This is a genomic window from Bradyrhizobium forestalis (assembly GCF_002795245.1).
Classification (GTDB): Bacteria; Pseudomonadota; Alphaproteobacteria; order Rhizobiales; family Xanthobacteraceae; genus Bradyrhizobium; species Bradyrhizobium forestalis.
Window position 1 is genome coordinate 1 of record NZ_PGVG01000044.1, and the last position, 57,264, is coordinate 57,264.

Consider the following 57,264-nt stretch of genomic DNA (forward strand, 5'->3'; position numbering starts at 1 on the left):
GGGCGGTACTGCAGCCCGTAGGGGCCGCAGCATGACTGCCATCGACCGCCACCACCGATCGGCCGCGAAAACGGACCTGTCCACTTCGCGCCCGACGCCCGAGGTCGTTCAAAAAAAGCCCGAAATCAAACCTCACTCCCGCACAAGACATTGCGCAAAGCTCTCGCGTGCGGGAGAGGTCGTCGCGCTCGGCAGCGCACCTGCGCGCCGGAGCGCGGCGGGGGAGGGTTCTTTCCTCTAGGGGATTGTCCCGTTGCGGACACCCTCTCCCCAACCCTCTCCCGCAGGCGGGGGAGGGGGCAAACCGCCCGCGCCGCTAGCACCTAGACCTAATCGCGCCATGGTCTAAAACAGTCCGCATGCTCGGACGCATCTTCACGGTCGGTGGTTACACGCTGCTCTCGCGGCTGACGGGATTTGCCCGCGACATCATGCTCGCGGCGATCCTCGGCGCCGGCCCGGTGGCCGACGCCTTTTTCGTGGCGTTGCGCCTGCCCAACCATTTCCGTGCGATCTTCGCCGAAGGCGCCTTCAACGCCGCCTGGGTGCCGGCCTATGCGCATGTCCATGGCGAGAAGGGCGAGGCGGCGGCACACCTGTTCGCGGACCGCATCTTCACGCTGCTCCTGGCCTCGCAGGTGGTGCTGCTGATCGCCGCCTGGCTGTTCATGCCGCAGGCCATGAGCATTCTGGCGCCGGGCTTTTCCGAGGACGCCGAGCAACGCAAGCTGGCGATAGAGCTGACCCGGATCACCTTTCCCTATCTGCTGCTGATCACGCTGGTGACGCTGTATGGCGGCATGCTCAACGTGATGCAGCGCTTTGCCAGCGCCGCGGCCGCCTCGATCTTCCTCAACGTCGCGATGATGATGACGCTGGCGGTTGCCGTCTGGTTTCCGACCGCGGGCCATGCCGCCGCCTGGGGCGTGCTGATCTCCGGCTTCCTGCAATATTTCCTGCTCGCCGGCGATCTCGCCCGTCATGGCGGCCTGCCACGCTTTGCGCCGCTCAAGCTCGACGAAGACGTCCGCGGGTTTTTCAAAGCGCTCGGGCCGGCGACGCTGGGCTCGATGGGTACGCAGGTCGCGCTGTTCGCCGACACCATCATCGCGACCTTCCTGCCCGCAGGCGCGCTGTCGGCGCTGTACTACGCCGACCGGCTCAACCAGCTCCCGATCGGCGTGATCGGCATTGCCATCGGCACGGTGCTGCTGCCCGAGATGTCGCGGCGGATCACCGCCGATGATCATGATGGCGCGATGAAGGCGCAGCGCCGCGCGTTCGATTTCACGTTGCTGTTCTCGCTGCCGTTCGTCGCGGCCTTCATCACGGTGCCCGACGAGATCATGCGCGCGCTCTTCGCCCGCGGCGCGTTCTCCAAGGCTGATGCCGCCGCTGCCGGCGCCACGCTTGCAGCCTACGCCATCGGCCTCATCCCCTTCGTGCTGATTCGCAGTGCGGTCGCGACCTTCTACGCCCGCAAAGATACGGCGACGCCGGTGCGGGCGTCGCTGACCGGCATCGCCGTGAACGTAGCGCTGAAAGTCGCCCTGATGGGGTCGCTGGCTCAGATCGGCCTCGCGCTCGCAACCGCCGTCGGCGTCTGGACCAATCTCTTGCTGGTGCTCTTCTTCGCCGTGCGGCGCGGCTTTCTCGTGCCGGACCGCGCCTGGCTGATGTCGCTCGGCAAATTTTTGCTGACCGGACTCGTCCTCGCCGCCGCCTTCTGGTTGATCGCGCGGTTCAGCGGCCCTTTGCTGGGCGCGATGCACTTCCGTGACGAATTGACGCTGGTCTTGCTGGCCGTCGGGGGCGCGATCGTCTACGCGCTTGCGATCCTCTTCCTGTTCGGCCGAACCTGGCTGGTCTCGCTGGTGCGGGGCTAGGCGTCACCCCGCCATTACCGCTCCGTGCCCGATGGGGTCCTTGCCCACCGCGACCGGATGCTCCTGATCCGGCCATTGCCGATGGGATGAAGCGATCTCCGATGACAAGCGCCCGGGCGAAGGCCGTGAGCGGATGGACCGGTTGTTGAGCTTCCGAAGCACCAGGCGCTTACAGCGAGCCGCCGGGGCCTTTCACGCGGCTCGCCGATCGTGATACGATCTTGGATATTTAGGTACCGTCCTCAGGCAACAAGGCGATGAGGCAGTGACCATGCCATTCCGCTCTCCCTGGCCCACATCTCAGATCGATAAGTTCGCCACCAGCAATGCCGACCTGCTGATCCTGGTCGGCCGCATCCTGCTTGCATGGGTCTTCGTTGGAAGCGCGTACGGAGCCCTTACTAACTTCAGTGGCTCAGTGAGCTATTTTCGGTCGCTGAACCTTCCAGTGCCCCAGCTGTTCACGGCGACTACCGTCATCCTGGAAATACTGATATCAGCTGGTTTGATACTCTGCATTGGTACGCGCTACTGCGCAATTTTGGTTTTGCTATTTGTCTTCGCGGCGACTGCAATCGCACATCGTTACTGGGAATATCCCGCCGGTCCGCAACAGATTGGGCAGTACAATAACTTCTTGAAAAACATCTCGATATTGGGAGGCGCTCTGTTGATCCTGGTCACCGGAGGGGGGCGGTTCTCCTTCGATCGGAGGCTGGCAGGCTAGCAGCGTTGCACGTTTCGGCCCCTCTCTCAGCGCGATAGGCAATCACTTCCCTGAATTTCCGGGAGCCGTGGCGCACGCATCGCCGCTCCCTCGCAAAGCCGAGAGAGTGCGGCTGCACGATGTGCGCGCCTTGGTTCGTTCGCCCTTGCGACGCAGCCCTGCCACTTTTGGCGGCTGCCAAGCCGCGCCTTAGGGCCATTATTGCGTCACTTCGCCCTAAGCCTGAACGTAACCTCGAGCAGATGACTGAGGAGTTTTGAGAGAGGCTTCAAGCGCTCGGCTGTGATCCCAAAAAAAAGCATCAGCCACGTCGCCAGCGCGGCACACCACAATAGGCTTTCCAATGTTTCGGGCATGAGGACACCCTTTCAAACAAGTACTTGAAATACGAGCAGTCTTGCCGAACGCGACCCGCGTGACAAGTCCTCCAAAAAGTCGCAAGACGCCGAAATACTCGGAACAGCGGCAGCTCTCCCTGACATTCGCCAAGCACAGCGTGTGCGTCGGGGAAGCCAGACCAATCTGCTGCGGTGCTCTTCTTCGCCGTCAGCGAGGCTTCCTCGCGCCAGACCGCGCATGGCTGTTGTCGCTGGCCAAATTCCTGCTGACCGGACTGATCCTCGCCGCGGCGTTCTGGCTGATTGCGCGCTTCAGCGGTTCTGCTCTGGCCTCGATGCACTTCCACGATGAATTGACGTTGGTCCTGCTCGCCGTTGGGGGTGCGATCGTCTACGCGCTCACGATCCTCGTGCTGTTCGGACGCAAGTGGCTTGTCTCGCTGGTGCGCGGCTAGGCGTTTCGTTCGTTATGTCGGCTCCTCCCGCGAGAAGCGGACCCGCGCCAGTTGGCTATAGAGTAGGACGACGATACCTGAGAGTCCGAGGCCGAGCGCCCGCACAACCCAAAAATAGCGATCTATGAAAAAGAGCCCGATCCGGTGGCTTGGTGTCCACGACGCGTAAGCAAAGACGCAGCCGATCAAGACTATGCTGAACGCTGCCACACGGAGCGTGGTCTCGCGATAGGAGCGCCCGGCACACCAGCGAACGAGGATATCGTAGGCCTTCCACTGAGGCCAAAGAAGCAGAAGCCAGAGCGCATACTGAATAGCAAACTGCCATTCGTGCTCTGCCAGCACCCGCATTTGCCGATGCAGATGGAAGCTATCGATGGCGAGCCAGGCCGCGTAGTCAGCGAGGAAGCCGGACGGTCCGTTAAGCGCCAGCGCCAACCAGAAGAAATAGTCATAAAGCCATGGGACATGTCCTACGGCGCGCCAGTACGGCTCATCCGTCAGCACGCCAAAAATGCCAACGCTCGCAACGAGCAGGGCGTTCAACAGAATGATCTTTCGGATCGACATCAGGACCTGCGAAGTTTGCCCGCAGCAGAACGCGCGCTTGGAACGTGATCAGCATGAGGGGCTCGCCTCCAGGATGCAACAAGCCTCCTCGCATCCCTTGATTTTGTGCGATTACCGTGCTATCCGCGTCTCATGATCAAATCCGTGCGCAACGTCAATCTCTCGCACATGACCCGCTTCGGCTGGGCCGTGGGAGGAGTCGCGCGCTAGGAATTCGACGACGACATCTTTTCCACCAGGCCCCGCCGGCATCGGACGGGGCCTTTTCATTGGCCGCGCTCCCTGCCGGCTCAACAGCAGGAGCATCCGATGCCACCACAATTGACGAACAGCTCAAGCGAGCCGGAGGTCGACGCCGCGCGGCTTCGCCTCGATCTCTCCATCGTCTTGAGTCTGCTCAAGCGATACTGGCGCGCGTTATGGGAGCAGCGCGGGAGCCCACGCGTCACCTTGCAGGACCTGAGTGACAGGGAGCTGATGGACATCGGCCTGACGCGTGGCGAGATCGACCACATCGCGCCTGAGCGTGCTCTCGAAAGGCTGCGAGATCGGACGACGGATCTATGGAGGCGCAGTGGGATGTAACTTTTTAAGGTCGGCTGCGTCTTCGCGGCCGATCCTTCGAGACGCCCGCTTTTGGCGCGCTGCTCAGGATGAGGTCTTGTTTCGCGGCGCAATCTGGACGCCATGGTGACGGGGGCGCGGCGCTTTCCCCGCCCGCGACCCATGCGCACGCCCAAACCCATTTGCCTTGCCACTTTTTCCACGGCAATATGCCGGCAAAACAACCATGAGAACGGGATAGAAAATGGCGGCTCCCATCAAGTTCGGCGTTGGCCAAAGTGTGCTGCGCAAGGAGGATGACGCGCTCATCCGCGGCAAGGGCCGCTATACCGACGATTACGCGCCGCAGGCCGCGCTCCGCTGCCTGGTGCTGCGCTCGCCGCATGCGCATGCCAAATACACCATCGATGCGAGCCGCGCCCGCGGCTTGCCCGGCGTCGCGCTGATCCTGACCGCCGACGATGTGAAGGAGCTCGGCAATCTGCCCTGCCTGTTCAATCTCGAGACCGACCCGTTCACCGGCCCGCCTTACCCGATCCTTGCCAAGGACGAGGTGCGCCATGTCGGCGATTCCATCGCCTTCGTGGTCGCCGAGACCATCGACCAGGCCCGCGACGCGATCGAGGCGATCGAGGTCAAATGGAGCCCGCTGCCGGCTGTGACCGGCGTCGTCAACGCCGTGAAGAAGGGTGCACCGCAGGTCTGGCCGGACAAGGCCGGCAACGTGCTGTTCGACGTCTCGATCGGCGACAAGGCGGCCACCGAGGCTGCTTTTGCCAAGGCGCACGCGGTGGCCGAAATCTCCATCGTCAATCCGCGTGTGGTCGCGAGCTTCATGGAGACACGCGCGGCCGTGTGCGAATACGACGCCAAGCGCGACCATCTGACGCTGACGGTCGGCAGCCAGGGCAGCCATCGCCTGCGCGACATTCTCTGCCAGAACGTGCTCAACATCCCCACCGACAAGATGCGGGTGATCTGCCCCGACGTCGGCGGCGGCTTCGGCACAAAGCTGTTTCCGTACCGCGAATACGCACTGATGGCGGTCGCCGCGCGAAAACTGAAGAAGGCGGTGAAATGGGCGGCCGACCGCTCCGAGCACTTCATGGGCGACGCGCAAGGCCGCGACAACGTCACCACCGCGAAGATGGCGCTGGCAGAGGACGGCAAGTTCCTCGCGATGGATTGCGACCTGATGGGCGACATGGGCGCGTATCTCTCGACCTTCGGGCCCTACATCCCGCATGGCGGCGCCGGCATGCTGCCGGGCCTCTACGACATCCAGGCTTTCCACTGCCGGGTGCGCACCATCTTCACGCACAGCGTGCCGGTCGACGCCTATCGCGGCGCGGGCCGCCCTGAAGCCGCCTACGTGATCGAGCGCCTCGTCGATGCCTGCGCGCGAAAGCTCGACATGACGCCGGACGCGATCCGTCGCAAGAATTTCATTCCGCCGAAGGCGCTGCCGTACAAGACCGCGACCGGCAAGGTCTATGATTCCGGCGACTTCGCCGCGCATCTGAAGCGCGCGATGGAGATCGCCGAGTGGAAGGAATTTCCCAAGCGCGCCAAGGCGGCCAAGAAGAGCGGCCTGATCCGCGGCATCGGGCTTGCGAGCTATGTCGAGATCTGTGGCGTGATGGGTGAGGAGACGGCCAACGTCCGCCTCGATCCCAATGGTGACGTCACCGTGCTGATCGGCACGCAATCGAGCGGGCAGGGCCATCAGACCGCCTATGCGCAGATCGTCGCCGAGCAGTTCGGCCTGCCGCCGGAGCGCGTGCATATCCACCAGGGCGATACCGACGAGATCGCGACGGGCCTCGGGACCGGCGGCTCGGCCTCGATTCCCACGGGCGGCGTCTGCGTGGAGCGCGCTGCGGGCGATCTGGGCAAGAAGCTGAAGGAGCTTGCAGCGCAGGCGCTCGAAGCAAGCGCAGGCGACCTCGAGATCACCGACGGCGTGATCCGAATCGCCGGCACCGACCGTTCGATCTCCTTCGCCGATCTCGCCAAGCGACCCGGCGCCGATCCCTCGAAGCTGAACGGCAGCGCGACCTTCGCCAGCGCCGACGGCACCTATCCAAACGGCACGCATCTGGCGGAGGTCGAGCTCGATCCGGCCACCGGCATCATCAGAATCGTCAACTACGTGATCGTCGACGATTTCGGCAAGACGCTCAATCCGCTGCTGCTGGCGGGGCAGGTGCATGGCGGTGCCATGCAAGGCATCGGCCAGGCCTTGATGGAGCAGGTGGTCTATGGCGCGAGCGACGGCCAGCTCATCACCGCCACGTACATGGACTATGCGCTGCCGCGGGCGGCGGATGGCCCGTCCTTCGTGTTCGAGACCCACAACGTCCCCTGCAAGACCAATCCGATGGGCGTGAAGGGGGCCGGCGAGGCCGGCGCGATCGGCTCCTGTCCGGCCATCGTCAATGCCATCGTCGACGCGCTCTGGCGCGAATACAAGATCGACCATATCGACATGCCGGCAACGCCGGAGCGGGTCTGGATCGCGATCAACGAGCATCACCGCCGTCACAGCCTGTGATTCCCCAAGCAAACGCGGAACGCGTCTTGCGGGGCAACGCCGAACGCGTCTGCGGGGACGTCATCCTCAACAATCAACCAGAGCGCGACGATCTGTCGTCGCGTTCTGGATGGAATGAAATCTGCCAAGCGGTGTTGGCCCCATGGAGGGGTCGGCACGATCCTGCATCATGAAAAGGGATTTTGCGAATGAAGCGAGTGTTGGTTGTTGGGGGCGCGCTGCTGCTCGGCATGGGTGCGGTTTGGGCGGACCGGGATTCCATCAAGGAGGTCCAGACCCTGATGAAGGGCAATGGCAAGAACGCCGGCGCGATGTCGGCGATGGTCAAGGGCGAGAAGCCCTACGACCAGGCCACGGTGAACAGCGCGCTGGCGCAGTTCGAGGATACCGCCAAGAAGCTGCCGAACCTGTTTCCGGCCAGCGCCAAGGGCGTGAAGCTCGACGGCGACTACTCTACTTCTCCGAAGGTCTGGGAGGACAAGGCCGGCTTTGATACGAAGATAGCAAGCTTCGCCAAGGTCGTCGGCGACGCCAAGGGCAAGATCAAGGATATCGATTCGCTCAAAGCGAATATGCCCGCGATCGGCAAGGAATGCGGCGGCTGCCACGAGACCTATCGCGTGAAGAACGGCTGAGGCGGGATTTGTAGCCCGTAGCCCGGATGAGCGAAGCGATATCCGGGAGATCAGCCGAGCTGATGCTCTGTCCCGGATGTCGCTTCGCTCATCCGGGCTACAGGAATCAAGGAAAAGGCGGTTGCGAGAGCAGCCGCCTTTTTTCTGTACGCAAGGTCTGACGGATAGCGGTCCGAGCAGCTATCTTTGCGCCAACGGCCGCGACGTTGATGCGAGTCGGCGCAGCTCTTCCCGACTGCCTCATGACATCAGGAGTTCCAACCGCGGCGAGCACCTGAATCAACAGCGAGACAGGCCATGGCAAAACCCTTCCCGTCGAAGACCCATATCGGCAACCATATGCTGCATCCCGAAACCTTGATGCTGACCTATGGCTATGATCCACAATTGTCGGAGGGCGCCATCAAGCCGCCGGTGTTCCTGACCTCCACCTTCGTGTTCAGGACGGCGGAGGACGGGCAGGATTTCTTCGATTACGTCGCCGGCCGGCGCGAGCCGCCGGAAGGCATGGGCGCGGGCCTCGTCTATTCGCGCTTCAATCATCCCAACAGCGAAATCGTCGAGGACAGGCTCGCGATCTACGAGCGCACCGAAAGTTGTGCGCTGTTCTCATCCGGCATGGCGGCCATCGCAACCACGATCCTGGCCTTCGTCCGCCCCGGAGATGTCATTCTGCACTCCCAGCCGCTCTATGGCGGGACGGAAACCCTGCTGACGAACACGCTGGCGCGTCTGTCGATCGGCGCCGTCGGCTTTGCTGACGGCATCGACGAGGCCGCGGTCAAGCAGGCGTCGGAGCAGGCTATGGGCAAGGGACGGGTTTCGATGATCCTGATCGAGACGCCCGCCAATCCGACCAATGGCCTGGTCGACATCGCGATGATCCGCCGCGCTGCCGACGCGATCGGAAAGACGCAAGGACACACTCCGATCATCGCCTGCGACAATACGCTGCTCGGCCCGGTGTTTCAGCGGCCGATCGAGCACGGTGCGGACCTCTCGCTGTATTCCCTGACCAAATATGTCGGCGGTCATTCCGACCTGATCGCGGGGGCCGCGCTGGGCTCGAAGGCGATCATGAAAGGGATCAAGGCCTTGCGGGGTGCGATCGGCACCCAGCTCGATCCGCATTCCTGCTGGATGATCAACCGCTCGCTCGAGACGCTGAGCCTGCGGATGGAGAAGGCCAACGACAATGCACGCCTCGTGGCGGACTTCCTGCGCGATCATCCAAAGGTCGCCAAGGTCCACTATCTCGGTCATCACGAAGCTGCTTCGCCGGCCGGGCGCGCGTTTGCGAGGCAGTGTCTCGGTGCTGGATCCACCTTCTCGTTCGACATCGAAGGCGGCAAGGAGGCGGCGGTCAAATTTCTCAACGCGCTGCAGATCCTCAAGCTTGCGGTGAGCCTCGGCGGAACGGAATCGCTTGCGAGCCTGCCTGCAACCATGACCCATTCCGGCGTTCCCGCCGACATTCGCCGCAAAATCGGCGTCCTCGATTCCACGATCCGGCTGTCGATCGGTATCGAGAACCCGTCGGACCTGATCGCCGACCTGACGCAGGCGCTGAACGCGGCTTGAGCGTGATGAGATGAGGCTTGATCGTTGCCGCGACGGAGGTGAGCTCCCTCTCCCGCTTGCGGGAGAGGGTGTATCCTCAATGGGACAATCCCCAAGAGGAGAAAGCCCTCTCCCGGCGCTTCGCCATAGCCGAGGCTTTGCCTCGGCGTTTTTTAAGATGACGGCCGCCGGAGGCGGCCTACGCCTCTCCCGCAAGCGGGAGAGGTGAACCAGCAGCGGCAATCGTCGCCCCGGAATCGAAAAGGCCGGACGCCCCCTCCAGCGCCCGGCCTTCGCGCAACGAAGCAACCTTGAGGCTTACTTCGTCACCTGACCGCGGATCTCGCCGCCCGGGTTCGCCGCCGTGTGGATGTTGATGTAGTACTTGCCGCCGAGCAGATCGGCGGCCTGCGCGTCGGTGAGCGTCGCTTCGCCCTTGACCGGGCTCGAGGCCGCATTCGGGATCGCGACTGCAACGCCGGCGTTCTTGCCGGACTCGGCGGGCCCATGGAAATGCGCGGCGGTGGCGGGGCCGGAGAGGCCGGAATAGGTGACGGTCCAGGACAGTTTCTTGCTGGCGGCGTCGTAGTTCAGATCGGCCGATCCGGTGGCGCTGCTGGTTGTTGCGGGCACCTCGGCCTTGGCGTCGAGCGTTGCTTTCAGCTTTTCGGCGTTGGCCGACCCTGCAAAAGCGACGGCACCGAGCGCGAACACGGCGATGACGAGTTTGTTCATGACATTCTCCCTGCTGAACCCGTTGGGGGCTGCCAAACTTCCAACAGCCGACATTTCAGTTTATTCCCGTCTCCGGCCAGGGCGGGCTAAATTCTTCGTGGCTGGAGCCGCGACGACATCGGTTATAAGTTCGCCGCAACGAGTGAATGGGAGCGCATGTTGCAACGAACAATTCTGCTGGCGCTGCTCGCCGCGGTGGCTGCTGCCGGCATCTATTGGTGGCTCAGCGCGCCGGGGGTGGCGGCAGTGGGCAATGCACCGGCTCATGTGCCCGATCTCGCCAACGGGGAGGTGATGTTCAACGCCGGCGGCTGCGCGTCCTGCCATGCCGTTCCCAATCAGCCCGATCGTCTCAGGCTCGGAGGCGGCGTCGCGATCAAGTCGCCGTTCGGAACGTTCTACGCGCCGAACATCTCGCCGGATCCGAACGACGGCATCGGCAAATGGACGGACGCCGATTTCGTCAATGCGGTGATGCACGGGGTCTCGCCGTCCGGGCAGCATTACTTTCCGGCGTTTCCCTACACGTCCTATCAACACGCCCGGCGCGAGGACGTGCTCGATCTTCTTGCGTATCTGAAAACGCTGCCGGCCGTTGCGGGCAAGGTGCGTGACCACGACGTCGGCTTTCCGTTCAATATTCGGCGCAATCTCGGGATCTGGAAATCCTTGTTTCTGGACGACAAGCCGTTCGTCGCCGACGGCAGCAAGTCGCCGCAATGGAAGCGCGGCGCCTATCTGGTCAACAGCTTTGGGCATTGCGCCGAATGTCACAGCCCGCGCAATGCGCTGGGCGGCATGATCGCCGGCCAGCGCTTTGCCGGCGGTCCCAATCCGGAAGGCGAGGGCTGGGTCCCGAACATCACCCAGAAGCGCCTTGGCGAGTGGAGCGCGAAGGATCTCGCCTATTTCCTCAAGACGGGTGAATTGCCCGATGGCGACAGCGTCGGCGGCGCGATGACGCGCGTGATCAAGAACACCTCGCAATTGTCCGACGAGGATCTCGCGGCGATGGCGGAGTACGTCAAAGCGCTGCCGCCGGTGGACGGGCCGACGCCGCCGAAACGCAAGCAGGGAAGCTAGTACAGCTCAATCGGATCAACCTGTGCGTGCGCTTTCGTGAAGCAGCTCTAGCCCGTGCCGAACGCCTTGAAGGTGATGATGGTGAGGGTGTCCTGGATGCCCGGTAGCACCTGCACCTTCTCATTCACGAAATGGCCGATGTCGGTGTCCTTGTCGACGTAGAACTTCACCAGGAGGTCGTATTGGCCGGCCGTGGAGTAGATCTCGGAGGCGATCTCGGCTTCGGCAAGCGCATTGGCCACCGTATAGGACTGGCCGAGCTTGCATTTGATCTGAACGAAGAAAGGAACCATCGCGGGGACTCCGAAAGCGTATTCTTCCGGCTAATAGGCCAAAACCAGCCGGATTTAGCAAGCGAACTTGCGGGGGAGGGCGCATTCGGGCGCCGCCCTGAAGTGGGATGCGACTGGGCCATTTCGTCATCGCGCTTCAGGCTGTTGTTTGAGCATGATCTTTTCGGAAAACCGCTGCGCACTTTGCGCTAACGCGGCCCTCCGGGGCCGGATCATGCTTTAGGACGTGACCACTGCCGCTGCCAATGCATCCCTGATGCGCTGGGCGAGCTCAACCTTGCGATAGGGCTTGGTCAGCACGATCGCTTGCGCCTGCGCGCGGCCTTGCTCGACCAGGGTCTCCAGCGCGTAGCCCGAGGTGAACAGGACCGGCAGACCGGGACGAACCCGCCGCGCCTGATCGGCGAGCTCCCAGCCGCTCATGCCGCCGGGCATCACGACATCGGTGAACAGCAAGTCGATGCTGGGATCGCTCCGCAGCTGCTGCAAGGCATCCTTGCCGTTGACCGCGGCAACGACGCGATATCCGAGAGCTTCCACTCTGCGAATGACGGACGAGCGGACGAACGGATCGTCCTCGGCGATCAGGATCGTCTCGTAGCCTCGCGGCGCCGTGTCCTCGCCGTCTGGAAGATCGGGATGTGATTGTCCGGTGTTCGCGCGCGGCAGGTAGATCCTGACCGTGGTCCCGAGGCCTGCCTCGCTGTAGATCGAGACATGGCCGCCTGATTGCTTTGCAAAGCCATAGACCATGCTGAGGCCGAGGCCCGAGCCCTTGCCGACCTCCTTGGTGGTGAAGAACGGCTCGAAGGCGCGTGCGCTGACATCAGACGTCATGCCTTCGCCGTCGTCGGTGACCGAGATCAACGCGTAGCTGCCGGGTGCGACCTCGGGGTGAAGGGCGCGATAATCGCCGTCGATCGCAGCCAACTCCGTGCTCAGCATCAGATGTCCTCCCGATGGCATGGCATCCTGCGCGTTGAGGGCGAGGTTCAGCACCGCGGACTCCAGCTGCGCGCGGTCGGCAAAGGCCAGGATCGTGCCGGGCCCGGAGGTCGTCCTGATCTCGATGTCTTCGCGCAAGGTGCGCTTGAGCAGCTTGAACATGGAGTCGAGCAGGCTCCGGCAATCGATCGGCTGAGGCTGGAGCAGCTGGCGACGGCTGAAGGCAAGCAGCCGCTGCGTCAGCTCGGCTCCCCGTTCGCCCGACTGGCAGATGTCGTCGGCAAAGCGCCTGAGGTCGGGCCTCTCCTTGAGCTGCTCGCTCAGGTGCTCGGCATTGCCGATGATGACGGTCAGGAGATTGTTGAAGTCGTGCGCGATGCCGCCGGAGAGCTGGCCGACCGTCTCCATCTTCTGCGCCTGCTGAAGCTGCTGCTCGGTCAGCTTGCGCGCGGTCAGGTCGTGGACGATGCCGACGAAGATCAATTCGCCGTCCTGCCGCGCCTGGCCCACCGACAGGTCCACTGGAAAGGTCGAGCCGTCCTTGCGCAGGCCGATGGCCTCGCCGCCGGTCTCGAAATGCCTCGCCTGGCCGTCACGCGCCGCATCAGCGTCGGGCATCAGCATGCCGACTTTGCGGTTCATCACCTCGTCGGCGCGGTAGCCGAACAGGCGCTCGCAGGCCGGATTGAACAGCAGGACGCGGTCCTGCGCATCGAACAGGATGACCCCGTCGACCGCGGTCTCGACGATCGCGGTGAGACGCGCCACGCTCTCGCGCATCGCGCGCTGGGCGTCCCGGACCTGCTGCAGCAGGAGCGTGGCGTCGCGGCTCCTGATTTCCTCCTCCTCGAGCGCGGCCTGGACCTGCCGCAGCTCGAACGGCGAGGGGATCGTCAGGATTCTCGGCAATAGCGGCCAGAGCGCAGCGGCGGTGAAGACCGATGCGACCGCCGTGGCCGCCTTGACGAGGCCCTCGATGCCGTAGACCGGAACCCAGAGCGTATAGATCGACAGCACATGGGTCAGGCCGCAGGCCATGATGAAGATCGCGAACGCCCAATAGACCCAGCCGAACTTGAGATCGCGCCGCTTGGTGACGAGGATGGCCAGGGCAAACGGGATCGAGAAATAGGCGGCGGCAATGCAGGCGTCGGAAACGACGTGAAGCCAGATCAGCTGAGGCTCCCACAACAGGCAGATGCCGTGCGGCGAAAGCATGGACGAGTCGAGGAGACGTTCGAAAAAGGCCCACATCGTTCCACCCCACATCGTTCCACCCCAAGAGTCTGTTCCAGGTGGCTTGCGGGCCGGGGCGGCCTGCAACGTCGGTGTCGCTGGACAGTTCCACCACCTGATGTCTCACGCAACCGGCGCAGCACGCTAAGGTTCGAGACTATACCAAGGGACCGGCCAGGTTGCATTTCTCAAGCCCGAATCATTGCTGGCCCCCCGGCCGCGCTGCGCCCGACTGATTCGCGCGACGCGCAACCGGTTCGCGAATCACGTGTGGCCGCGGCTCGGCGCGCTTGCTGGCGTTCCGCGGGCGCGCTAGGACAGGCCATGGCGGCGTCCTCAAGCAAATGCATTCCGCGATGACGACCCCGGTCGCGCTCACCATCGCCGGCTCCGATTCGAGCGGCGGCGCCGGTATCCAGGCGGACCTGAAGACCTTTGCCGCGCTCGGCGTCTACGGCGCCTCCGTGATCACGGCGCTGACGGCGCAGAACACGCGCGGCGTTACCGGCATTCACGCCGTGCCGGCCGAGTTCGTCACCGCACAGATCGACGCGGTGTTCTCCGATCTCGACATCGGCGCGGTGAAGATCGGCATGGTGGCCCAGGCCGCCAGCATCGACGCCATCGCGGCCGCGCTGTCGCGCTGGGCGCCGCGGAACGTGGTGCTCGATCCCGTCATGGTGGCGACCTCCGGCGACCGCCTGCTGGCCTCTGAGGCCGTCGACGCCCTGCGCACCAGCTTGATACCGCTGGCCACCGTGATCACGCCGAACCTGCCGGAAGCCGCGGCTCTGCTCGACGAGCCGGTGGCGGCCAGCGAGGCCGAGATCGAACGTCAGGGGCGCCGCCTGCTGTCGCTCGGCTGCCGCGCCGTCCTGGTCAAGGGCGGGCATGGGGAGGGCGCGGAGAGCATCGATTATCTCGTCGGCGCCGACACCACGATCGCGCTCGCAGCGCCCCGCCTCGCCACCAAGAACACCCATGGCACGGGCTGCTCGTTGTCCTCGGCCATCGCCGCGGGGCTGGGCAAGGGCGAGGTCCTGGAAGACGCCGTGCGCAACGCCAAGGCCTGGATCAGCGCCGCGATCGCCGCTGCCGACCGCTTCAGCGTCGGACACGGCCATGGGCCGATCCATCATTTCCACAAATTCTACTGACGCGGGCCGTTCACCTCTCCCGCTTGCGGGAGAGGTCGGCGCGAAGCGCCGGGTGAGGGCTTTCTCCTCTTGGGGAATCCCACCGGGGGAAACACCCTCTCCCCAACCCTCCCCCGCAAGCGGGGGAGGGAGCGTACCTACCTCGTGGGCTCCGTCGCGAAACTGATCTTAGAAGGCCCTGCGGCGCCATGTCGCCTGATTGTCGCATGCGACTGATATTCGCGGGTTGGGCGAGGCGAAGTTTGATTCGTATCTGAGGTGCCTCAAGGTTCAATCGGTCATCCCCCTGTCACGGGACATTGTTACAGGCTGGCGCATGGGAAGTTACGATGTGAGTGACGAAAGCCCGGAGCGGCGCTTTCGCACGTTGTTCATCTCCGACGTTCATCTCGGGGCCCGCGGTTCTCAAGCCGACCTTCTGCTCGACTTCCTGCGCTACCATGATGCCGACACGATCTATCTCGTCGGCGACATCGTCGACGGCTGGGCGCTGAAGTCGAGCTGGCACTGGCCGCAATCGCATAACGACCTCGTCCAGAAGCTCTTGCGCAAGGCGCGCAAGGGCGCCAAGGTCATCTACATTCCCGGCAATCACGACGAGTTCCTGCGCAACTATTACGGCACGCATTTCGGCGGCATCGACGTGGTCGAGAACACGGTTCACACCGGCGTGGACGGCAAGCGCTATCTCGTCATCCACGGCGACATCTTCGACCTCGTGGTGCAGAACGCGCGCTGGCTCGCCCATCTCGGCGACAAGGCCTACGACTTCGCGATCCAGATGAATCGCTTGGTCAACTTCTTCCGCCGCCTGTTCGGCGTGCCCTATTGGTCGCTGTCGCAATGGGCCAAGCAGAAGGTCAAGAACGCCGTCAACTATATCGGCGCGTTCGAGCAGGCGCTCGCGGCCGAGGCGCGACGTCACGAAGCCGACGGCGTGATCTGCGGCCACATCCACTACGCCGTCATCCGCGACGAGGCCGGCATCCGCTACATGAATTGCGGCGACTGGGTCGAGAGCTGCACGGCCCTGGTCGAGCATGACGACGGCCATTTCGAGATCATCACCTGGGCGGACCATCTGCAAAGGCCGGCAGCCGTTCCGCAGGTCGCGGCAAGAGCTGCGTAATGAGGGCCGCCTGATGCGCATCCTGGTCGCGACCGACGCCTGGCACCCGCAAGTCAATGGTGTGGTTCGGACGCTGACCAAGCTCGCTGACGCCGGCAAGAGCCTCGGCGTCGAATTCGCGTTCCTGACGCCACAATCGTTCCGTACCTTTGCGATGCCGAGCTATCGCGACGTGCGCCTCGCGATGCCGCGTCCGGCGCGGATCGCGAGGTTGATCGAAGAGGCGCGTCCCGACAGCATCCACATCGCGACCGAAGGGCCGATCGGCTTGATGGTCCGCCGCTATTGCCGCCAGCGCAAGCTGCCGTTCACGACCAGCTTCCACACCCGTTTCCCCGAATATGTCCGCGCCCGCGTGCCGGTCCCGGGCTCGCTGATCTGGCGGGCACTCCGGCGATTCCACAGCCCCAGCCGCGCCGTGATGGCGGCGACCCCTGCGCTCGCGCGCGAATTGACCGAGCGCGGTTTCGACAATGTCGTGCTGTGGCCGCGCGGCGTGGACACAAGGTTGTTCCATCCCCGCGTCATTGATCTCTGCCTGCCCGCACCCGTGTTCCTGTCGGTCGGCCGGGTCGCGGTGGAGAAGAATCTCGAGGCGTTCCTGGACCTCGACCTGCCCGGCACCAAGGTGGTCGTCGGCGATGGCCCGGCGCGCGCCTCGCTGGAAGAGGCCTATCCCGATGCGATCTTCCTCGGCGAGAAGCATGGCGAGGAACTGGCGGATATCTATGCGGCCGCCGACGTCTTCGTGTTCCCCAGCAAGACCGACACCTTCGGCCTGGTCCTGCTGGAAGCGCTCGCCAGCGGCCTGCCGGTGGCGGCCTTCCCCGTGAAGGGACCCCGCGACGTGATCGGCGATGCGCCGGTCGGCGCGCTCGATCACGATCTGCGCAGCGCCTGCTTCGCCGCGCTCGACATTTCCCGGCAGGATTGCGTCGCGTTTGCCGCCAACCACACCTGGGAAGCCTCGGCGCGGGTCTTTGTGGCGAGCATTGAGGCGGTCGGGGCGGTGCTGCCCGGCCGGAACGGGGCGGAACAGCCACGCTTCGTGGCCTAGTCGGGAAAAAAACCTCGCACGGAGGTGTCTTGCCCGGGCCTCATCGGCCGCGATAACATTCCGCCATGACCGAACAGCTCCTCCCGATCGGCCCTGCCGACATCGATGCCGCAGCGCGCGTGATCGCGCCTTACGCCATCCGCACCCCGCTGTTGTCCTTTCCCGTGCTCAACGAGCGCGTTGGCGCAAAGGTCTTCCTGAAGCCGGAGATGCTCCAGCGCACCGGCTCGTTCAAGTTTCGCGGCGCCTTCAACAAGGTGTTCTCGATCCCACAGGACAAGCGCGCCGGCGGCGTCGTTGCGTTCTCCTCCGGCAACCACGCCCAGGGCGTGGCGGCGGCGGCAAAAATCCTCGACATGCAGGCCACCATCGTGATGCCCGCGGATGCGCCGCTGTCCAAGCGCGAGCGCACCAAATCCTACGGCGCCGAGGTCGTGCTGTACGATCGCGACAAGGACGACCGCGAAGCGATCTCACGCGGCATCGCCGAGAAGCGCGGCGCGACACTTGTAAAACCCTATGACGATCCCTTCGTGATCGCGGGGCAGGGCACCGCCGGCCGCGAGATTGCGGAAGACATGGCAACGCTCGGCCTCAGCCCCGACATCGTGGTGGCGCCGGCCTCCGGCGGCGGCCTGATCGCGGGTGTCGCCACGGCGGTGAAGGCGCGCTATCCGTCAGCCGAGATCGTGGTGGCCGAGCCCGAGGCATTCGACGATCACGGCATCTCACTGACCGCCGGCCATCGCGAGCCGCATCCGCCGGCAGGCCGCACCATCTGCGACGCGCTGATGGCCTTGATGCCTGGTGAGATGACCTTTGCGATCAACAGCAAGCTGCTCGCGCGCGGCGTCACGGCGTCCGATGCCGAAGTCGGCGCGGCTGTTGCATTCGCCTATCGCGAGCTCAAGCTCGTGGTGGAGCCCGGCGGCGCCGTCGGTCTTGCCGCGCTGCTCGCCGGTCGCCTCGACGTCTCCGGGAAGAACGTCGTCATCGTGCTCTCCGGCGGCAATGTCGATGCGGATCTGTTCGCCGAGCTGGTGGCTTAGCCGTCATTCCGGGGCTCGCGAAGCGAGAGCCCGGAATCCATTTCCCCACCGTCTCTGCCGCACAATGGATTCCGGGCCTGCGCCTCACGGCGCATCCCGGAATGACAAGAACTGACATGAAGAAGGGGCAGAGCGTCGCCGCTCTGCCCCTGTGTCGTGTGCGTATTACAGCCTGGTCAGTGCATGAAGCCGCCGCGACGGTTGCCGCCGCCGTTCATGCTCGGCGCCTGGTTCATCGACTGCCGAAAGTTGTTGTTGCTGTTGACCGTGCGGTTCGGCACCGTGTTGAGCTGCGGACGGTTGTTCTGCACGTTGTTCTGCACCTGCACCTTGTTCACCGGGTTGTTGTTGGGCTTCACGATGCCGGTGTTGCCGTTGTTGATGCGGATCGGCTGGTTCTGCGTCTGAACATTGACCGGCTTCACGTCGACCTTCGTGCCGCCTTTGCCGACATTCACCGGCATGCTCACGATCTTGCCAGAAGAGCCGTTGGCCGTGCCGGCATTATCGCCGCCGCTCTGCGGATTATTGGTCGCAGGCAGTGTCACGATCTTGCTGATGCCGCCCTTGCCGTTGGTCGGCGCGGGCAGGTTGACGATCTGGCCGCCATTGCCGGGCTTGCCGATGACGTTGCCGTCGACCGGTTTCTGCACGAGCGGCAGATTGCCGTTCACCTGCGCGCCATTACCCTGCTGCAGCGGCATGTATTTGGGCTGGCCGAGATTGCCGATCTTGATGGTGGGGGCAATGGTCTGCGGCGCCAGGAACTTGGTCGCCTGCATCAGGGGGATCTGCTTCGGCTGCGTCTGCAGCTTCAGCGCGACCTGCGCATAGGGGCTATTACCGTAGCTGTCATAGAAGCTCTTGTAGGCAAGCGGCGAGTTGGCGAGCACCGCCTTGTGCCAGGCCTGCGAGATCAGGAGGTTCTTGAGCAGCCAGCGGATGTGGTCGCACAGCGGGTCGTGCGGATACATCTGGATGAACTCCTGATAATATTCCGGACGGCCCTCGGACACGACGTAGTCATAGGCCTGGCGCGTCGAGCGGCTCGGCAGGTTGGAGGCCATCTGCACGACCGGCGCATTCACGGGCGCACGGTTGGCGGCAACCGCGGTGTTACCGAAGAAGGTGAAGTCGCTCGTCAGCGACGAGCTCTCCCACGGGATCTGCGCGCCGCTGGTGGTCTGGTTGACCTGCAGGCGCACGCGCTTGAACAGCTGCTCGATCGGCACGTTGGGCTCACGCGCGACGTTCAGGAAGGCCTGCGTGTAAGGGCTGTGGCCATTGGTGCCGTCGAGCGCCTCGGCGCCCGGCGCGGTCGAGTAGCCGACGATCGAGCCGTTCGGCGCATCGACGATGGCAAGGCCCCGGCCGGCGTCGTTGACCTGGGGGAAGGGGTTGTTGCGGCAGGCATCGAGGATGACGATGCGCATGCGGCTCGGGATCGTCTCCAGCGTCGACATCACGTCGACGAGACGCACCGAATTGTTGACGAGCTCGGCCGGGCTGGACACTTTGGCGTCGACGGGAACGAGATAGTTCTCGCCGGCGAGCTGCACGCCGTGACCGGCGTAATAGACCATCGCCACCGTGTTCGGACCGCGCGAGGCGACCTTGGCGGAAAAGTCCTGGACGACGCGCAGCATGTCGTTCTGGGTCAGATCGGTCGCGGCGACCACCTCGAAGCCGGCGGAGTTCAGGAACTGCGCCATCGATTGCGCGTCATCGTCGGGGTTCGCAAGTTGCGGCGCGTTCTGGTAGTTCGCATTGCCGATCACCAGCGCCACCCGCTGCTCCGGGCCTTGCAGCGCGGCGGGAGCCGGCTGGGCCGGGGCGACTTGCGCGGAAACGGGCCCGCAGGCGAAGCCGAACAGGCTTCCCAGGAGGCTAGCCGTCATCAGGAAAGGCTTTAGGTGGAACATGGCGTGCTCCTCTGGCACTCATCTCGATGGGAGATTGGTTGCGAGGAAGCCTGACCGCGTTCGAGCTTGCGGTCCGTGATCCCTATCACCATGGCGGCGGACGTGATCTGAATCACGCTTGGAACCTGCTATGGTGAGCGATCGATTGGGAGGACACATGCTGAAATCGATCGATCCGATCCTGACGCCCGACCTGCTCTGGCTGCTCGCCGCGATGGGGCACGGCGACGACCTCGTTTTCGTCGATGCCAACCACCCGGCCACCCGCATCGCGCAGAGCACCGCATCACAGCGCCTGATCCAGCTGCCGGGCATGAGCATGGAGGTCGCCATCCGCGCCATCATGTCGGTCTATCCGCTCGACGATTTCGATCCCGATCCGGTGCGTGTGATGATGCCGGTCGACGATCCCGACCGCGTGCCCGAGGTGCAGCGCGCGGTGCTGGCGGAGATCGCTCGGGCCGCCGGGCGCGCCATCACGCCCGGCAAGCTTGCGCGTCCGGATTTTTATCGCGCGGCAGGGGCGGGTTTCGGCGTGGTGCAGGTCGGCGACAGCAGGGGCTATGGCTGCTTCCTGATCAGGAAGGGCGTGATCAGCTAGCGGGGCTGCGTTCGATCGACGCACCGCTGGATGCAAAGCGGATGCGATCTCGTGTGCGATGATCCCGCACATGGCGACCTTCAGCCAGCACTCGAATTTGAATGGCCTTCTCGCATCCGCCTGTCTATGGTCGATCCATGCCTCGCCTTGTGTGTCTATTCGTTGCCATCACCCTGTCGCTGCTGCCCACTGTCGCACCCGCTGAGCCCGTGCAAAAGCGTCCCAAGCCGGTCTGGAAGGGCTACGGTTTTCTGCCGGGCTATCGTCAGCCGCTGAGCAACAGCATTCCGCTCTACAAGCAGAAGGACGCCATGCGCCGCCTGTCGCGCGCCGACCGGCGCCACTGGTACATCGACCCGGTTCCGCAATATTACCGCTGGGATGGCGAGTGGCACTATTTCGGCCGTCCCGGCTTCAACGGCGGCCGCTACAATGGCGGCAGCTTCGGGCCGTGCTGGACGCGCACACCGATCGGGCCGATCTGGAATTGCGGATGAGGGGCTGATCGCGCCGTCATCATGGGTACTCATCCATCACCGTCACCCTGAGGCGCTCGCCTCTTCGGCGAGCCTCGAAGGGCGACGGCCCGGCTGCATCGGGGCCATTCATCCTTCGAGGCTCCCCGCACGACGCTGCGCATCGTGCGCCTCGCGCCTCAGGATGACGGAGTTAACGGTTGGCTTGATGGTGAGAGGGTGTGCGCGTCGTTCTCGCGCTCGTGCCCCGGACGCAGCGCAGCGTCTCCCTGGCGATGCGAAGCATCGTCCAGTTCGACGGTGCGCTGCAGAGCCGGGGCCCATGTTGCAGGGGAGTTTGCGGCCTCTGGGTTCCGGCTCCGCGCTTCGCTTGTCCGGGACACGAGAGTTGAGGCCTTACGAAAAGAACGCGATCTTCTCGGCCTGGGTCATGCGGCGGATGGGGGCGAGCGGGTCGTTGGCCGGTGCGCGGGGTTTTTGCAAGATGCCGCTGGCGAGGATGGTGGCGCCGAGCGAGGGCTCGGGCAAGGGCGCAGGCAGGGGCGAGGGCATCGGCAGCGTCGCGGTCGGCGCTGCCGCGAATGTTGCCGTGGCCGCCATGGCCGGGGCCTGCTGCTCCATCACTTCGGCGGCGGCTTCCGCGATGGCGTCGGTGAGGCGCGCGAGCGAGTCCATCGCGATCGGCGCGTCGGCGGGGGACTCTTCAGTGACGATCGGCTCAGCTGCGATCGGTTCCGGCAGCGCGGCGGCAACGGGCGTTGCGATGTCCGAGGCCATCGGTTCCGGCGTTGGCGCGACCGTCTCGACCGGCTCGATGATCTCGTCGAAATCAGGATCAGGCGCGGCCATCTCCATCGCGATGGCCTCGAGGATGGCTTCGTCCTCGGCTTCCGCAGCGGCGTCGAGCGAGAACTCGTCGCTTGCCTCGGTCAAGGCGGCCGCTTCAGTGGCCGGCTCTTCAAACGAGACACCTTCGAGCTCGGCATCATCAGGCATGACATGGTCGAGCGCTGCGTCTTCGGCGGCCGCGTCCATGGCCTGCTCGGCAATGGCGGCGGTCTCAGTGACGGCGGCTGCTTCGACCTCGGGAGCTGCTGCGATCTCCTGCTGCGTCTCCGTAAAAGCCAGGGGTGCTTCGCTGGCCATCGCCGCGGGCGCCGTCTCGACAGGCGAGGCTTCTGCGACGGACGATGACGCCTCCTGCGGCGTTGCGCCGCCGCCGTCGAGCTGCTCGACCCGATCCTTCAGCAGATCGAACGCAGCCTTGAGCTCGACGCGAGGATCGAGGGTCGAGATCTGTCCGCAGGCGGTCTCGATCGAAGCGAGCTGCGAATCAATGAGGTCGCAGATTCGCCCGTCGGCGCCGATCTCGCGCCAGCGCCAGGAGATCTCCTTGATGATGCGCACCCCGCGCGGGATCGGCGCGAGGCTGGCCTCGATCGCGGCGGGATCGAACGCTGCGAGTGCGATCGTCTCGGCCTCGCGAATGGCGCGGCGAATCTCGACCAGCGCCTCGGGCAGGCGATCCTCGACGACGGGTTGCCGCTGTGCCGCAAGGGTTTCTTCGATTCTGGCGACCGCGTCGAGCACCATGCTTGTGTCGGCATTGCGGTTGCGCTTGGCGTATTCGCCGAGGAACCAGCGGCCGCGCGCGGTCTCCATGAAGGCTTCGCGGATCGCGTCGTAATCCTGCTCGTTCGGCTCGGCCGCGCGGGCAGACATGGGCGAGAGGGCGAATGCTTCGTTGGCCATGACAATCTCGTCGCGCAAATCAGTGCGCGTTACTGTAACGATCACCACGATATCGACCGAATCGCAATTGGTTTGATGCAATCCGAATCACAAATCCCCATCGCGGCAGCGAAGAAGCGGCGATTCGCCGTGAACCTCGCTGTGTTCTATTCGGCCTTCTTCGCGGTTCTGGGCACGCATATGCCGTTCTTCCCGGTGTGGCTGAAGGCGATCGGCGTGGACGCGGCCTGGATCGGCCTCATCAACGCGCTGCCGGCGATCACGCGCTTCACCACGCTGCCGCAGGTCACGGCCTTTGCCGAAAAGCGACATGCCATTCGCGCCGGCATCATGGTGTCGGTGCTGGCGACGGCGATCGGATTTTCGGCCGTCGGCCTGCTGCAGCAGCAGCCGCCGCTGGCGCTGTTCCTGATCTACGCGCTGACTTGCATCATATGGACGCCGACGATGCCGCTGACCGACGCCTACGCGCTGCGCGGCGTTGCCCGCTACGGGCTCGACTACGGACCGTTGCGGCTGTGGGGCTCAGCCGCGTTTGCGGCCGGCTCGCTCGCCTGCGGCTATCTCGTCGACGTCATCGCACCGCGCGACCTGATCTGGGTCATCGTGGCGTGGGCCGTCGTTGCGGTTCTCGCCAGCCTGCTGCTTCAGCCGCTCGACGATCTCGGGCGGAGGACGCCGGAGAGGCATGCCGGCAAGGCGCTGCTGCGCGATGCCGGCTTCTGGGCCGTGATCGCATCGGCGGCGTTGATCCAGAGCAGCCACATCGCCTTTTACACCTTCTCGGCCATCAACTGGCAGCTGCGTGGCATCAGCGGGCTGACCATCGCGGCGCTGTGGACGCTGGGCGTGATCGCCGAGATCGTGGTGTTCGCGCTGTCGCCGCGCTTCTCGCTGCATCCGTCCACGCTGATGGCGATCGGGGGCTTGAGCGCCGTGCTGCGCTGGATCGTCACCGCCAGCGAGCCGCCGCTCGCGCTGCTCGCGATCGCCCAGCTCGGCCATGGCTTCAGCTTCGGCATGACCATCCTCGGCACCATGAATCTGCTGGTGCAGCGTGTGCCCTCGCATCAGATCGCGCGCGGGCAGGGCTATTATGCCGCCTGCAACGGGCTGCTCGGCGCAACAACGTCGATCGCCTCAGGCGCGATCTATGCCCGCATCGGTGATGGCGTCTATTACGTCATGGCCGCGATGGCCGCTGCCGGTGCCATTCTGATCTGGTCGGCGCGGCATCGGCTGATCGCTCATCCCCAGAGCGAGGCGTCCGGCGGATAGACCAGGCTGCCGTCATAACGCAGGCCGTGGTCGCGGTCGCGCGCCAGCAGCAGCGGGCCGTCGAGATCGACGAAACGCGCCTGCGGCGTCACCAGCATCGCAGGCGCCATCGATAGCGAGGTCGCGACCATGCAGCCGATCATGATCTCGAAGCCGAGCACTTGGGCGGCATCGGCCATGGCAAGGGCCTCGGTGAGGCCGCCGGTCTTGTCGAGCTTGATGTTCACGGCGTCGTAGCGTTCGCGGAGCGGCGCGAGCGAAGAGCGGTCATGCACGCTCTCGTCGGCGCAGACCGCTAGCGGCCTCTTAATCCTTGCCAGCGCCTCGTCCGTGCCCGCCGGCAGCGGCTGCTCCACCAGGGTGACGCCGGCCGCGGCGCAGGCGGCAAGATTGTGCTCCAGATTGGCCTCGGTCCAGGCCTCGTTGGCATCCACGATCAGCTCGGATTCGGGGGCAGCCCTGCGCACGGCCGCGATGCGCTCCGAATCGCCGTCGCCACCGAGCTTGATCTTGAGCAGCGGCCGGTGCGCGGCCTTGGCGGTCGCCGCGGCCATGGCCTCAGGCGTCCCTAACGAAATCGTGTAGGCCGTGGTGCACTCGCCCGGGACCGGGCGGTCCAGCAGGTTCCAGGCGCGCAAGCCCGCCGCCTTGGCCTCGAGGTCGATCAGGGCGCAATCCAGGGCGTTGCGGGCCGCACCGGGCGGCATGGCGGCCTGGAGGGCCTGCCGCGTCAGCCCGCCCGCCACGGCCTCCTGCATGGCCTGGATGGCGGCCAGCGTCGCCTCGGGCGTCTCGCCGTAGCGGGGATAGGGCACGCACTCGCCGCGACCGGTCAGGCCGTCCCGGCTGACCTCCGCCATAACAGTCACGGCCTCGGTCTTGGCCCCCCGGCTGATGGTAAAGCTGCCGGCGATCGGGAAGCGCTCGATTCGGGCCGTCAGAGACACAAGTTTGCTGGAAGTCATTTTGAACTCTGGCGAAATCTGAACCTGCTAGTTACCTCTAGCAACTAACAATGGGCAGTTGGGGATACCTTCTCTGGGTAAGGGCGCGTGCGCAACCATCCGATTCTATCCGTTTCCTGCGCCTCGGCACGGGAGCGGACATCTTGAGCGGCGATCCGAAGCTGGAGCGGATTGCCAAGGGCAACGCGCTGGCACTCTGCGCCACCGGGACCTGGACCGCGAGCTTTGCGCCGGTCCTGGAGCGGATGGTGGCTGACGCCGAGAAGCTCGCCGGCGGTCCGCAAAACATCTTCATCGACGTCTCCGAGGTCGCCAAGCTCGATACTTTCGGCGCCTGGCTGATCGAGCGGCTGCGCCGCAGCCTGACCAAAGGACCCGTCGAGGCGCAGATCGCGGGGCTTTCCGCCAATTATTCCAGCCTCGTCGACGAGGTGCGGCGGGTCAGGGCGACGGCCGTGGTCGACAGCAGCCCGATCACCATCACCGGCATGCTGGAGCAGATCGGCCGGGCCGTGGCTGGCGTCGCCGGCACGGTGGCAGGCCTCGTCGACATGCTCGGCGCCGTGCTCGCGGCGGGTTTTCGCGTCCTGATCCATCCGCGCTCGTTCCGCCTGACCTCGACCGTGCACCACATGGAGCAGGTCTGCTGGCGCGCGGTGCCGATCATCGTGCTGATCACCTTCCTGATCGGCTGCATCATCGCGCAGCAAGGTATCTTCCACTTCCGCCGCTTCGGCGCCGACATCTTCGTCGTCGACATGCTCGGCGTGCTGGTGCTGCGCGAGATCGGCGTGCTGCTGGTCGCGATCATGGTCGCGGGCCGATCCGGCAGCGCCTACACCGCCGAGCTCGGCTCGATGAAGATGCGCGAGGAGATCGACGCGCTGCGCACCATGGGCTTCGATCCGATCGAGGTCCTGGTGCTGCCGCGCATGATGGCGCTCGTGCTGGCGTTGCCGATCCTCGCCTTCCTCGGCGCGATGGCCGCGCTCTATGGCGGCGGTCTGGTCGCCTGGCTCTATGGCGGCGTCCAGCCGGAGGCCTTCCTGCTGCGCCTGCGCGACGCCATCTCGATCGATCATTTCATCGTCGGCATCGTCAAGGCGCCGGTGATGGCCGCCGTGATCGGCATCGTCGCCTGCGTCGAAGGGCTCGCCGTGCAGGGCAGCGCGGAATCGCTGGGTCAGCACACCACGGCGTCGGTGGTGAAGGGCATCTTCTTCGTCATCGTCATGGACGGAGTGTTCGCCATCTTCTTCGCCTCGATCGGGATGTGACGATGGCAAGAGAAGCTCAAAGCGAGATTCAAAATCCCATCATCCGCGTCCGCGACATCACCGTGCAGTTCGGCAGCACACGCGTGCTCGACGGGCTCAACCTCGACGTCAAGCGCGGTGAGATCCTTGGCTTCGTTGGCCCCTCGGGCGCGGGCAAATCGGTGCTGACGCGCACCATCATCGGCCTCGTGCCGAAGGTGGCGGGCTCCATCGAGGTGTTCGGCGTCGACCTCGATTCCTCCAGCACGTCGCAGCGCCGCAACGTCGAGCGGCGCTGGGGCGTCTTGTTTCAGCAGGGCGCGCTGTTCTCCTCGCTGACCGTGCGGCAGAACATCCAGTTTCCGATGCGCGAATATTTGCGCGTCTCGCAGCGGCTGATGGACGAGATCACCATGGCCAAGCTCACCATGGTCGGGCTCAAGCCCGAAGTCGCCGAACGCTTCCCGTCCGAGCTCTCCGGCGGCATGATCAAGCGCGTGGCGCTGGCGCGCGCGCTGTCGCTCGATCCCGACCTCGTCTTCCTGGACGAGCCGACCTCGGGCCTCGACCCGATCGGCGCCGGCGACTTCGACGAGCTGGTGAGGACGCTCCAGCGCACTTTGGGGCTGACCGTTTTCATGGTAACCCACGACCTCGACAGCCTCTACACCGCATGTGACCGCATCGCCGTTTTAGGGAACGGTAAGATCATTGCGGCAGGGTCGATCGCCGACATGCAGGCCTCGCAGCATCCCTGGCTGAGGCAGTATTTCCATGGCAAGCGCGCCCGCGCGGTCATGGGTTGAGTAGCTGGGTTGAGTAACCGGAGCACCTGATGGAAACGCGGGCGAATTACGTATTGATCGGCTCGTTCACGCTGGCGGTGATCGCCGCCGCGATCGGCTTCGTGCTGTGGTTTCAGTCGCTGCACACCACCAAGCAGCGCAGCCCCCTGCGCGTCGTGTTCGAGGGGCCCGCGGCGGGCCTGCGCAACGGCGGCAGCGTCAACTTCAACGGTATCCGAGTGGGCGAGGTGGTCTCGGTGAAGCTGGACAACCCGCGGCGGGTTGTCGCACTCGCCATGATCGAGAACAACGCCCCGATCCGCAAGGACACGCTGGTCGGCCTCGAATTCCAGGGCCTCACGGGCGTCGCCGCAATCTCGCTCAAGGGCGGCGATGAGGCCGCGGCCCCGCCGCCGCTCGACCAGGACGGCATCCCGACGCTCACGGCGGATCCCAACAAGCTCCAGGACGTCACCGAGGCGATCCGCGCCACGCTGCAGAACATCAACAAGATCGTCGCCGACAATCAGGAGACGGTGAAGAACTCGCTGAAGAATCTGGAGACCTTCACCAATTCGCTCGCCCGCAACTCCGAGAAGATCGACGGCGTGATGGCCAAGGTCGACGGCGTCATGCTCAAGGCCGACAATCTCATGCTCGGCCTCAACACGCTGGCCGGCGGCAAGGACGGCGGCGAGCTGTTCCAGGCGGTGAAGTCGATCCGCGAGCTGGCCGAGGATTTCGACAAGCGCTCTGGCGCGCTGATGAGCGATGGCCGCCGCACCCTCGGCGACATCAGCCGCGCCGTGAACAATTTCGACCGCAACCCGACCCGCGTCCTGTTCGGCGCCAGCAATTCATCGCAAGCAGCCCCGCCACCCGAGCCGCCGAAGCCGGCCGCAGCGCCAGCCGCGAGCGGCAGGCGGTAATAGGCGTCGCCTTTCGCTGGCGTGTCCCGACAAGCGGCAACGCATAAGCGTTGCCGCGCAGAGCCGGGATCTAGAAGGCAACACGGAACAGGTTGAGAGATGGGCCCCGGCTCTGCAGCGCACCGCTGAAGAAGCGCTGCGCCGCGTCCGGGGCACAAGCAAACAAAAACGGAGCCTTCGAGGGCTCCGCTTTCATTTCGCTATTCGCTGTTCGCCATTGGCGAGCTTCCGCTCACCCCAGCCGTCCCGCCGCATGCGCGAGCAGGGTGTACACCAGCCCCGTTTCCGAGATCAGGTGGCTGCGCAGCTCCTGCGGGCCGCGGCCGTCGCGGGCGACTTCGTCGAGCAGGCGCTCGAACTCGGCGACGTAGCGGTCGACCGTGCCCTTGAAGTTGCGGTCGGCGCGGTACTTGCGGGCGACCTCGTCGAAGGCCTTCTGGCCGGCGGGCGTGTAGAGGCGCTTGGTGAAGGCCTTGTTCTCACCGCGCTGGTAGCGGTCCCACATCTCGGCGGCGAGGTTGCGGTCCATCAGCCGGCCGATGTCGAGCGACAGCGATTCCAGCGGATTGCCGCTTGCTTGCGGGGCCTGCGGCTGCGGCGCGGGGGCGGCACGGCCACGCGGAGCCTCACGTCCGGTCGGGGTGCCCTGATTGGCGTCCGTCCGGTTGAGGAGGTCCGACAGCCAGCCGTCGCGGCCCTGGTCGTTGCCGCCAGGTGCAACCGGCGGCGCTTCGGTGCGGCGCGAGGGAGCCGGCATGCCGAGGTCCGGCGGCGGCAGCGTCGAGGCGCTGCCGGTGTCGCGCATGCGGGTCTCGGTAGCCCGGCCACCGACGGCGGCCATCATCGGCTCTTCCTGGCGCTGGACGGCGACGGAAGCGCGGCCCGCCGTGGTGCCGTCGAGGCCGCGGCCGTGCTGGGCCACGATGCGGTTGAGCTCGGCGAGGGCCTCGATCTGGTCGACGATCACCTTGCGCATCTGCGCCGTGCTCTCGGCGGCCTCCTGCGGCATCTCGAGCACGCCGCGGCGCAGCTCGTTGCGGGTGGCTTCGAGCTCGTTGTGCATCTCGAACGCCATCTGCTTCATGCTGGAGACGAGGTTGGTGAACTTCTCGGTCGACTGCTTGAACATCGCATCCGCCTCGTCCGTGGTCTGGCGGTAGATGGCGTGCATCGCCTCGATGGTCTGGCGGGGCTCCTCCTCGGACGCCGCACGCACCGCCTCGAACTGGCGGGTGATCGCGGCCGAGCCTGCGCCGGCGGTCTCGGCGACGACGCGGGCGATGTCGCGGGCGCGCTCTTCGGCGGCCGCCAGCGATTCATCGAGCAGGCCAGTGAAGCGCGACAGCCGCTGGTCGAGATCGGCCGTGCGCAGGTCGATCGTGGTGACGAGCGATTCCAGCGCCTGCTTGCGTTCGGCGAGCGAGGCGGTGGTGTTCTTGTTGCTCTGCTCGACGACCTGCGCGGCCTGGACCAGCGCCTGGCCGTGCTTGTCGAACTGGGTCGACAGCTCGCCGAGATCCTGGAGCGCCTTCGTGGTCTTGCTGTTGAAGACGTTGAGCTGCTCTTCCAGGTTCTGCGTCGCAGCGCCGTTGCGCGAGGTGACGTCGTTCATCGCCGAGACGAAGTCGGCGACGCGGGTCACCAGCGCCCGCTCGAGCGAGTTGAGGTTGTCGTGCGCACCGGTCAGCACCTCCTGGAGCAGGATGTTGCCTTCGCGCAGACGCTCGAACAGGGCCACCGTGTCGGTGCGCAGGATCTTGCTGGTCTCCTGCATCTCGGTGACGGCTGCGATCGAGACCTGGCGCGACTGGTCGATCGCGGAGCGCGAGGCCTGCTCGAGGTCCTTGAGCGACTTTCCGACCGCGCTGGTCGCAATCTCGCTCGCCGCGTTGATGGTGCGGGCGACTTCCGAGCCGTTGCCCATCATGGTCTGCGAGAAGGCCTGGCCGCGCGTCTCGATCGACTTCAGCGCGTCGGAGGTGACGCGGTCGATGTCGAGCGTGAGCTGGCTGGTCTTGGAGCCGATCGCGTCGACCAGTGCGCCGCGCTTGGCGTCGATCATGTTCGACAGACGGTCGGCCTGCTGCTGCACATAGGTGACGATCTCGTCGGTCTTGCCGGTCATGGCCTGGCCGAAGCTGGAGCTGGCGGCGAGCACCGAGCGCTCGACGTCGGCCGAGCTCGACTTGACCCGCGAGCTCGCCTCGTTGGAGGCGGAGATCAGCGCGTTCTGGGCGTTGAGCGCGCTGGTCTGGATGTCGCTGGTCGCGTTGGTGGTGGCTGCGCTCAGCGTACGCTCGATCTCGGTCGAGATGGTGCGGATCTGGCTCGCGGCGTCGGCCGAGGTCGAGGTCAGCGAGATCTGCGCCTCACGCGCGCTGTTGAGGATGGTCGAGGCGGTGTCGGCGCCGACCGCGGTCAGCGTGCGCTCGATGTCCGTCGTCAGCGACTTGATCTGGCTCGCCGCATCGGTCGAGGCGGAGATCAGTGAGCCCTGGGCCTCGCGAACACCGCTGGTGAGCGCCTCGATGGTGGCGCCGCCGGCGGTCGCCAGCGCGCGCTGCATCTCGGCCGCGAGCGAACGGACCTGGCTGGTCTGTTCGGCCGAGACCGCGAGCAGGGTGCTCTGGGCGTCGCGGGCGCTGGTGGTGATCGTCTCGGCGGTCGTCTGGCCGACCTGCGAGAGCGAACGATGCACTTCGACCGCGAGCGACTTGACCTGGCTCGCCGCATCCGAGGACGCCGTGACCAGCGTGCTCTGGGCCTCGCGGGCGCCGCTCATGATGGTTTCGGCCGTCGAGGTGCCCGCCATCGTGAGCGAGCGCTGCACGTCCGAGGACAGCGCCTTGATCTGGTTGGCGGTCTCGGTCGAGGCCGCGATCAGCGTGCTCTGCGCATCGCGGGCGCCGGCGGTGATCGATTCCGCCGTGGTGGTGCCGGCCATCGACAGCGAGCGCTGCACGTCGGCGGTGAGCGCCTTGACCTGGCTGGCCGCATCCGAGGAGGCGGAGACGAGGGTGGTCTGCACCTCGCGGGCGCCGGCCAGGATCGAGGCTGCGGTGGCGGAGCCCGCCGCCGACAGCGTGCGTTCGACGTCGGCTGCGAGCCCCTTGATCTGGCTGGAGGCCTCGCCCGATGCCGCGACCAGCGTCGACTGCGCTTCGCGGGCGCTGGTCAGGATCGAGTTCGCCGCACCGGTGCCGACCGCGGTCAGCGCCTGCTCGACCTCGGCCGAGGTCATCTTGAGCTGGGCGTTGACGTCGGAGGAGACCGTCAGCAGCGACTGCTGAGCAGTCCGCGCGCCGGTCTGGATCGTCTCGCTGGTGTTGACGACGAGGTTGGTGAGCGAGCGCTCGGCGTCCTCGACATGCGAGCGGATCGCGGTCGAGATCATCTCGGCGCGGGACATCATGTCCTCGCTGGCCTGGCGTCCGCTGCTCTCGATGCGGCCGGCGACGGCCTCGACGCGCGAGCCGAGCAGGTCCTCGAACTGCGCCACGCGCACGTCTATGTCGCTGGCGACCGAACCGACCTTGGTCTCGATGGCCTGCTGGATGTCCTGGAAGCGCGCCGTGACCGTATCGGTCAGATGCGTGCTGCGGCCGTCGATGATCTCGGTGACGCCGGTGATGCGGCGGTCGACCGCCTCGATCGCCTGCGCGGTGCCGTCCGTGAGCGTCGAGCTCAGCAGCGTGAGGCGCGTGTCGATCGACTGCACGGCCTGCGAGGCGCCGTTGGTCACGGCGGTGGTCAGGTAGGTGAGGCGGGAGTCGATGGATTCGAGCGCCTGCGACGCGCCGCCGGTGAGGGTCGTCGTGAGGTGCGTCAGCCGCGTGTCGATCGACTGGATGGTCTGCGATGCGCCATCGGTCAGCGAGGTCGTAAGGTGGGTGAGGCGGGAGTCGATCGACTGGATCGCCTGCGCAGCACCGTCGGTCAGCGACGTCGCCAGCGTGTTGATGCGTCCGTCGATGGTTTCGGTCATGGACTTCGCGCGGGTGTCGAACGACTGTTCGAGTGCGGCGACGCGGCCGACGAGCTGCTCGTCGAAGGTCCTGATGTGGCCCTCGATCGTGCCGTCGAGGCTGGCGATCTTGCCGTTCAGCGAGACGTCGAGATTGCTGACGCGTTCGCCGATCGTGGTCTCGAATTGCACGAGGCGCTGGTCGAGCACCGCCGTGATTTTGCCGCCGTTCGCCGTGAAGCGGGTGTCGAAATTGTCGACATAGGTCTTCAGCGTCTCGGTGATGTCCTCCGTGCGCTGGCCCATGCGCTCGACGATCTCGCCGCCGAAGGTCTTCACGGTGCGGTCGAACTCGGAGATGTGGCGCGTGATCAGCGCGCCCAGCGTGCCGGAGTCGCGGGCGAACTTCTCGACCAGCTCGGTGCCCTGGTTCCTCACCAGCTCGTCGAAGGCGCTCATCTGCAGCGACAGCGAGTCGTGTGCGGTCTCGGTCTGGCTGACGACCTTCGCGACCAGGGCGTTGACGGTGGCGTCGAGCGCCTCGCTCGCCTTGTCGCCGCTCGTCATGATCTGGCCGGCGAGGCGGGTGCCGGCATCGTCGATCTTGGCGGAGATGTCGGTGGAACGCAGCTCGAGCTCGAGCAGCAGCGAGTCCGACGAGTTCTTCAGGGAATCGTGCACCTGCTCGGTACGCTCGGAAATGCCGTCGACGATCGCGGCGGAACGCTGCTCGAACTCGCCGGTGATGCGGTCGATGCGCTCGTTCAGCATCTCGTGGACGCGGTCGGCGAGGTCGACGAACTCGTCGTGGACGTGGCCGGTCTTGAAGTTGAGGCTGGTGGTCAGCCGCTCGCTGGCGTCGAGCACGGCGCGCGTGGTCTCGTTGCTGGCTTCCTCGAGGCGGTCGAGCAGGTCGCCGCCGCGCTCGCCGAGCGCGAGGATCATGTTGTCGCCGGCATTGCTCAAGGCGCTGGTGATGTGGGCGCCGCGCTCTTCGAGCGCGCCGGTGATGGACTTGGCGACCTCGTCGACGCGCGAGGCGATCGCGTCCGAGATCAGCGCGATGTCGTGGCGCAGGTCGATCTGCACGCCGGAGATGGCGCTGCGGACCTGCTCGGCCTGGCCGACCAGATTGTCGCGCTGATGCGCGATGTCCTGGAGCAGGGCGCGGATGCGCACCTCGTTGTCGGAATAGGCGCGTTCGAGCGCCGCGACCTCGTTGGCGACCAGCGTCTCGAGCTCGCCGGCGCGCGCAATCGCGCGCTCGATGCCGTCGCCCATCGCCGCGACCTCACGGCGGATTGCCTGGCCAACGGTGACCATGGAATCGGAGGCCGAGCCTTCCGGCTCGGAGAAGCGGATCGCGACCTGCGCCATCGCCTGCGCGATCATGCGCATTTCCTGGCCGCGCCAGACGAGGCTCGCCAGGAAGTAGAACAGCATGATCGGCGCGAAGAACATCGCGACGAGACCGGCGATGACGAGCACGCCGCCGCTCTGGCCCATGGCGGCCTGGATCGAGGGCAGGAAGCCGACGGTCAGCGCGGCGCAGGCGGCGAGCCAGATGCCGGCGAAGATGGTGGCGAAGGTGTAGACGCTGCGGGCAGGGCGGCCCTTCTGAAGCGCCTGGAGCAACTGGCCGATGGTCTCCCGGTCGTCATTGGCGGCGCGGCGCGAGGCGCGCGGCTCCTCGACCTGGTCGAACACGGTCGCCCGCTCATTGGCGGCCGGTCGCGGCTCGAAGCTCGGCTCGTCGAAGATCGGGGGCGCGGGCGGCGGCACCGGGGGCGCCGTTTCGTTGTTGCGCAGCGTCGCATTGCGGCTGGTATCCGCAGCGGTGTCACTGATGTTCAGTGCTTCCTGGATCGCAGAAAGCGCAACTTCTGTGGGGTCTTTGACCTTTTTCGGAGTGTTCGCCATGTTCAGTCCGAGCCCTTGTTACTTGTACGCGTCCCCCCGCGAGCCCTGCGCGCGGCGCAAGCCCACAGACCGGATCATGCCGCTTGCGCGGATCTCCGAGCCGTCCCCACCCGGACGGCTTGTCCGCCAATTTCCGCAACATCCTATTGGCAGAGCGTCGCGAATGAAATGCCTGCGATTAAGACAATCTTAATCATCGTTAACAGGATCGCGGCGTAACGCCTTAGCAATAAATGCAATTCTCCACCGAACTCGGCCGATTGCGGCAACTTGTTGTCAATAAACGGGCAGATCTACGTCAAACAGCCCAAACATTTCATTAACCATTTTCATGCTTGGGTGAGGGGACCCTGACCGCCGGACCGGCGGCCGCCGTGCGATGCCGGGGCCCGTGCCATGACGCCTGAACTGCAACGGATGGACTGGATGCCGTCGCCCCCGCTTGCACCCTACAGCCCGCTCGACCTCGATCACCTCTCCCGGATGACGCTCGGCGACACCGAGCTGGAACAGCAAGTGCTGGCGATGTTCGCCGAGCAGGCGGGCCGCCTGCTGGCGGCGATGGCTGCGGTGCCGGCCGAGACCGGCGCGCTCGCGCACAAGCTCAAGGGGTCGGCGCGAGGGATCGGCGCCTTTGCGGTGGCCGATGCCGCAGCCAGCCTGGAGACCGCGATCCGGACCGGCCATGGCCGGCCCGATGCCTTCGCCGCGCTGAAAGAGGCGGTGACGGAGGCCCGCGCCGCCATCGAGGCGATCCTGAAGCCGTAAGCCGATACGGTCGGAGCCGGGCTCTAGTCTTTTGTTTTGACGCGTTTTCTTCCCGCAAAACGGGATTCAATTCGGATCAAAACGCTATGGCGCCGGGCTGACCGACCCGTTATAGGACAGCCCGGACCTTCCCAGCACCGCGGCAGTACGAGCACATATGGCCAAGATTCACTTTGTCGACCACAAGGGCGAAACCCGCACGGTGGAAATCGAGAACGGCGCAACCGTGATGGAAGCCGCGATCCGCAACAGCATTCCCGGCATCGAGGCCGAATGCGGCGGCGCCTGCGCCTGCGCGACCTGCCATGTCTATGTCGACGAAGCCTGGCGCGAGAAGGTCGGCAGCCCGACGCCGATGGAAGAGGACATGCTCGACTTCGGCTTCGACGTGCGCCCGAATTCGCGCCTGTCTTGCCAGATCAAGGTTTCCGACGAGCTGGACGGTCTCGTCGTGGCGACGCCGGAACGCCAGGCCTGATCGTCTCAAAATACACTACATGCTCGGCGGCACGACCTCGATGCCGCGCTTGTGCCAGCGTCTGAGCCTCTCGATCACCTCTGCGGTCAGCGGCGCGGGGCGCCGCGTCGCCTCATCGAGCAAGACGCCGACCGACGTCGCCGACGCGATGCACTTTCCTTGCGAGAACACGACCTGCTCGAAGGTCACCGACGTTCGTCCGAGCTTCACGACGCCGAGGCCGAGCTCGATCGCGTTGGGCCAGTGCAGCTCGGCGCGGAAATGGATGTCGAGCCGCACCATGATCCAGGCGAGGCCTGGCGGGGTTAGCCCGTATTCGGGAAGCTTCATCAGCGTGACGCGGCCGGTCTCGAAATAGGTGGCGTAGACCGCGTTGTTGACGTGCTGGTTGGGATCGAGATCGCCGAAGCGGACGTTGTCGCTGAGACGGTAGGGATAGTCCTCAAGGCGCGGCGTCGTGTCGAGGCGGGCTGGTGCGTTCACCGATTGATCTCCGTCATATCGGATCCCGTTACAGCCCAGTTATTCTGACCCGGCAAGTGGGCGCGGCCGCGGGGTGCTCCCGCTTTTATGCCTTCCCTGTTCCATCCCCGTTGGCTAGACAGGCAGGGTCACCTCTGCCCAACGGGCTCCGTCCAACCGATAACGACCGATAAAGAGACGACATGAGCGACGTGATCAAAACCGATGTGCTGATTATTGGCGCCGGCCCCTGCGGTCTGTTCGCCGCCTTCGAGCTCGGCCTTCTCGACATGAAGGCGCATTTCGTCGACATCCTCGACAAGGTCGGCGGCCAGTGTGCCGAGCTCTATCCGGAAAAGCCGATCTACGACATTCCCGGCATTCCGCACGTCTCCGGCCAGGGGCTGACCGACGCGCTGATGGAACAGATCAAGCCGTTCCATCCGACCTTCCATCTCGGCGAGATGATCGAGACCGTGGAGAAGATCGGCGATCCCGCCTTCCGCTGCACCACCGATGCCGGCAAGGTGTTCGAATGCAAGGTGGTGGTGATCGCGGCCGGTGGCGGCTCGTTCCAACCCAAGCGTCCGCCGGTGCCGGGCATCGAGGCCTATGAAGGCACGTCGGTGCATTACGCCGTACGCAAGATGGAGACGTTCCGCGACAAGAACGTGCTGATCGTCGGCGGCGGCGATTCAGCGCTCGACTGGACGCTCAATCTGCATCCGCTGGCCAAGCGCATCACGCTTCTGCATCGGCGCGACGAGTTTCGCGCCGCGCCGCACAGCGTCGAGCAGATGCGTGCGCTGGTCGCCGGCGGCAAGATGGATCTGCGGCTCGGCCAGGTCACCGCGCTCTCCGGCGCTGACGGCAAGCTCACCGGCGCGACCATCAAGGGCAACGACAACAGCTTGAGCGAGATTGCCTGCGACACCATGCTGCCGTTCTTCGGGCTGACCATGAAGCTCGGCCCGGTGGCGAACTGGGGCATTGCGCTGGAGAACAATCTGGTGCCGGTCGAGACATCCGCGTTCGAGACCAACGTATCCGGCATCTTCGCGATCGGCGACATCAACACCTATCCCGGCAAGATCAAGCTGATCCTGTGCGGCTTCCACGAGGGCGCGCTGATGTCGCAAAAAGCCCATCGTTATGTCTATCCGGAGAAGCGGCTCGTGTTCCAGTACACGACCTCGTCCTCCAGCCTGCAAAAGAAGCTCGGTGTCAACTGACGCAACGCAGCGGGGAGGCGATGCCCCATGTTTCTGGTGCTGGAACCGTTCGCGAAATCGCCGTAGTCTGCGGCCATTCCGGTCGTGGAATAGCAAGGTGATCTAATGCGGAATTCTTCCAGCTCTCGGCTGCTCTCCTTCCTCGCGCTCGCATTGTCGCTCGCGACGGTGACGCCGTGTGCGGCGCAGACCGCCGAGCCGACGGCGGCGGGCCTCTGGCAGAAGGTCGAAGACGGCAAGACAGTCGGATGGTTCCTCTTCATCGATCACACCGGCGTCTTCGAAGGCGTGATCGCCAAGACCTTCCCGCGGCCAACCGACAATCCGAACGAAGTCTGCTCCAAGTGCACCGACGATCGCAAGAACGCGCCGGTGCTCGGCATCTCCTTCGTCCGCAATATGAAACGCGAAGGCTTGAAGTACGAAGGCGGCAACGTGCTCAATCCGCGCGACGGCCAGATCTGGAAGGCCAACATGCGGGTCAGCCCCGACGGCCAGACCCTGACGCTGCGCGGCTATCTCGGCATCGCGCTGCTCGGCAAGGACGAGACCTGGACGCGCTTACCCGATGCCTACATCGCCCAGGTCGATCCTGCCATCGTCGCAAAATACCTGCCCGCGCAGGCTGCCGCCGCGAAGCCGCCGGCGCCCGCGGCGAAGAAGGGTGGCGCGATGGCGCCGGCGAAGCAGTAGGGTCTCGTACGTCGCGCACTGCGCGGCCTCAATAGCTCTCGCTTTGGCGCAGGGGCCTTCCCCGCCACCGGGTCTCCAGCCTGTGCGGCCATCTTCGCCGAAAGGCGAACACGTGCCGGACCCGCTCCAGTAGTTCCCCGGGATGCGCGCTGGCGCCGGATTTGCATAGCTGTCGGCAAAGCTGCTGGGGGAGCGAGTCGCCGTCTCCACGCCGTCCGCGCACCATGCGGAGGGCGGACGGCAGCGTTTGCCTCGCGGCGATCACTTCGACCGCGGAGACAACATGAGAGCAATATCGTGTGCCGCCACGCTGCTGGGATTGATGGCGCTATTGGCTACAGCGGCACTGGCGCGCGACGACGGGCGCTACGCCAACTCGCCATTAAAACCCTGGTTCGAGAGTCTGCATAGCGAATACGGGCAGTGCTGCTCCGACGCCGACGGCTACGTCATTGCCGATGTCGATTGGGAGTCCGATCGCGGTCACTACCGCGTGCGGATCGACGACGAATGGGTCGTGGTGCCCGACGGTGCGGTGATCACCGTTCCGAACAAGATCGGCCGCACCATGGTGTGGAAGCACTATATCGACGGCCATCCGCGCGTGCGCTGCTTCATGCCGGGCAGCATGACGTAGACGCGCGTGCCATTCCGGTCAGCGCGGAGCACCGAACCCGGAATGACAAAGCGAAGCTTAGTGCGCCTGGTTTTCCGAACCCGCGCTCGCGAGCTGCTTGATCCGCGGCGACAGCACCGAGACCTGCGCGGGCGAGGCCGGCATGCCGGCGACGGTCATCGCAGGGCTTGCCGACTGCTCCTCGACGCCGGCGCCGCCGAGCACCTGCACCTGCGTCGCCGAGATCGGAAACGATGTCACTTCGTAAGAGGGAAGCTCAGCGGCGAAGGCGCCGGCCGAGCTCGCAATCATGGTGCCGGCAACGGCAATCATCGAGAGAAAACGCATTGGAAAATCTCCGTGGAAGATGTCAATCGGAGGTTTGGTCGCGTCGATGCAGGATCAGGTTCGCCCGTGTGCGAACATTCCCATCGCCTTCGGCGCAGATATTGATTGCTTGATGCGAAAGGACGAAACGCGGAAGAAGTTTTCCGTGCCAATGTTTCCGGACGGTTTCGCCGAAGCGCCGATGCGCCCGCTTAGCGCTCTTGCAGATCGAGCTGCGGAGATTTGACCGCGGTGGCGGCCTCGGGAAAGCACAGGCGCATCGTCGTGCCGCGGCCCGGCTCGGAGGCGATGACGAGCTCGCCGCCGTGAGCGGCCATGATCTCGCGGACGATCGACAGGCCGAGGCCCGCGCCGTTGCCTGCGCTGTTGCCGGTCTGAAACGGCTCCAGCAGCTTGTGCTCCGGACCCCCGGGCAGGCCTGCGCCGTCGTCGTCGATCGAGATGCTGCCGCGGCCGAGGGTGGCGACAATGCGTCGCGCGCCACGGGCGTGGATAAGCGCGTTGCCGACGAGATTGGCAAGCGCACTGCGAATGGCGGCATCGACGCCCTGCACCAGGAACGCACCTTCGTCGGTCCGCTCCAGCGCGAGCTCGATGCCGGCGTCCAGCGCCGACGGACCGAAATCGGCCAGCACGTCCAGCGTGATTTCGGCAAGATCGATCGGCCGCTTTTCGATCGCGTGATTTTGCAGGCGCGCGAGGTCGAGCATGGCGGACACCAGCGACGTCAGGCGGCGGACGTCCCGTACCAGCTCGGCCTTCAAGGCCGGATCGGACACGTCGTCGATCTTTGCGCGCAGCAGCGTCAAGGGCGTGCGGAGCTGATGGGCGGCATTGCCGAGAAAGCGGCGCTGCATCCTGATATAGGCGTCGATCTCGCCGAAGGCGCGGTTCAGCGCCTCGACCAGGGGCTTCAACTCGGAGGGGACTTCGGACAACGAGATCAGGCCTTGCGGGGCCGATGGGTCGATCGCGAGCGCACGGCGCGCGACCCGTTCGATGCCGCGCGAGACGAAACGTGCGGCAAGCGCCGAACCGATCGCGACGGTCGCCGCAAAGGCCAGCGCCACCAGGATGATCGAAAAAATCCGGTTGAGAAGGAAGTTCCCGGCCATTCGGCCGAAGCGGACCTGAGGCTCGCCGACCATCGTCGTAAGCCGCAAGGAGCCCCGTTGCGCAACGGCGAGACAGAACGTGCTGTTCTGGTCGTGTGTGCTGAAGACGGACAGGCCGACCGGCCCGCGATAGGGAAAGGCGAAGGGGAGGGGCGGGCGGTGCTCGCTACCGTACTCGCTGACGAGATCGCCCACGGACACGACGTACCAGAGGTTTGGACTGTCCGCCTTCAATTCCTTGAGGGCGGGAGTCGGACGTATCGTCAGGTTTTGCCCATCGAAATCAGTGGCACGATCGAGAACGGCGGCCACGACCCGGCAGGCCCTGAACTCGCGTTCTTCCAGCGGGTACCGCCAGACGAAGATGCTGACCATGATGAGGAAGATGGTGGTCGCGGCGATGCCGAGCGACAGCGCAAACGTCCGGGCGATCGACCTCATCGAGGGGTTGCCAGCCGCAGGATGTAGCCGATGCCCCGCATGCTGCGGATCTCGACGTCGCCGCCGAGCTCGGCCAGTTTCTTGCGCAGACGCGAGACCTGCGCTTCGAGCGTATTGGACTCGATCTCGTCGTCGAAGCCGTAGATCTCCTCGATCAGGGCGGCGCGGGTGATGACGCGGTCGCGCCGCATCAGCAACGCGCCAAGGATCAGCGCCTCGCGCCGGCGCAGCAGGATCTTGGTGTCGGCGACCACCGCCTCGTTGCTGCCGAGGTGCAGCTCGACATTGCCGAGCGACAACACCGAGGGGGCGAGCAGCCGGGGCCGGCGCAGCACCGCGCGCACGCGCGCGATCAGCTCCTGCGGCTCGAACGGCTTGCCGAGATAGTCATCGGCGCCGCCATTGAGCCCTTCGACGACATCCTCCTTGGCGTCCTTGGACGTCAGCATGATGATCGCAGGCCGTTCGGCCGACTGGCTCAGCGCCGTGACCACCTCGAGCGCATCGCCGTCGGGCAGCATCCGGTCGACGATCGCGAGATCATATTTGAAATTGTCCAGCGCCTGGCGGGCGTCGGCAATGGAGCCGACGAGGTCGACGACGCCATGCAACTGTCCGAGCAGGCGGCAGACATAGGCGCCGATCTGCGGTTCGTCTTCGATCACGAGGGAGCGCACGCGGGTCGTCCTTGACTCTGCTGGGGCAACAAATCCCTGACCGTGACGTTCCCTGGCCGAATTCTGGCGTTTCGGCTCGTGCGCAAGGGTTCCCATTAAGGCAGCGAGCTTGGCGAATAAAAGGCAGGAACGGGAGAGCGCGCGGGCACGGCCCGTCAAGTTTTGCGGGCGTGACGGAAGCCCGGCAATGTTCGGGCAATGTTGATCCGGTCGTGGCGGCCTGGCCGGGGGCTGGACAAGTCCGGGGTGCGGATTGCGTCTTGCAATCTTGGGGCAATTTTGCCGGGCCAGATGCTGTGGCTCCAAACCACATCAGTCGACTCGGCCAGCAAGGCCGGTCCGGGGCCCCTTAAATGACGTATTTCGAAGAAGCCGCTCTCCGCCTCACGGTGACTGCGCGGCGGACGACCGCCTGTCTCGCTGCACTCGGTGCGATCATGGCGACTGCGCAATCCGCATCGGCGCAGACCGCGTTCACGCTGCCAGCGCCACCATTCGAGCTGCCGATGCTGCCTTCGCCGTCCGGAAACTGGACCGTCATGGTCGGCATCGGCGGCGAATACACGCCTGACTTCGTCGGATCGAAGAACGGGAAGTTTCTTCCGATCCCGATCTTCACCATCCGCCGTGCCGGATCGATCGACCAGTTTCGCGGGCCCCGCGACAGCGCCAGCATCGCGTTGCTCGATGTCGGCAATTTTCGTGCGGGTCCTGCGTTCAAATACGTCTCGTCGCGCAAGAGCGACAAATATGCGGAGCTGACCGGCCTCGGCGACGTCAAGGCCGCCTATGAGCTCGGCGGCTTCGTCGAATATTATCCGGTGGACTGGCTGCGCCTGCGCAGCGAGTTGCGCCAAGGTGTGGGCGGCCATACCGGCACCGTGGCCGACGTCTCCGCCGACGTCATCGTGCCGCTGATTCAAAGGCTGACGATCTCGGCCGGCCCGCGCTTCACCTGGAAGAGCACCAAGGCCGCCGCGCCGTATTTCGGCGTCGATGCCGCGCAGGCGCTGGCATCGGGATTGCCGAGATACGATGCCAGGGGCGGTGCGCACTCGGTCGGCTTCGGCAGCCAGATCTCCTACCGCATCAATCCGCAGTGGGAGGTCCACGCCTATGTCGAGTACGAGAAGCTGCTCGGTGACGCCGCGGACAGCCCGCTGGTGAAGCTGCGCGGATCGTCGAACCAGACCACCGTTGGCGTCGGGGCGTCCTATTCGTTCGATTTCAGGATTCGATGAGCCGCCATGCGCCGCATTGCTTTTCTATGGGTTGGCCTCGCGGCCGCTTGCATCGCCCTCGGCGCCGCCGCGGCGTTCGAGACGCGTGCGAGCCGACTTCAGGCGATCAAGACCGTCGGCATCGTCTCGGCGATCGGCGAGGAGATGAGCCTGACGCGAGCCGGCCTGACCGGGCTCGGCAACGCCGCGCAAAGCGCCTCGATCAGCGCATGGGGGCTGGACGAGCTGATCGTCCAGCAGGCGACGAAGCTGCTCGGCGGGCGTTTCCGCGTGCAGCCGGTGAGCTACAGGCGCGCAGCCTTCGCTGCGATCAGGGATTCGGCGGTCGCGCCCGTCAACCTGCTGCGGAGCGATCCGTTCAAGGAGCTGGTTCGCAGCGATGTCACCCCGCAAGGGCTGGATGCGTATATCGTCATCACCCGGGCGAGATCGAAGCTTGGAAACGGCCGCAACGTCGAGGGTGTTGGGCTCGCCGAATATCGAACGCTGCTTGCAGATTATGGCCTGATCCACGCGCTGTACGAGGTTCGCGTCGTTGACGGCAAGTCGTTCGACGTGATCGAGAAGCGCGCGGCCGCGCCGCTCGACAACACCGGGACGGTGAGGATCGCCGGCCCAAGCGGGCCGGTCGACGAGCCGTTCGAGCGCTCGGCTTCGAGCGAACGGCTGCGCGCGGCGATAGCGGACCTCATCATCCGCAGCCTACCCCTCACGCTGGGCGACATGCATCTGATCGAGGGCCAGTGACCGTTCTTGTTTTGACGCGTTTTCTTTACGCGAACCGGTATCCACTTCGCTCGAAAACGCTTCAGGTCACCGGCGCCGGATTGAACAGCGTGAGGTCGTTGTGGATGCCCCAGCGGTCCGACCAGGGCTTGATGCGGCCGGAGGCGACGTCGAGGATCAGGCGGAACAGGTCCCAGCCGCATTCCTCGATGGTCTTCTCGCCGGTGGCGATGCTGCCGGAATCGAAGTCGATCAGGTCCTTCCAGCGCCGCGCCAGCTCGCTGCGGGTCGCGACCTTGATCACGGGCGCAGCGGCGAGGCCATAGGGCGTGCCGCGGCCGGTGGTGAACACCTGCAGCGTCATGCCGGAGGCGAGCTGCAGCGTGCCGCAGATGAAGTCGGAGGCGGGGGTTGCCGCGAACAGCATGCCCTTCTGCGTCGCCTTCTCGCCGGGCGACAGCACGCCGGCAATAGCGGAGGAGCCGGACTTCACGATCGAGCCGAGCGACTTCTCGACGATGTTGGCAAGGCCCCCTTTCTTGTTGCCGGGCGTGGTGTTGGCGCTGCGGTCGGCGCCGCCGCGTGCCAGATAGGAATCGTACCAGGCCATCTCGCGCACCAGCGCACGGCCGACATCCTCGTTGATGGCACGCCGGGTGAGCAACTGGATGGCGTCGCGCACTTCGGTGACTTCCGAGAACATCACGGTGGCGCCGGCGCGGACCAGGAGGTCGGCGGCAAAGCCGACCGCGGGATTGGCGGTGACGCCGGAGAAGGCATCGGTGCCGCCGCATTGCAGGCCGATGACGAGATCGGGTGCCGGGCAGGTCTCACGCTTGCGGGTGTTGAGCACCTTCAGCCGGGCCTCGGCCTGGGTCATGATGGCATCGACGATGGCGCCAAAGCCGTCGAAGGCTTCGTCCTGCATGCGCACGATGGCGTCGTTCACGCCTTCCGGCACCAGGCGCTCCGGCGCGAGCTTCTCGCAGCCGAGCCCGACGACCAGGATCTCGCCGCCGAAATTCGGGTTGAGCGCGAGGTTCTGCAGCGTGCGGATCGGCACCACCGCGTCGGGCGCGGTGATGGCGACGCCGCAGCCATAGGCGTGCGTCAGCGGCACGACGTCGTCGACGTTCGGGTACTTCGGCAGCAGCTCGGCGCGGATGCGCTTGACTGCATATTCCATCGTGCCCTTGACGCATTGCACCGAGGAGGAGATGCCGAGGATGTTCTTGGTGCCGACCGAGCCGTCCGGATTGCGGTAGCCTTCAAATGTAAAGCCTTCGAGCGGCGGCAGCGGCGCGGGCACGGCGGTCGAGATTTCGAGCTTGTCGAGGGCAGGGGCCTCCGGCATGCGGATGCGCGCCTCGTCGACCCATTCGCCGGCCAGGATCGGCGAGAGCGCGTAGCCGATGATCTCGCCATAACGGATGATCGGTGCGCCTTCCGCGATATCGACCAGCGCGGTCTTGTGCCCTTGCGGCACGAAGGCGCGCAGCGTCAGCCCGCTGGCGAAGCGGGAGCCGGCGGGGAGCCCGAAATCATTGACCACGATCGCGACATTGTCGCGCTCGTTGAGCTTGATGTAGCGGGGCTGCTCTTTCGCTGCGACGTCCTGGTCCATCTGCTTTTGCCTCAAGAACGGAAGAAGCCGTGTTTTCGTTCACCTCTCCCCGGAGGGGAGAGGGCGGCGCGTAGCGCCGGGTGAGGGGCCGCGGCTTCCAAGAGAGGGCGTAACCCCTCACCCGGATCGCTGTGCGATCCGACCTCTCCCAAAGGGAGAGGTGGGCACCTGCGCCGCGGGCACGAACATCGCTCGTCAACCCGGATTGGTATAAGCCGTCTTCACCGTGGTGTAGAATTCGCGCGCATAGGAGCCCTGCTCGCGGGCGCCGTAGCTCGAGCCCTTCCGGCCGCCGAACGGCACGTGATAGTCGACGCCGGCGGTCGGCAGATTGACCATCACCATGCCGGACTCGCTGTTGCGCTTGTAGTGCGAGGCGTATTTCAGGCTGGTGGTGCAGATGCCGGAGGCGAGGCCGAACTCGGTGTCGTTGGAGATCGCGAGCGCTTCCTCGTAGTTCTTGGCGCGGATGACGGCGGCGACCGGGCCAAAAATCTCCTCGCGCGCGATGCGCATGTTGTTGTTGGCCTCGGTGAACAGCGCCGGCTGCAGGTAGTGACCGGGGTTCTCGCGCTTGAGCAGCTCGCCGCCGAAGGCAAGCTTGGCGCCTTCGTCCTGGCCGATCTTGATATAGCGCAGGTCTTGGTCGAGCTGGTTCTGGTCGACCACTGGGCCGATATGCACGCCGGCCTTGAGCGCGTCGTCCACCGACAAGCCCTTCAGGCGCTCGGCCATCGCCGCGACGAACCGGTCGTGGATGCCTTCGGTGACGATCAGGCGGGAGGAGGCGGTGCAGCGCTGGCCGGTCGAGAAATAGGAACCGTTGACGGCGACCTCGACGGCGGTCTTGAGGTCGGCGTCGTCGAGCACGACCAGTGGATTCTTGCCGCCCATCTCGAGCTGGAATTTCTTCATGGGGTTCGAGAGCACGCAGGCCTGTGCGATCTTGCGCCCCGTCTGCACCGAGCCGGTGAAGGAGATCGCGGCCACGTCCGGGTGCTCGAGCAGGGTCTGGCCGACCACGGAGCCGGAGCCGACCACGAGGTTGAACACCCCGGCGGGAATGCCGGAACGGGTGATGATCTCGGCGAGCGCATGTCCAGAGCCAGGCACCAACTCGGCCGGCTTGAACACGACGGTGTTGCCATAGCAGAGCGCCGGGGCGATCTTCCAGGCAGGGATCGCGATCGGAAAATTCCAGGGCGTGATCATGCCGACGACGCCAATCGGCTCACGGGTGAGCTCGACGTCGAGGCCGGGACGGACGGAAGCGCCCTTCTCGCCGATCAGGCGCAGCGCTTCACCGGCGAAGAATGCAAAGATCTGGCCGGCGCGGGCGACCTCGCCGATGCCCTCGGGCAGCGTCTTGCCTTCCTCGCGCGCGAGCAGCCGGCCGAGCTCTTCCTTGCGGGAGAGAATCTCGGCCGAGATCTTGTTCAGCGCGTCATAGCGCTCCTGCGGTGTCGAGCGCGCCCAGGCGGGGAAGGCGGCCTTGGCGGCGGCGATCGCCTTCTCGGTCTGCGCCTTGTCGGCCTTGGCATATTCGCCGACGAGATCGTTGGTGTTGGAGGGGTTGATGTTCTTCGTGACGCCGGAGCCGTCGACCCATTCGCCGCCGATGAAGTTCTTCAGGATCGCAGTCATCGTTTCCTCCAGAGTAGGTTTCATTTCCAGTTTGGCGTGATCCTTGTCGGAAAACCGGTGTCCACTTTTCCGGGATCACGCCCCCTAACGAACGAGGCAGGGACGCTTGTCGTCGAAGGTCCAGCCGGGGATCAGGTCCTGCATGGCAATAGCGTCATCCCGGGCGCCAAGTCCATGCTTCTTGTAGAGTTCATGCGCGGCCTCGATGGCAGCGCGGTCGATCTCGATGCCGAGGCCCGGACGATCCGGAACGGCGATCTTGCCGCCCCTGATCTGGAGCGGCTCTTTCGTCAGCGCCTGGCCGTCCTGCCAGATCCAGTGGGTGTCGATCGCCGTGACCTTGCCGGGGGCGGCGGCGCCGACATGGGTGAACATGGCGAGCGAGATGTCGAAATGGTTGTTGGAGTGCGAGCCCCAGGTCAGGCCGTTGTCGCGGCAAGTCTGGGCGACGCGCACCGAGCCTTGCATGGTCCAGAAATGGGGATCGGCCAGCGGAATGTCCACCGCGCCCAGACGCAGCGCATGGGAGAGCTGCCGCCAGTCGGTGGCGATCATGTTGGTCGCGGTCGGCAGTCCCGTGGCGCGGCGGAACTCGGCCATGATCTCGCGGCCGGAGAAGCCGGCTTCGGCGCCGCAGGGGTCCTCGGCGTAGGCGAGGATGCCATGCATGTCCTTGCAGAGGCTGATCGCCTCGTCCAGCGACCAGGCGCCATTGGGGTCGAGCGTGACGCGCGCGCTCGGGAAGCGCTTTGCGATGGCGGTGACAGCCTCGATCTCCTGCTCGCCGCGTAAGACGCCGCCCTTGAGCTTGAAATCGGCGAAGCCGTAATGGTCGTGGGTGGCTTCCGCGAGCCGGACCACGGTCTCGGGCGTCATTGCCTCCTGGTGGCGAAGATTGAACCAGTCGGGCTTGCCGGTCTCGCCCTTGATGTAGTCGAGCTTCGACTTGCGCCGGTCGCCGACGAAGAAGAGATAGCCGAGCGTCTCGACGCTCGTGCGCTGCTGACCCTCGCCGAGCAGTGTTGCGACAGGGAGTCCAAGGTGCTGGCCGAGCAGATCGAGCAACGCGGACTCAACGGCGGTGACCGCATGGATCATCCCGCGAAGATCAAAAGTCTGCTTGCCGCGGCCGCCGGCGTCGCGGTCGGCGAAGGCGGTGCGGACGTCGGCGAGGATGTTGTTCATCGCGCCGACGGTCTGGCCGATGACGAGATCACGGGCGTCCTGCAGCGTCTGCCAGATCTTCTGCCCGCCCGGCACCTCGCCGACGCCGGTGTGGCCGGCATTGTCGGTGAGGATGACGATGTTGCGGGTGAAGAACGGCGCATGCGCGCCGCTCAGGTTGAGGAGCATGCTGTCGCGGCCGGCGACCGGGATCACCTGCATCGCCGTGACCACTGGCGCGCCAGAAATGTCGGTCCGGGCCATCGCACGCTCCTCCCTGTTTTCTGTCCTTATTCTGCAGCCTGTTGTGACGATCGTGCGGCGGGCAGCTTCTTCACCAGCGCGGTCAGCTCCGCGATCTCCTGCTCGGTGAGATCGGTCAGCGGCGGACGAACCGGGCCGGAGTCGCGGCCGATCACCTTCATGCCGGCCTTGATGATCGAGACCGCGTAGCCCTTCTTGCGATTGCGGATCGCGATCAGCGGCAGGATGAAATCCTTCAGCCCGGCGTGGATCGCCGCATGATCGCGCTTGCGCACGGCGGCGTAGAAGTTGGTGGCGAATTCCGGCACGAAGTTGAACACGGCCGACGAGTAGGTCGTCACGCCCATGTCGAGATAGGGCAGGGCGAAGGTCTCGGCGGTCGGCAGGCCGCCGACATAGGTCAGGCGGTCACCGAGCTTGGTGTAGACGCGGGTCATCAGCTCGATGTCGCCGATGCCGTCCTTGTAGCCGACGAGGTTCGGGCAGCGCTCGGCAAGGCGCGCAAGCGTGTCGGGCTGGAGAATGGCGTTGTCGCGGTTGTAGACGATGACGCCGATCTTCACGGCGGCGCAGACCGCCTCGACATGGGCGGCAAGGCCGTCCTGCTCGGAATGGGTGAGATAGGGCGGCAGCAGCAAGAGGCCGTCGGCGCCGGCCTTTTCCGCACCGATCGCGATCTCGCGGGCGATCGCGGTGCCGTAGCCGGTGCCGGCGAGCACGGGCACGCGGCCCTTGGTCTCGTCGACGGCGACCTTCACGACTTGCGGAACCTCTGATGGCGTCAGCGAGAAGAACTCGCCGGTGCCGCCGGCGGCGAACAGGCCGGCGACGTCATAGCGGCAGAGCCAGTCCATGTTGGCGCGGTAGGTCGCCTCGTCGAAGGAGTAGTCAGCCCTGAACGGCGTGACGGGGAAGGACAGGAGGCCCGATCCGATTGTCTGGGCCATTTCCTGCGGGGTCATCTTGCTCATGGGCGCGGCTCCCTTCGTGCGTGTTGTGGAGGACGCGGGCCGAAAGCCGCGCGTCCATGCGCCGGTGTTTAGGAGACCGTTCGATGCGCGTCCAAGCCAAAGCCTATATCGACCGATGCGGATTGAGCATCAATCCTCCGTCAGCTCCGCGGAGGACAATTCGCCGGCGATTTTGACCAGCGCCGACAGCAGCGGATTCTCGTCCTCGCGCCGCCACACCATGAACAACTCAACGGGGACGCGGGTGCGCAGCTTCAGCGGGCGCAGCCGCACGTCGGAGATCTTCAGGCTCGCGGCCGCGGCCGGCACGATGGCAAGGCCGAGGCCGGCGCGCACCATCGCGAGGATGGAATGGATCTGGCTGAGATGCTGAACGTAGCGCGGCAGCACGTCGGCGCGGGTGAACAGCGCCACCAAGAGGTCGTGGAAGTAGCGGCTCTCATAGGGCGAATACATCACGAAGGGCTGGTCGTCGAAATCCTTAATGGTGATGCTGTCGGCGTTCGCCAGCGGATGTTTCTTCGGGATCGCCGCGAGCAGGGGCTCGGCGACGACGCGGCGGCTGGTCAGCTCGGGCCGCGCGATCGGCGGCCTCAGCAGGCCGGCGTCGATCTGGCCTGAGGTCAGCGCCTCGAACTGGTCACCGGACACCATCTCCTTCAGCGAGAAATCGACCTCCGGCAATTTGGCGCGGCAGGCGGCGACGAGCTCGGGCAGGAAGCCGTAGGCGGCGGCCGCGGTGAAGCCGATCTTGAGCGAGCCGGTCTTGCCGAGTGCGATGCGGCGGGCGACCTGCGAGGCGCTTTCGGCAAGCTTGAGGATACGCCGTGCCTCCGGCAGGAAGCTGCGTCCCGCCGGCGTCAGGCGCACCGAGCGGCTGGTGCGCTCCAGCAGCGGCGCGTCGATGATGTGCTCGAGCACCTGGATCTGCCGGGACAGCGGCGGCTGGGTCATGTTCAGCCGCGCGGCGGCGCGGCCGAAATGCAGTTCCTCCGCCACCGTGACGAAACAGCGGAGCTGGTTGAGGTCGAACATCGATACATGCCTTAGATGAATAAGGCGTTTCCCCGGCACTTCTAGCATCGATAACCCCCAAAACAAAGACGGCGGCTTTTGAGGGCCGCCGTTGAGTTGCCTGGTCAAGCTCCCATGGGAGCTCTCAGGAGGAACGTTTGAGCGTCACCCGCTCGATCTTGCCGACGATGACGAGATAAGCGAAGGCGGCCACCAGCGCGTTGGCGCCGACGAACACCAGCGCGCCGTTGAAGGAGCCGGTCGCGGCCAGGATGTAGCCGATCACGATCGGCGTAGTGATCGAGGAGAGATTGCCGAAGGTGTTGAACAGGCCGCCTGAGACGCCGCCGGCTTCCTTCGGCGAGGTGTCGGAGACCACCGCCCAGCCGAGCGCGCCGATGCCCTTGCCGAAGAAGGCGAGCGCCATGAAGCCGACCACCAGTGCCTGGCCGTCGACATAGTTGCAGGCAATGATCGACATCGACAACAGCATGCCACCGACGATCGGGATCTTGCGCGCCAAGGTCAGCGAGCCGGTCCTGCGCAGGATCGCATCCGAGATGATGCCGCCGAGCACGCCGCCGATGAAGCCGCACAGCGCAGGCAGCGTCGCGACGAAGCCGGCTTGCAGGATCGACAGCCCGCGCTCCTTGACGAGGTAGACCGGAAACCAGGTCAGGAAGAAATAGGTCAGCGTGTTGATGCAGTACTGGCCGAGATAGACGCCGAGCATCATGCGGTTGGAGAGCAGCTGGCGGATGTGGTCCCAGCCGGAGCCGGCCTCGGGCGCACGCTCGCGCAGCAGATCGTCCTTGGGCGCGTCGAGATCGACCAGGGCGCCGCCTTCCTTGATGTAGTCGAACTCCGCCTCGTTGATCGAGGGATGCTCCTTCGGACCGTAGATGGTCTTGAGCCAGACGAGACCCATGACGATGCCGAGCCCGCCCATCACGAAGAAGACGAAGCGCCAGCCGTAGCTGTGCGCGATCCAGCCCATCAGCGGCGCGAAGATCACGGTGGCAAAATACTGCCCCGAATTGAAGAAGGCCGAGGCGGTGCCGCGCTCGTTGCCCGGAAACCAGGCCGCAACGATGCGGGCATTGGCGGGGAAGGACGGCGCTTCCGCGACGCCGACCAGGAGGCGAAGCGCGAACAGCACGACGACGGCAGCGCCGGCGCTGAGGAAACCGACCCAGCCCTGCATCAGCGTGAACAGCGACCAGATGATGATGCTGAAGGCATAGACGAGGCGCGAGCCGTAGCGGTCGAGCAGCCAGCCGCCCGGCACCTGTGCCACGACATAGGACCAGCCGAAGGCCGAGAAGATCCAGCCCATGGCGACGGGATCGAGATGCAGCTCCTTGGAGAGCGCGGGGCCCGCGATCGACAGCGTGGCGCGGTCGGCATAATTCACGGTGGTGACCAGGAACAACATGGTCACGATGAACAGCCTGACGCGAGACCTTCTCACGTCCGCTGCGGACACCACTGCGCTCATCATGCGCCTCCTTAGAACTCGAACATTTCCTCAGTCCGACTCCTAGAGGCGCGCGCGGCGAAGTGTCCAAGTTGAAGGGAGTATCGATCGATGCCGTTTTTGGATTGATGGAACGGCAGGTGGGGGGAACGATGCTGGCGTGACGAGAATGTGCGAGCGATGGTGATGCGCGAGATTATGCCGCGCGTCCCGCTGTCATTCCCCGCGAAGGCGGGGAATCCAATACGCCGCGGCTTCTCGATTCAACCATCGCTGTCACGGAGTACTGGATCGCCCGCCTGCGCGGGCGATGACACCGAGTGTGTGGAGGCGGCACGGACTACTGCTGCGCGCTGGGCAGCAGCTGCGGCAGAAACCCGCGTGTCACGTTCGGCGGCACCGCATCGAGCCCGAGCACGGCGCTCGCGGCCGGCAGCGCCGCATCCGCCATCGCAGCGTGGCCTTCCGCACTCGGATGCACCGCGCCGCCATAGACGGCGGAGAGCACGCCCCAGGTCGCGTCGTGAATGTCGGTCGGCTGGCTCGCCGCCGGCAAGCCTTGCGGATAGGTCATCGCAGCAAAATAGCTGTCATTGGCGTCGCGGATCCAGCGCGCGCGGGGCAGGTAGGCGCGATATTCCGAGGCGCCGCGGCCGCACAGCATCGGCTGGCTCGCCGCGCTGACGATATCAGGGTTGAAGCTTTGGCCGTTCTCGGCAAAGCAGCTGCGGTCGAATTCGGGATCGTTGCCCGAATGGGCGCAGAAGCCGTGATCGGCGAACGCGGCCTGATGCGCGTCGACGAAGGTCATGCGGTCGGCCTCGGGATCGCGGCACAGCGCGCCACGGGTGCAGGTGGCGAGCCCCTTCAGCTGCGGCAGGAATTCCGTGTCGACGAAGCTGGAGACGCGGGCGCGGCGCTGCGGATCGGCGTTGAAGGCCGGATGGATATCGAAGCCGGCACGGCCGCCGCGGCAGGGCGCGCCGCCGTCGGCGAGCGCAGGATTGGCGTAGGAGACATAGACCACGTGCGAGAGGTCGCCGCCGACGAGCGGCTTCAGCGCCTCGCGCAGCTTGACGAAGTTCTGCGGCAGCTCGCGCTGTAGCGCATCGCGGGAATCATCGACGCTCGCCATCACGCCGGAGCGGCGGAACAGCGTCCGCTCGGTCGCGGTGTCGACGATGACGTCGGCGACCAGGCCGGAGAAATAGACGTCGTTGGCGCCGACCGACAGCAGCACGAGATCGAGCGTGCGGTCGGGCTGGCGTTTCTTCGCCGCGGTGACTGCTTCGCGCAGCTCGGCGACTTGGGCGGTCACGCTGGTGTTGCAGACGCCGGTCTTGCCGGGCGGGCATTCGCGGGCGCGCTGCGAGCCGAGCAGCCCGTCGCCAATGCTGGCGCCGGTGCAGGCGAGCGGCAGGTAGGTCACGGCGATATGGGTGTAACGCACGGCGAGCGCCAGTGCGGTGCGCGTCTGGTAGCTGTACAGCGAGCGGTGGCAGGGCGCGTTGAACCAGAGCGCGCTGTAGCGTTGCCAGTTGGCGAGCGTATCCGGCGCCTCGCAGGCGCGGCCGCCCTTGAAGCCGTGGCGGCTCGGCCGGTAGTACTGTGCGCCGGCGGTGCCGAGATAGGAGCGGAAGCAAAAGCCTTCGTCCGACAGTGCCAGCGGCCGGTCCGGATTGCCCTCGCCGGAGGCGATGCTGTCCCCGAGACCGGCGACGAAGATGTCGCGGACCTGAATCTCGGTCTGGACCCGCTGGGTCGGATCGGAGCCGGCGGAGACATCGACGGTCGCAACCGTCTGCTTGCCGTAGCGGACGCGCAAATTGATCGGCTCGGCGCAGTCGAAGGTCGAGGCTTGCGGTCCGTCGCCGTCGTCGAACGACCAGGCGCAGGTGGCGCCGACCGGCACCGCGCCGGTCAGGCGTACCGTCACCGGATGGTCGATCGGTGTAATGTAGTTCTCTTTGACGTTGTCGCGGGTGCAGGGCTGGTTGACCCGGCCCTGAAGGTCGATGCACAGGCGGTTGACCATATTGCGGGCCCAGCCGCGGCCCTCGCTCTGGAGCTCCAGCGATTGTTCGGCGGCAAGGATGCTGCGGTTACGCGCGTTCTCGACATGGAGCAGAAAGTCGCGCTCCTCGCGGAACAGCCGGAAGCGGTTACGTACCTCCCAGGAAATCTGCATGGCGCCGTCCTGCGCGGCGGCCGGCCCGGAGGGCAAAATCGTCAGCAGCCCGACAAGCAGCAGGGCGCCTGCGGAGAGGGTTTTGAGCGATGATCGGAACATGGCCCGCGTTTTCAACGGCAAAGTTGAGGCGGAAATAAGAGAGGATTGCCTTCCCGCCGGCAACCCCTCCGGCTGCAGATCGCAGCCTATCGTTTATTGGCCTGCCGCAGCAGCCGTTCGCGCTCCATCGGTGTCACCTGCTTGGGCAGGTTGGCCTGGGCGCAGGCCTCCGCCAGCCGCCGCCGCTCCTGCCAGGGCTCGACCACGTTCATCCAGAGCTCGCGCGTGCCCATGATGGAGATGGCGAGGCCGAACGGGATCACGAAATAGAGCAGGCGGAACACCAGCAGCGTTGCCAAGAGCTGTTCGCGGCCGAATTCGGGCAGCGCCACCAGCATGGCGGCATCGAACACGCCGATCGAGCCGGGCGCGTGGCTGGCAAAGCCGATCAGGGTCGCCAGAATGAACACGACGGCGAGCGACATGAAGTCGATCGGCGGGTTGGCCGGCATCAAAAGGTACATGGCCGTGGCGCAGAAGCCGAGATCGACCACGCCGATCAGGATCTGCACCAATGTCAGCGGTGCCGAGGGCAGCACCACCTTCCAGCCTTTCTGGCCGAGCTCGCGGCGCTTCTCGCCCATGCAGAGCCAGACCAGATAGGCGCCGATCGAGGCGAGGCCGCCGAGCGCGATCAGGCGGTTGATCGACGATGGGAGCTGATCCATCGAGGAGGCGGCATCCGGATGGATGGCCATGCCGATCGAGAGCACGAAGATGTTACCGAGCCAGAAGGTCAGGCCCGACAGGAAGCAGATTTTCGCGACGTCGATCGCGTTCAGCCCGTAGTCCGAATAGATCCGGAAACGGATCGCTCCGCCGGTGAAGACGGTGGCGCCGATGTTGTGGCCGATCGAATAGGACGTGAAGCTGGAGAGCGCCGCGATGCGATAGGGAACGTGCTTCTTACCGATCGTTCGCAGTGCAAAAAAGTCGTAGAAGGTCAGCGTACAGAACGCGAAGAAGACGCAAATCGCCGCCAGCCCGATACTGCCGCGGGGAATCTCGGTCAATGCGGTCAGGATGACCCCGGTATCGATGCCCTTGAGGGTCCGCACCAGCGTGGTGATCGCGAAGGCGATGATGAAGACGCTTGCGGCAATGCCGAGCCGTCGCCAGCCGATCCATCTCTTGAAGCCGCGTTTCAACGCGGGCAGCAGTCCGTGCATTCATCCTCCCGGCGGGGGGCAAAGACCGACCGGGCCAGGCATTGGCCGGTCGGGCGCGATTACGGCCAAAGGCAAGCATCGATCGCTAGGCATGATCCAGCTCATTTAAGGCAAAAACAGCGGCTTGTGCAGCCCTTGACAACAATAGGTTCTGCGTTGGACCGGCCACTTTTGTCATACGCGGTTCATATCGGCTGCGCGTTAAGCATATGAGTCGTGAAACTGGCTCCGCTCGCGCGCTTGGTGTGCCACCCATGATCTCAAATCCTGGCGTCGTCCGCATTGTTCCAGCGCAAGCGGTTATCGGCCTTTTTGGAACGTCGATGCCGCGTGCCCGTTAGGCTCCATCAGCAATCGAACATGGCGGAATAATGCGGCTTCTTGAGCAAGCCGGCGCCTCCGTGTTCCCAAAACCCGAGAGGATCGGAACGATGGGACTGTTCACAAAGGACATCAAGACCATGAACGACCTGTTCGTGCATCAGCTCCAGGACATCTATTACGCCGAGCAGCAGCTCACCAAGGCGCTGCCGAAGATGGCAAGCAAAGCCACAGATCCGCAGCTGAAACAGGGCTTTTTGACGCACCTTCAGGAAACCAACCAGCACGTCACACGACTTGAGGAAGTGTTCAAGATGCACGGTATCGCCGTGAAGGCGGTCGACTGCCCAGCCATCGACGGCATCATCGAGGAAGCCGACGAGACCGCCGGCGAGGTTGCCGACAAGGCTGTGCTCGACGCTGCGCTGATCAATGCGGCCCAGGCCGCCGAACATTACGAGATCGCCCGTTACGGCAGCCTGATCGCCTGGGCCAAGCAGCTCGGCCGCAACGACTGCGCGGCGGTGCTCGCCAAGACGCTCGAGGAAGAAAAGGCGACCGACAAGAAGCTGACGGCGCTCGCGGAGAGCAAGGTGAATCTGCGCGCGGCGAGCTAGCAATGAGTGCGTGTGAGGATGAACAATGTGAGTAAACACACACATCTTCCATTCACCATTCCCGGAACAGGCTCGTAGCCGGTTACCGATCGTCCACCTCTGTCGGCTCAAGTGCGGGTCGATAGGGGTCGGCAATGTATCAAGTTCTCTACTGCCTCACTGACGAGCACGATTGGCGTCTCGTCGCCCTTGGCGGGGCGGTGTGTCTGCTCGCCAGCGCGGCGGCGATCAGCCTGTTTCAGCGTGCACGCGCCACGCACGGCCCCGGGCGTCTGGCCTGGATTGCCCTGGATGCGGCCGTCAGCGGATGCGGCATCTGGGCGACGCATTTCATCGCGATGCTTGCCTACGGGCCGGGCGGCGCCGGCGCCTACAACATCCCGGTGACAATTCTCTCGTTGATGCTTGCGATCTCCGTGACCTTCGTGGGGCTGAGCATCGCCGTATCGTCGTCGCGCCTGGTGTGGATCGTTCTCGGCGGCGCCATCGTCGGCACGGGTGTCGCGGCGATGCATTACACCGGCATGGCGGCGCTGGAGATGCCGGCACGGGTGGATTGGATTGGAAGCACGGTTGCCGCCTCGGTGCTGTTCGGCATTCTCTTCGCCGCGCTCGCGTTGTTCGTTGCTGCCCGAGGCGACGATATTCGCCACGCGCTGAGCGCGACCATCCTGCTCACGGTCGCCATCGTCGCGCATCATTTCACAGCGATGGGCGCGGTGCTGCTGACGCCGGACCCGACGCTCGCGATCAGCGGGCTCTCCATCCCGCCGGCCTCGCTGTCCTTCCTCACCGCCGGCGCTGCGGTCGCGATCATCGCGATTGCGCTCGTGGCCGCGCTGCTCGACCGCCGCGCCAAGGGCGAATTGGGCCGCCAGCAGATCGTGTTGGACAGCGCGCTGGAGAACATGTCGCAGGGGCTGTGCATGTTCGATGCCGACGGCAAGATCATCCTGTTCAACGAGCGCTATGCCGCGATGCTCCGTCGTACCGACATCCTGCTCACCGGCCGGCTACTGATCGACGTGCTCAGGGAAGAGCAGGCCAAGGGCCAGTGGCAGGGCGACGCCGATGAATTCTTCGCGCGCCTCATCGCCGACGCACGCGAGGGCCGCACCACAACCGACGTCGTCAACCGGTTCGGCCGCTCCATCCGGGTCGTCAACCAGCCGATGCAGGGCGGCGGCTGGGTTGCGACCTTCGAGGACATCACCGAATGGCTGGAGGCACAGGCCAAGATCTCGCACATGGCGCGCCATGATGCGCTGACCAGCCTGCCGAACCGGGTGCTGTTTCACGAAGAGCTCGAGCAGGGGCTGCGTCGGACCAAGTCGGGCGACCAGCTCGCCGTGCTTTGTCTCGATCTCGATCACTTCAAGGACATCAACGACTCGCTCGGCCATCCCATCGGCGATGCGCTGCTCAAGGAGGTCGGCCGCAGGCTGAAGGCGACCGTCGGCGAGAACGACACCGTGGCGCGGCTCGGTGGCGACGAGTTCGCGGTGGTCCAGATCGGACGTTCCGAGGAGACCGCTGCGAGGTCCCTTGCCGGGCGCCTCGTCGAGGTGATCTCGGCGCCTTACGAGATCGACGACCATCAGATCGTGATCGGCGTCTCGATCGGCATCTCGCTGTCGCCGCAGGACGGTAGCAATCCGGACGAGCTGTTGAAGAACGCCGATCTTGCGCTCTACCGCGCCAAGGCGGATGGCCGCGGCACCTATCGCTTCTTCGAGACCGGCATGGATGCGCGCGCTCAAGCGCGGCGCCTGTTGGAAATGGATCTGCGCGCGGCGCTGCAACGCGACGAATTTCAGGTCTATTATCAGCCGATCCGTGACGTCGCCAGCGGTCGCGTCGTTGCCTTCGAGGCGCTGTTGCGCTGGAACCATCCGCAGCGCGGGCTGATCGCGCCCATCAACTTCATTCCGCTCGCCGAGGAGACCGGGCTCATCGTTCAGCTCGGTGAGTTCGTGCTGCGCTCCGCCTGCACCGACGCAACCACCTGGCCCGACGACGTCGATGTCGCCGTCAATTTGTCGCCGGTGCAGTTCAAGAGCCCGAACCTGATCGCGTCCGTGACCGAAGCGC

The 57,264-nt window shown here is 65.2% G+C and carries 47 protein-coding genes (1 of these 47 only partly in view); 27 read left to right on the forward strand and 20 right to left on the reverse strand.

Annotated features, from left to right (window positions below):
* The first annotated feature begins 359 nt into the window (after window positions 1–359).
* The 3 genes from murJ to CVM73_RS41265 all read left to right on the forward strand — a co-directional run bounded on the left by murJ (window position 360) and on the right by CVM73_RS41265 (window position 3,406).
* Window positions 360–1,886: a murein biosynthesis integral membrane protein MurJ gene (gene murJ / locus CVM73_RS32870; protein ID WP_100235927.1), complete on the forward strand. Its 1,527-nt coding sequence runs from the start codon at window positions 360–362 to the stop codon at window positions 1,884–1,886.
* Between the two features lie 271 nt (window positions 1,887–2,157).
* Window positions 2,158–2,613, forward strand: a complete 456-nt coding sequence (locus CVM73_RS32875; protein WP_100235972.1) for a DoxX family protein — start codon at window positions 2,158–2,160, stop codon at window positions 2,611–2,613.
* A 397-nt stretch (window positions 2,614–3,010) separates the two neighbouring features.
* Window positions 3,011–3,406: a hypothetical protein gene (locus CVM73_RS41265; protein ID WP_245452499.1), complete on the forward strand. Its 396-nt coding sequence runs from the start codon at window positions 3,011–3,013 to the stop codon at window positions 3,404–3,406.
* A gap of 12 nt (window positions 3,407–3,418) precedes the next feature.
* Here CVM73_RS41265 and CVM73_RS32885 read toward each other — a convergent pair whose 3' ends face one another.
* Window positions 3,419–3,976, reverse strand: coding sequence for a hypothetical protein (locus CVM73_RS32885; protein WP_100235928.1), 558 nt, complete (start codon window positions 3,974–3,976; stop codon window positions 3,419–3,421).
* Between the two features lie 309 nt (window positions 3,977–4,285).
* On the opposite strand from CVM73_RS32885, the gene CVM73_RS32890 reads away from it, so the two are divergent.
* The 4 genes from CVM73_RS32890 (at window position 4,286) to CVM73_RS32905 (ending at window position 9,310) form a co-directional block, all read left to right on the forward strand.
* Window positions 4,286–4,561 (forward strand): YjiS-like domain-containing protein, encoded by a 276-nt coding sequence (locus CVM73_RS32890; protein ID WP_100235929.1) that lies wholly within the window; start codon window positions 4,286–4,288, stop codon window positions 4,559–4,561.
* 223 nt (window positions 4,562–4,784) lie between these two features.
* Window positions 4,785–7,094 carry a xanthine dehydrogenase family protein molybdopterin-binding subunit gene (locus CVM73_RS32895; RefSeq protein ID WP_100235930.1) on the forward strand — a complete coding sequence of 770 codons (2,310 nt, stop codon included), beginning with the start codon at window positions 4,785–4,787 and terminating at the stop codon, window positions 7,092–7,094.
* A gap of 188 nt (window positions 7,095–7,282) precedes the next feature.
* Window positions 7,283–7,729 (forward strand): c-type cytochrome, encoded by a 447-nt coding sequence (locus CVM73_RS32900; protein ID WP_100235931.1) that lies wholly within the window; start codon window positions 7,283–7,285, stop codon window positions 7,727–7,729.
* A 297-nt stretch (window positions 7,730–8,026) separates the two neighbouring features.
* Complete coding sequence (locus tag CVM73_RS32905) at window positions 8,027–9,310, forward strand: cystathionine gamma-synthase family protein (RefSeq protein ID WP_100235932.1); 1,284 nt, start codon at window positions 8,027–8,029, stop codon at window positions 9,308–9,310.
* 297 nt (window positions 9,311–9,607) lie between these two features.
* On the opposite strand, the gene CVM73_RS32915 is transcribed toward CVM73_RS32905, so the two are convergent.
* Window positions 9,608–10,024 (reverse strand): CHRD domain-containing protein, encoded by a 417-nt coding sequence (locus CVM73_RS32915; RefSeq protein ID WP_100235934.1) that lies wholly within the window; start codon window positions 10,022–10,024, stop codon window positions 9,608–9,610.
* Window positions 10,025–10,180: 156 nt separating this feature from the next.
* On the opposite strand from CVM73_RS32915, the gene CVM73_RS32920 reads away from it, so the two are divergent.
* The gene (locus CVM73_RS32920) at window positions 10,181–11,107 is read left to right on the forward strand and encodes a c-type cytochrome (RefSeq protein WP_100235935.1); all 927 of its coding nucleotides are present in this window, start codon (window positions 10,181–10,183) and stop codon (window positions 11,105–11,107) included.
* A 47-nt stretch (window positions 11,108–11,154) separates the two neighbouring features.
* Here the strand turns inward: CVM73_RS32920 and CVM73_RS32925 are convergent, their stop codons facing one another.
* Together CVM73_RS32925 and CVM73_RS32930 are read right to left on the reverse strand one after the other, a co-directional pair.
* Window positions 11,155–11,400, reverse strand: coding sequence for an Lrp/AsnC ligand binding domain-containing protein (locus CVM73_RS32925; RefSeq protein ID WP_018642903.1), 246 nt, complete (start codon window positions 11,398–11,400; stop codon window positions 11,155–11,157).
* Between the two features lie 219 nt (window positions 11,401–11,619).
* Window positions 11,620–13,563, reverse strand: a complete 1,944-nt coding sequence (locus CVM73_RS32930) for a PAS domain S-box protein (RefSeq protein ID WP_245452500.1) — start codon at window positions 13,561–13,563, stop codon at window positions 11,620–11,622.
* A gap of 374 nt (window positions 13,564–13,937) precedes the next feature.
* Between CVM73_RS32930 and thiD the strand changes: the two genes are divergently transcribed.
* From thiD to CVM73_RS32955, 4 genes are all read left to right on the forward strand, one after another.
* Window positions 13,938–14,738, forward strand: coding sequence for a bifunctional hydroxymethylpyrimidine kinase/phosphomethylpyrimidine kinase (thiD, locus tag CVM73_RS32935; protein ID WP_100235937.1), 801 nt, complete (start codon window positions 13,938–13,940; stop codon window positions 14,736–14,738).
* Between the two features lie 316 nt (window positions 14,739–15,054).
* On the forward strand, window positions 15,055–15,867 hold the full coding sequence (locus CVM73_RS32945; RefSeq protein WP_100235938.1) for a UDP-2,3-diacylglucosamine diphosphatase: 813 nt from the start codon (window positions 15,055–15,057) through the stop codon (window positions 15,865–15,867).
* Between the two features lie 13 nt (window positions 15,868–15,880).
* Window positions 15,881–16,924 (forward strand): glycosyltransferase family 4 protein, encoded by a 1,044-nt coding sequence (locus tag CVM73_RS32950; protein ID WP_100235939.1) that lies wholly within the window; start codon window positions 15,881–15,883, stop codon window positions 16,922–16,924.
* Window positions 16,925–16,989: 65 nt separating this feature from the next.
* Entirely contained in the window at window positions 16,990–17,973 is a 984-nt protein-coding gene (locus CVM73_RS32955; protein WP_100235940.1) for a threonine/serine dehydratase family protein, read from the forward strand.
* 176 nt (window positions 17,974–18,149) lie between these two features.
* Here the strand turns inward: CVM73_RS32955 and CVM73_RS32960 are convergent, their stop codons facing one another.
* Window positions 18,150–19,895 (reverse strand): caspase family protein, encoded by a 1,746-nt coding sequence (locus tag CVM73_RS32960; protein ID WP_167407190.1) that lies wholly within the window; start codon window positions 19,893–19,895, stop codon window positions 18,150–18,152.
* A gap of 157 nt (window positions 19,896–20,052) precedes the next feature.
* On the opposite strand from CVM73_RS32960, the gene CVM73_RS32965 reads away from it, so the two are divergent.
* Both CVM73_RS32965 and CVM73_RS32970 read left to right on the forward strand, forming a co-directional pair.
* A complete protein-coding gene (locus CVM73_RS32965; RefSeq protein ID WP_100235942.1) occupies window positions 20,053–20,496 on the forward strand; it encodes an RbsD/FucU family protein in 444 nt (147 codons plus the stop codon).
* A 137-nt stretch (window positions 20,497–20,633) separates the two neighbouring features.
* Window positions 20,634–20,993: a hypothetical protein gene (locus CVM73_RS32970; RefSeq protein WP_167407191.1), complete on the forward strand. Its 360-nt coding sequence runs from the start codon at window positions 20,634–20,636 to the stop codon at window positions 20,991–20,993.
* Between the two features lie 375 nt (window positions 20,994–21,368).
* On the opposite strand, the gene CVM73_RS32975 is transcribed toward CVM73_RS32970, so the two are convergent.
* The gene (locus CVM73_RS32975; protein ID WP_167407192.1) at window positions 21,369–22,724 is read right to left on the reverse strand and encodes a hypothetical protein; all 1,356 of its coding nucleotides are present in this window, start codon (window positions 22,722–22,724) and stop codon (window positions 21,369–21,371) included.
* A gap of 75 nt (window positions 22,725–22,799) precedes the next feature.
* Between CVM73_RS32975 and CVM73_RS32980 the strand changes: the two genes are divergently transcribed.
* Window positions 22,800–24,002, forward strand: coding sequence for an MFS transporter (locus CVM73_RS32980; protein ID WP_100235944.1), 1,203 nt, complete (start codon window positions 22,800–22,802; stop codon window positions 24,000–24,002).
* Here CVM73_RS32980 and dgcA read toward each other — a convergent pair.
* Window positions 23,972–24,967, reverse strand: coding sequence for an N-acetyl-D-Glu racemase DgcA (gene dgcA / locus CVM73_RS32985; protein ID WP_100235945.1), 996 nt, complete (start codon window positions 24,965–24,967; stop codon window positions 23,972–23,974). The genes CVM73_RS32980 and dgcA overlap by 31 nt on opposite strands.
* Before the next feature lie 143 nt (window positions 24,968–25,110).
* On the opposite strand from dgcA, the gene CVM73_RS32990 reads away from it, so the two are divergent.
* Genes CVM73_RS32990 through CVM73_RS33000 form a run of 3 tightly spaced genes read left to right on the forward strand, consistent with a single transcriptional unit; the run spans window position 25,111 to window position 27,937 of the window.
* Complete coding sequence (locus CVM73_RS32990; RefSeq protein WP_100235946.1) at window positions 25,111–26,244, forward strand: MlaE family ABC transporter permease; 1,134 nt, start codon at window positions 25,111–25,113, stop codon at window positions 26,242–26,244.
* A gap of 2 nt (window positions 26,245–26,246) precedes the next feature.
* Window positions 26,247–27,029, forward strand: coding sequence for an ABC transporter ATP-binding protein (locus CVM73_RS32995; RefSeq protein WP_167407193.1), 783 nt, complete (start codon window positions 26,247–26,249; stop codon window positions 27,027–27,029).
* Between the two features lie 29 nt (window positions 27,030–27,058).
* Window positions 27,059–27,937, forward strand: coding sequence for an MlaD family protein (locus CVM73_RS33000; protein WP_100235948.1), 879 nt, complete (start codon window positions 27,059–27,061; stop codon window positions 27,935–27,937).
* 232 nt (window positions 27,938–28,169) lie between these two features.
* Here CVM73_RS33000 and CVM73_RS33005 read toward each other — a convergent pair whose 3' ends face one another.
* Window positions 28,170–33,821, reverse strand: a complete 5,652-nt coding sequence (locus tag CVM73_RS33005; protein ID WP_100235949.1) for an apolipoprotein A-IV repeat region-like domain-containing protein — start codon at window positions 33,819–33,821, stop codon at window positions 28,170–28,172.
* Window positions 33,822–34,217: 396 nt separating this feature from the next.
* Between CVM73_RS33005 and CVM73_RS33010 the strand changes: the two genes are divergently transcribed.
* The gene (locus tag CVM73_RS33010; RefSeq protein WP_100235950.1) at window positions 34,218–34,589 is read left to right on the forward strand and encodes an Hpt domain-containing protein; all 372 of its coding nucleotides are present in this window, start codon (window positions 34,218–34,220) and stop codon (window positions 34,587–34,589) included.
* A gap of 157 nt (window positions 34,590–34,746) precedes the next feature.
* Window positions 34,747–35,067, forward strand: a complete 321-nt coding sequence (locus CVM73_RS33015; RefSeq protein ID WP_008143731.1) for a 2Fe-2S iron-sulfur cluster-binding protein — start codon at window positions 34,747–34,749, stop codon at window positions 35,065–35,067.
* 15 nt (window positions 35,068–35,082) lie between these two features.
* Here CVM73_RS33015 and CVM73_RS33020 read toward each other — a convergent pair whose 3' ends face one another.
* Complete coding sequence (locus CVM73_RS33020) at window positions 35,083–35,550, reverse strand: acyl-CoA thioesterase (protein ID WP_100235951.1); 468 nt, start codon at window positions 35,548–35,550, stop codon at window positions 35,083–35,085.
* Between the two features lie 182 nt (window positions 35,551–35,732).
* Here CVM73_RS33020 and CVM73_RS33025 point away from each other — a divergent pair, with 182 nt between their 5' ends.
* The 3 genes from CVM73_RS33025 to CVM73_RS33035 all read left to right on the forward strand — a co-directional run bounded on the left by CVM73_RS33025 (window position 35,733) and on the right by CVM73_RS33035 (window position 38,091).
* Window positions 35,733–36,761 (forward strand): NAD(P)/FAD-dependent oxidoreductase, encoded by a 1,029-nt coding sequence (locus tag CVM73_RS33025; protein ID WP_100235952.1) that lies wholly within the window; start codon window positions 35,733–35,735, stop codon window positions 36,759–36,761.
* 105 nt (window positions 36,762–36,866) lie between these two features.
* Window positions 36,867–37,454 carry a DUF2147 domain-containing protein gene (locus CVM73_RS33030; protein ID WP_100235953.1) on the forward strand — a complete coding sequence of 196 codons (588 nt, stop codon included), beginning with the start codon at window positions 36,867–36,869 and terminating at the stop codon, window positions 37,452–37,454.
* A gap of 283 nt (window positions 37,455–37,737) precedes the next feature.
* The gene (locus CVM73_RS33035) at window positions 37,738–38,091 is read left to right on the forward strand and encodes a hypothetical protein (protein ID WP_100235954.1); all 354 of its coding nucleotides are present in this window, start codon (window positions 37,738–37,740) and stop codon (window positions 38,089–38,091) included.
* Window positions 38,092–38,148: 57 nt separating this feature from the next.
* Here the strand turns inward: CVM73_RS33035 and CVM73_RS33040 are convergent, their stop codons facing one another.
* The 3 genes from CVM73_RS33040 to CVM73_RS33050 form a co-directional block, all read right to left on the reverse strand.
* Window positions 38,149–38,418, reverse strand: coding sequence for a hypothetical protein (locus CVM73_RS33040; RefSeq protein WP_100235955.1), 270 nt, complete (start codon window positions 38,416–38,418; stop codon window positions 38,149–38,151).
* Window positions 38,419–38,609: 191 nt separating this feature from the next.
* On the reverse strand, window positions 38,610–39,974 hold the full coding sequence (locus CVM73_RS33045; protein ID WP_100235956.1) for a sensor histidine kinase: 1,365 nt from the start codon (window positions 39,972–39,974) through the stop codon (window positions 38,610–38,612).
* Window positions 39,971–40,651 carry a response regulator transcription factor gene (locus CVM73_RS33050; RefSeq protein ID WP_100235957.1) on the reverse strand — a complete coding sequence of 227 codons (681 nt, stop codon included), beginning with the start codon at window positions 40,649–40,651 and terminating at the stop codon, window positions 39,971–39,973. The genes CVM73_RS33045 and CVM73_RS33050 overlap by 4 nt, the downstream gene beginning before the upstream one ends.
* Before the next feature lie 353 nt (window positions 40,652–41,004).
* Here CVM73_RS33050 and CVM73_RS33055 point away from each other — a divergent pair, with 353 nt between their 5' ends.
* Together CVM73_RS33055 and CVM73_RS33060 are read left to right on the forward strand one after the other, a co-directional pair.
* Entirely contained in the window at window positions 41,005–41,892 is an 888-nt protein-coding gene (locus CVM73_RS33055; protein WP_100235958.1) for a MipA/OmpV family protein, read from the forward strand.
* Window positions 41,893–41,898: 6 nt separating this feature from the next.
* Window positions 41,899–42,639, forward strand: a complete 741-nt coding sequence (locus CVM73_RS33060) for a hypothetical protein (RefSeq protein WP_100235959.1) — start codon at window positions 41,899–41,901, stop codon at window positions 42,637–42,639.
* A 61-nt stretch (window positions 42,640–42,700) separates the two neighbouring features.
* Here the strand turns inward: CVM73_RS33060 and garD are convergent, their stop codons facing one another.
* From garD to CVM73_RS33100, 8 genes are all read right to left on the reverse strand, one after another.
* The gene (gene garD, locus CVM73_RS33065) at window positions 42,701–44,242 is read right to left on the reverse strand and encodes a galactarate dehydratase (protein ID WP_100235960.1); all 1,542 of its coding nucleotides are present in this window, start codon (window positions 44,240–44,242) and stop codon (window positions 42,701–42,703) included.
* Window positions 44,243–44,437: 195 nt separating this feature from the next.
* Window positions 44,438–45,886 (reverse strand): aldehyde dehydrogenase family protein, encoded by a 1,449-nt coding sequence (locus tag CVM73_RS33070; RefSeq protein WP_100235961.1) that lies wholly within the window; start codon window positions 45,884–45,886, stop codon window positions 44,438–44,440.
* An 84-nt stretch (window positions 45,887–45,970) separates the two neighbouring features.
* Complete coding sequence (gene gudD, locus CVM73_RS33075) at window positions 45,971–47,314, reverse strand: glucarate dehydratase (protein WP_100235962.1); 1,344 nt, start codon at window positions 47,312–47,314, stop codon at window positions 45,971–45,973.
* Window positions 47,315–47,340: 26 nt separating this feature from the next.
* A complete protein-coding gene (gene kdgD / locus CVM73_RS33080) occupies window positions 47,341–48,285 on the reverse strand; it encodes a 5-dehydro-4-deoxyglucarate dehydratase (RefSeq protein WP_100235963.1) in 945 nt (314 codons plus the stop codon).
* A 129-nt stretch (window positions 48,286–48,414) separates the two neighbouring features.
* Window positions 48,415–49,320: a LysR family transcriptional regulator gene (locus tag CVM73_RS33085; RefSeq protein WP_027576424.1), complete on the reverse strand. Its 906-nt coding sequence runs from the start codon at window positions 49,318–49,320 to the stop codon at window positions 48,415–48,417.
* Between the two features lie 124 nt (window positions 49,321–49,444).
* Complete coding sequence (locus CVM73_RS33090; RefSeq protein ID WP_167407194.1) at window positions 49,445–50,797, reverse strand: MFS transporter; 1,353 nt, start codon at window positions 50,795–50,797, stop codon at window positions 49,445–49,447.
* A gap of 319 nt (window positions 50,798–51,116) precedes the next feature.
* On the reverse strand, window positions 51,117–53,066 hold the full coding sequence (locus CVM73_RS33095) for an SGNH/GDSL hydrolase family protein (protein ID WP_100235965.1): 1,950 nt from the start codon (window positions 53,064–53,066) through the stop codon (window positions 51,117–51,119).
* Window positions 53,067–53,152: 86 nt separating this feature from the next.
* A complete protein-coding gene (locus CVM73_RS33100) occupies window positions 53,153–54,235 on the reverse strand; it encodes a lysylphosphatidylglycerol synthase transmembrane domain-containing protein (protein ID WP_100235966.1) in 1,083 nt (360 codons plus the stop codon).
* 431 nt (window positions 54,236–54,666) lie between these two features.
* On the opposite strand from CVM73_RS33100, the gene CVM73_RS33105 reads away from it, so the two are divergent.
* Complete coding sequence (locus CVM73_RS33105; protein ID WP_100235974.1) at window positions 54,667–55,173, forward strand: YciE/YciF ferroxidase family protein; 507 nt, start codon at window positions 54,667–54,669, stop codon at window positions 55,171–55,173.
* Between the two features lie 134 nt (window positions 55,174–55,307).
* Window positions 55,308–57,264 carry the 5' portion of a bifunctional diguanylate cyclase/phosphodiesterase gene (locus CVM73_RS33110; protein ID WP_100235967.1) on the forward strand. Its footprint extends 443 nt past the window's final position, so 1,957 of the gene's 2,400 nt are visible here — the first part of the coding sequence; its start codon is at window positions 55,308–55,310; the stop codon falls past the right edge of the window.

Excerpts from the sequence above, each read along its gene's own strand:
- murJ (WP_100235927.1), top strand. The coding sequence starts at position 360 with ATGCTCGGACGCATCTTCACGGTCGGTGGTTACACGCTGCTCTCGCGG.
- CVM73_RS32875 (WP_100235972.1), top strand. The coding sequence starts at position 2,158 with ATGCCATTCCGCTCTCCCTGGCCCACATCTCAGATCGATAAGTTCGCC.
- CVM73_RS32885 (WP_100235928.1), bottom strand. The coding sequence starts at position 3,976 with ATGTCGATCCGAAAGATCATTCTGTTGAACGCCCTGCTCGTTGCGAGC.
- CVM73_RS32890 (WP_100235929.1), top strand. The coding sequence starts at position 4,286 with ATGCCACCACAATTGACGAACAGCTCAAGCGAGCCGGAGGTCGACGCC.
- CVM73_RS32895 (WP_100235930.1), top strand. The coding sequence starts at position 4,785 with ATGGCGGCTCCCATCAAGTTCGGCGTTGGCCAAAGTGTGCTGCGCAAG.
- CVM73_RS32900 (WP_100235931.1), top strand. The coding sequence starts at position 7,283 with ATGAAGCGAGTGTTGGTTGTTGGGGGCGCGCTGCTGCTCGGCATGGGT.
- CVM73_RS32905 (WP_100235932.1), top strand. The coding sequence starts at position 8,027 with ATGGCAAAACCCTTCCCGTCGAAGACCCATATCGGCAACCATATGCTG.
- CVM73_RS32915 (WP_100235934.1), bottom strand. The coding sequence starts at position 10,024 with ATGAACAAACTCGTCATCGCCGTGTTCGCGCTCGGTGCCGTCGCTTTT.
- CVM73_RS32920 (WP_100235935.1), top strand. The coding sequence starts at position 10,181 with ATGTTGCAACGAACAATTCTGCTGGCGCTGCTCGCCGCGGTGGCTGCT.
- CVM73_RS32925 (WP_018642903.1), bottom strand. The coding sequence starts at position 11,400 with ATGGTTCCTTTCTTCGTTCAGATCAAATGCAAGCTCGGCCAGTCCTAT.
- CVM73_RS32930 (WP_245452500.1), bottom strand. The coding sequence starts at position 13,563 with ATGCTTTCGCCGCACGGCATCTGCCTGTTGTGGGAGCCTCAGCTGATC.
- thiD (WP_100235937.1), top strand. The coding sequence starts at position 13,938 with ATGACGACCCCGGTCGCGCTCACCATCGCCGGCTCCGATTCGAGCGGC.
- CVM73_RS32945 (WP_100235938.1), top strand. The coding sequence starts at position 15,055 with ATGGGAAGTTACGATGTGAGTGACGAAAGCCCGGAGCGGCGCTTTCGC.
- CVM73_RS32950 (WP_100235939.1), top strand. The coding sequence starts at position 15,881 with ATGCGCATCCTGGTCGCGACCGACGCCTGGCACCCGCAAGTCAATGGT.
- CVM73_RS32955 (WP_100235940.1), top strand. The coding sequence starts at position 16,990 with ATGACCGAACAGCTCCTCCCGATCGGCCCTGCCGACATCGATGCCGCA.
- CVM73_RS32960 (WP_167407190.1), bottom strand. The coding sequence starts at position 19,895 with ATGTTCCACCTAAAGCCTTTCCTGATGACGGCTAGCCTCCTGGGAAGC.
- CVM73_RS32965 (WP_100235942.1), top strand. The coding sequence starts at position 20,053 with ATGCTGAAATCGATCGATCCGATCCTGACGCCCGACCTGCTCTGGCTG.
- CVM73_RS32970 (WP_167407191.1), top strand. The coding sequence starts at position 20,634 with ATGCCTCGCCTTGTGTGTCTATTCGTTGCCATCACCCTGTCGCTGCTG.
- CVM73_RS32975 (WP_167407192.1), bottom strand. The coding sequence starts at position 22,724 with ATGGCCAACGAAGCATTCGCCCTCTCGCCCATGTCTGCCCGCGCGGCC.
- CVM73_RS32980 (WP_100235944.1), top strand. The coding sequence starts at position 22,800 with ATGCAATCCGAATCACAAATCCCCATCGCGGCAGCGAAGAAGCGGCGA.
- dgcA (WP_100235945.1), bottom strand. The coding sequence starts at position 24,967 with ATGACTTCCAGCAAACTTGTGTCTCTGACGGCCCGAATCGAGCGCTTC.
- CVM73_RS32995 (WP_167407193.1), top strand. The coding sequence starts at position 26,247 with ATGGCAAGAGAAGCTCAAAGCGAGATTCAAAATCCCATCATCCGCGTC.
- CVM73_RS33000 (WP_100235948.1), top strand. The coding sequence starts at position 27,059 with ATGGAAACGCGGGCGAATTACGTATTGATCGGCTCGTTCACGCTGGCG.
- CVM73_RS33005 (WP_100235949.1), bottom strand. The coding sequence starts at position 33,821 with ATGGCGAACACTCCGAAAAAGGTCAAAGACCCCACAGAAGTTGCGCTT.
- CVM73_RS33010 (WP_100235950.1), top strand. The coding sequence starts at position 34,218 with ATGACGCCTGAACTGCAACGGATGGACTGGATGCCGTCGCCCCCGCTT.
- CVM73_RS33015 (WP_008143731.1), top strand. The coding sequence starts at position 34,747 with ATGGCCAAGATTCACTTTGTCGACCACAAGGGCGAAACCCGCACGGTG.
- CVM73_RS33025 (WP_100235952.1), top strand. The coding sequence starts at position 35,733 with ATGAGCGACGTGATCAAAACCGATGTGCTGATTATTGGCGCCGGCCCC.
- CVM73_RS33030 (WP_100235953.1), top strand. The coding sequence starts at position 36,867 with ATGCGGAATTCTTCCAGCTCTCGGCTGCTCTCCTTCCTCGCGCTCGCA.
- CVM73_RS33035 (WP_100235954.1), top strand. The coding sequence starts at position 37,738 with ATGAGAGCAATATCGTGTGCCGCCACGCTGCTGGGATTGATGGCGCTA.
- CVM73_RS33040 (WP_100235955.1), bottom strand. The coding sequence starts at position 38,418 with ATGCGTTTTCTCTCGATGATTGCCGTTGCCGGCACCATGATTGCGAGC.
- CVM73_RS33045 (WP_100235956.1), bottom strand. The coding sequence starts at position 39,974 with ATGAGGTCGATCGCCCGGACGTTTGCGCTGTCGCTCGGCATCGCCGCG.
- CVM73_RS33055 (WP_100235958.1), top strand. The coding sequence starts at position 41,005 with ATGACGTATTTCGAAGAAGCCGCTCTCCGCCTCACGGTGACTGCGCGG.
- CVM73_RS33060 (WP_100235959.1), top strand. The coding sequence starts at position 41,899 with ATGCGCCGCATTGCTTTTCTATGGGTTGGCCTCGCGGCCGCTTGCATC.
- garD (WP_100235960.1), bottom strand. The coding sequence starts at position 44,242 with ATGGACCAGGACGTCGCAGCGAAAGAGCAGCCCCGCTACATCAAGCTC.
- CVM73_RS33070 (WP_100235961.1), bottom strand. The coding sequence starts at position 45,886 with ATGACTGCGATCCTGAAGAACTTCATCGGCGGCGAATGGGTCGACGGC.
- gudD (WP_100235962.1), bottom strand. The coding sequence starts at position 47,314 with ATGGCCCGGACCGACATTTCTGGCGCGCCAGTGGTCACGGCGATGCAG.
- kdgD (WP_100235963.1), bottom strand. The coding sequence starts at position 48,285 with ATGAGCAAGATGACCCCGCAGGAAATGGCCCAGACAATCGGATCGGGC.
- CVM73_RS33085 (WP_027576424.1), bottom strand. The coding sequence starts at position 49,320 with ATGTTCGACCTCAACCAGCTCCGCTGTTTCGTCACGGTGGCGGAGGAA.
- CVM73_RS33090 (WP_167407194.1), bottom strand. The coding sequence starts at position 50,797 with ATGAGCGCAGTGGTGTCCGCAGCGGACGTGAGAAGGTCTCGCGTCAGG.
- CVM73_RS33095 (WP_100235965.1), bottom strand. The coding sequence starts at position 53,066 with ATGTTCCGATCATCGCTCAAAACCCTCTCCGCAGGCGCCCTGCTGCTT.
- CVM73_RS33100 (WP_100235966.1), bottom strand. The coding sequence starts at position 54,235 with ATGCACGGACTGCTGCCCGCGTTGAAACGCGGCTTCAAGAGATGGATC.
- CVM73_RS33105 (WP_100235974.1), top strand. The coding sequence starts at position 54,667 with ATGGGACTGTTCACAAAGGACATCAAGACCATGAACGACCTGTTCGTG.